Annotated in this window: 53 protein-coding genes and 1 pseudogene (2 of these 54 only partly in view); 32 read left to right on the forward strand and 22 right to left on the reverse strand. The window is 63.5% G+C overall.

From position 1 onward, the window contains the following. Positions 1 to 75, forward strand: partial view of a PA1414 family protein gene (locus CAG18_RS27320; protein ID WP_009683677.1) — the 3' portion only. It extends 54 nt beyond the left edge of the window; the window shows 75 of its 129 coding nt (coding positions 55-129); the start codon falls outside the window, past its left edge; it ends in the stop codon at positions 73 to 75. 106 nt (positions 76 to 181) lie between these two features. Here CAG18_RS27320 and CAG18_RS15940 read toward each other — a convergent pair whose 3' ends face one another. Together CAG18_RS15940 and speB are read right to left on the reverse strand one after the other, a co-directional pair. Further along, positions 182 to 1,561 carry a sodium:solute symporter gene (locus CAG18_RS15940; protein ID WP_013973694.1) on the reverse strand — a complete coding sequence of 460 codons (1,380 nt, stop codon included), beginning with the start codon at positions 1,559 to 1,561 and terminating at the stop codon, positions 182 to 184. A gap of 133 nt (positions 1,562 to 1,694) precedes the next feature. Beyond that, positions 1,695 to 2,645, reverse strand: coding sequence for an agmatinase (speB, locus tag CAG18_RS15945; RefSeq protein WP_013973693.1), 951 nt, complete (start codon positions 2,643 to 2,645; stop codon positions 1,695 to 1,697). A 225-nt stretch (positions 2,646 to 2,870) separates the two neighbouring features. Between speB and CAG18_RS15950 the strand changes: the two genes are divergently transcribed. The 4 genes and pseudogenes from CAG18_RS15950 (at position 2,871) to CAG18_RS15960 (ending at position 6,233) form a co-directional block, all read left to right on the forward strand. Next, entirely contained in the window at positions 2,871 to 3,764 is an 894-nt protein-coding gene (locus CAG18_RS15950) for a LysR family transcriptional regulator (protein ID WP_013973692.1), read from the forward strand. A gap of 145 nt (positions 3,765 to 3,909) precedes the next feature. Beyond that, a pseudogene (locus tag CAG18_RS27520) lies at positions 3,910 to 4,212 on the forward strand (PAS domain-containing protein); the annotation flags it as partial. Positions 4,213 to 4,440: 228 nt separating this feature from the next. Then, positions 4,441 to 5,469: a methyl-accepting chemotaxis protein gene (locus tag CAG18_RS15955; RefSeq protein WP_371035233.1), complete on the forward strand. Its 1,029-nt coding sequence runs from the start codon at positions 4,441 to 4,443 to the stop codon at positions 5,467 to 5,469. Positions 5,470 to 5,633: 164 nt separating this feature from the next. Then, positions 5,634 to 6,233, forward strand: coding sequence for a tRNA-uridine aminocarboxypropyltransferase (locus tag CAG18_RS15960; protein WP_085721180.1), 600 nt, complete (start codon positions 5,634 to 5,636; stop codon positions 6,231 to 6,233). 128 nt (positions 6,234 to 6,361) lie between these two features. Here the strand turns inward: CAG18_RS15960 and CAG18_RS15965 are convergent, their stop codons facing one another. The 3 genes from CAG18_RS15965 to CAG18_RS15975 all read right to left on the reverse strand — a co-directional run bounded on the left by CAG18_RS15965 (position 6,362) and on the right by CAG18_RS15975 (position 8,992). Next, complete coding sequence (locus CAG18_RS15965) at positions 6,362 to 7,720, reverse strand: TolC family outer membrane protein (protein ID WP_003259075.1); 1,359 nt, start codon at positions 7,718 to 7,720, stop codon at positions 6,362 to 6,364. Positions 7,721 to 8,031: 311 nt separating this feature from the next. Next, positions 8,032 to 8,397: a YbaN family protein gene (locus CAG18_RS15970; RefSeq protein WP_003259078.1), complete on the reverse strand. Its 366-nt coding sequence runs from the start codon at positions 8,395 to 8,397 to the stop codon at positions 8,032 to 8,034. Positions 8,398 to 8,404: 7 nt separating this feature from the next. Then, the gene (locus CAG18_RS15975; RefSeq protein WP_013973687.1) at positions 8,405 to 8,992 is read right to left on the reverse strand and encodes a YecA family protein; all 588 of its coding nucleotides are present in this window, start codon (positions 8,990 to 8,992) and stop codon (positions 8,405 to 8,407) included. 246 nt (positions 8,993 to 9,238) lie between these two features. Between CAG18_RS15975 and recQ the strand changes: the two genes are divergently transcribed. Both recQ and CAG18_RS15990 read left to right on the forward strand, forming a co-directional pair. Beyond that, positions 9,239 to 11,386, forward strand: a complete 2,148-nt coding sequence (recQ, locus tag CAG18_RS15985; RefSeq protein WP_039612594.1) for a DNA helicase RecQ — start codon at positions 9,239 to 9,241, stop codon at positions 11,384 to 11,386. A 150-nt stretch (positions 11,387 to 11,536) separates the two neighbouring features. Then, on the forward strand, positions 11,537 to 11,974 hold the full coding sequence (locus tag CAG18_RS15990; RefSeq protein ID WP_013973685.1) for a MarR family transcriptional regulator: 438 nt from the start codon (positions 11,537 to 11,539) through the stop codon (positions 11,972 to 11,974). 129 nt (positions 11,975 to 12,103) lie between these two features. Here CAG18_RS15990 and CAG18_RS15995 read toward each other — a convergent pair whose 3' ends face one another. Beyond that, positions 12,104 to 14,290 carry a patatin-like phospholipase family protein gene (locus CAG18_RS15995; RefSeq protein ID WP_013973684.1) on the reverse strand — a complete coding sequence of 729 codons (2,187 nt, stop codon included), beginning with the start codon at positions 14,288 to 14,290 and terminating at the stop codon, positions 12,104 to 12,106. Positions 14,291 to 14,357: 67 nt separating this feature from the next. Here CAG18_RS15995 and CAG18_RS16000 point away from each other — a divergent pair, with 67 nt between their 5' ends. Next, complete coding sequence (locus tag CAG18_RS16000; RefSeq protein ID WP_003259082.1) at positions 14,358 to 14,639, forward strand: SelT/SelW/SelH family protein; 282 nt, start codon at positions 14,358 to 14,360, stop codon at positions 14,637 to 14,639. A 1-nt stretch (position 14,640) separates the two neighbouring features. Here CAG18_RS16000 and CAG18_RS16005 read toward each other — a convergent pair whose 3' ends face one another. Then, positions 14,641 to 15,531: a DMT family transporter gene (locus CAG18_RS16005; RefSeq protein ID WP_085721181.1), complete on the reverse strand. Its 891-nt coding sequence runs from the start codon at positions 15,529 to 15,531 to the stop codon at positions 14,641 to 14,643. A gap of 174 nt (positions 15,532 to 15,705) precedes the next feature. Next, on the reverse strand, positions 15,706 to 16,479 hold the full coding sequence (locus CAG18_RS16010) for an AraC family transcriptional regulator (protein WP_015271288.1): 774 nt from the start codon (positions 16,477 to 16,479) through the stop codon (positions 15,706 to 15,708). A 131-nt stretch (positions 16,480 to 16,610) separates the two neighbouring features. Here CAG18_RS16010 and CAG18_RS16015 point away from each other — a divergent pair, with 131 nt between their 5' ends. Further along, the gene (locus tag CAG18_RS16015) at positions 16,611 to 17,423 is read left to right on the forward strand and encodes a UDP-2,3-diacylglucosamine diphosphatase (RefSeq protein ID WP_039612598.1); all 813 of its coding nucleotides are present in this window, start codon (positions 16,611 to 16,613) and stop codon (positions 17,421 to 17,423) included. Positions 17,424 to 17,463: 40 nt separating this feature from the next. On the opposite strand, the gene CAG18_RS16020 is transcribed toward CAG18_RS16015, so the two are convergent. Next, the gene (locus CAG18_RS16020) at positions 17,464 to 17,775 is read right to left on the reverse strand and encodes a DUF962 domain-containing protein (RefSeq protein ID WP_015271286.1); all 312 of its coding nucleotides are present in this window, start codon (positions 17,773 to 17,775) and stop codon (positions 17,464 to 17,466) included. A 153-nt stretch (positions 17,776 to 17,928) separates the two neighbouring features. Here CAG18_RS16020 and CAG18_RS16025 point away from each other — a divergent pair, with 153 nt between their 5' ends. Continuing rightward, positions 17,929 to 18,990 (forward strand): AraC family transcriptional regulator, encoded by a 1,062-nt coding sequence (locus CAG18_RS16025; protein ID WP_015271285.1) that lies wholly within the window; start codon positions 17,929 to 17,931, stop codon positions 18,988 to 18,990. On the opposite strand, the gene CAG18_RS16030 is transcribed toward CAG18_RS16025, so the two are convergent. After that, a complete protein-coding gene (locus CAG18_RS16030) occupies positions 18,947 to 20,401 on the reverse strand; it encodes a TrkH family potassium uptake protein (RefSeq protein WP_013973677.1) in 1,455 nt (484 codons plus the stop codon). The genes CAG18_RS16025 and CAG18_RS16030 overlap by 44 nt on opposite strands. A 102-nt stretch (positions 20,402 to 20,503) precedes the next feature. Here CAG18_RS16030 and CAG18_RS16035 point away from each other — a divergent pair, with 102 nt between their 5' ends. Next, a complete protein-coding gene (locus CAG18_RS16035) occupies positions 20,504 to 21,061 on the forward strand; it encodes a nitroreductase family protein (RefSeq protein WP_085721182.1) in 558 nt (185 codons plus the stop codon). Between the two features lie 148 nt (positions 21,062 to 21,209). On the opposite strand, the gene CAG18_RS16040 is transcribed toward CAG18_RS16035, so the two are convergent. From CAG18_RS16040 to CAG18_RS16060, 5 genes are all read right to left on the reverse strand, one after another. Then, positions 21,210 to 22,550 (reverse strand): HAMP domain-containing sensor histidine kinase, encoded by a 1,341-nt coding sequence (locus CAG18_RS16040; protein WP_039612601.1) that lies wholly within the window; start codon positions 22,548 to 22,550, stop codon positions 21,210 to 21,212. A 60-nt stretch (positions 22,551 to 22,610) separates the two neighbouring features. Beyond that, positions 22,611 to 23,027, reverse strand: coding sequence for a Spy/CpxP family protein refolding chaperone (locus CAG18_RS16045; RefSeq protein ID WP_013973674.1), 417 nt, complete (start codon positions 23,025 to 23,027; stop codon positions 22,611 to 22,613). Positions 23,028 to 23,128: 101 nt separating this feature from the next. Further along, positions 23,129 to 23,806 carry a response regulator transcription factor gene (locus CAG18_RS16050; RefSeq protein ID WP_039612602.1) on the reverse strand — a complete coding sequence of 226 codons (678 nt, stop codon included), beginning with the start codon at positions 23,804 to 23,806 and terminating at the stop codon, positions 23,129 to 23,131. A 204-nt stretch (positions 23,807 to 24,010) separates the two neighbouring features. Then, entirely contained in the window at positions 24,011 to 24,310 is a 300-nt protein-coding gene (locus CAG18_RS16055) for a YciI family protein (protein ID WP_015271283.1), read from the reverse strand. Position 24,311: 1 nt separating this feature from the next. Continuing rightward, positions 24,312 to 24,905, reverse strand: a complete 594-nt coding sequence (locus tag CAG18_RS16060; protein ID WP_003259096.1) for a septation protein A — start codon at positions 24,903 to 24,905, stop codon at positions 24,312 to 24,314. Positions 24,906 to 24,972: 67 nt separating this feature from the next. Between CAG18_RS16060 and CAG18_RS16065 the strand changes: the two genes are divergently transcribed. The 6 genes from CAG18_RS16065 (at position 24,973) to CAG18_RS16090 (ending at position 31,570) form a co-directional block, all read left to right on the forward strand. Beyond that, entirely contained in the window at positions 24,973 to 25,833 is an 861-nt protein-coding gene (locus CAG18_RS16065; protein WP_015271282.1) for a PHP domain-containing protein, read from the forward strand. Positions 25,834 to 25,846: 13 nt separating this feature from the next. After that, entirely contained in the window at positions 25,847 to 26,476 is a 630-nt protein-coding gene (locus CAG18_RS16070; protein WP_015271281.1) for an L-threonylcarbamoyladenylate synthase, read from the forward strand. 125 nt (positions 26,477 to 26,601) lie between these two features. Then, positions 26,602 to 27,327: a ScpA family protein gene (locus CAG18_RS16075; RefSeq protein WP_161551480.1), complete on the forward strand. Its 726-nt coding sequence runs from the start codon at positions 26,602 to 26,604 to the stop codon at positions 27,325 to 27,327. Then, positions 27,314 to 28,084: an SMC-Scp complex subunit ScpB gene (gene scpB / locus CAG18_RS16080; protein WP_085721183.1), complete on the forward strand. Its 771-nt coding sequence runs from the start codon at positions 27,314 to 27,316 to the stop codon at positions 28,082 to 28,084. The genes CAG18_RS16075 and scpB overlap by 14 nt, the downstream gene beginning before the upstream one ends. 274 nt (positions 28,085 to 28,358) lie before the next feature. Then, positions 28,359 to 29,426 (forward strand): 23S rRNA pseudouridine(2605) synthase RluB, encoded by a 1,068-nt coding sequence (gene rluB, locus CAG18_RS16085; protein WP_013973666.1) that lies wholly within the window; start codon positions 28,359 to 28,361, stop codon positions 29,424 to 29,426. A 725-nt stretch (positions 29,427 to 30,151) separates the two neighbouring features. Further along, positions 30,152 to 31,570, forward strand: a complete 1,419-nt coding sequence (locus tag CAG18_RS16090) for an amino acid permease (RefSeq protein ID WP_161551429.1) — start codon at positions 30,152 to 30,154, stop codon at positions 31,568 to 31,570. Between the two features lie 173 nt (positions 31,571 to 31,743). On the opposite strand, the gene CAG18_RS16095 is transcribed toward CAG18_RS16090, so the two are convergent. Beyond that, positions 31,744 to 32,628, reverse strand: a complete 885-nt coding sequence (locus CAG18_RS16095) for a LysR substrate-binding domain-containing protein (RefSeq protein WP_015271277.1) — start codon at positions 32,626 to 32,628, stop codon at positions 31,744 to 31,746. Between the two features lie 152 nt (positions 32,629 to 32,780). On the opposite strand from CAG18_RS16095, the gene CAG18_RS16100 reads away from it, so the two are divergent. Beyond that, positions 32,781 to 35,801: an FAD-binding and (Fe-S)-binding domain-containing protein gene (locus tag CAG18_RS16100; protein ID WP_085721184.1), complete on the forward strand. Its 3,021-nt coding sequence runs from the start codon at positions 32,781 to 32,783 to the stop codon at positions 35,799 to 35,801. Positions 35,802 to 35,939: 138 nt separating this feature from the next. Here CAG18_RS16100 and CAG18_RS16105 read toward each other — a convergent pair whose 3' ends face one another. The 4 genes from CAG18_RS16105 to phhA all read right to left on the reverse strand — a co-directional run bounded on the left by CAG18_RS16105 (position 35,940) and on the right by phhA (position 38,731). Then, positions 35,940 to 37,136, reverse strand: coding sequence for an MFS transporter (locus tag CAG18_RS16105; RefSeq protein ID WP_085721185.1), 1,197 nt, complete (start codon positions 37,134 to 37,136; stop codon positions 35,940 to 35,942). Positions 37,137 to 37,227: 91 nt separating this feature from the next. Beyond that, a complete protein-coding gene (locus CAG18_RS27325) occupies positions 37,228 to 37,356 on the reverse strand; it encodes a hypothetical protein (RefSeq protein ID WP_015271274.1) in 129 nt (42 codons plus the stop codon). A 190-nt stretch (positions 37,357 to 37,546) separates the two neighbouring features. Beyond that, positions 37,547 to 37,903 carry a 4a-hydroxytetrahydrobiopterin dehydratase gene (locus tag CAG18_RS16110; protein WP_003254532.1) on the reverse strand — a complete coding sequence of 119 codons (357 nt, stop codon included), beginning with the start codon at positions 37,901 to 37,903 and terminating at the stop codon, positions 37,547 to 37,549. Between the two features lie 39 nt (positions 37,904 to 37,942). Beyond that, positions 37,943 to 38,731 (reverse strand): phenylalanine 4-monooxygenase, encoded by a 789-nt coding sequence (phhA, locus tag CAG18_RS16115; RefSeq protein ID WP_003260109.1) that lies wholly within the window; start codon positions 38,729 to 38,731, stop codon positions 37,943 to 37,945. A 256-nt stretch (positions 38,732 to 38,987) separates the two neighbouring features. Between phhA and CAG18_RS16125 the strand changes: the two genes are divergently transcribed. Beyond that, complete coding sequence (locus CAG18_RS16125) at positions 38,988 to 40,547, forward strand: sigma-54-dependent phenylalanine hydroxylase transcriptional regulator PhhR (RefSeq protein WP_024087504.1); 1,560 nt, start codon at positions 38,988 to 38,990, stop codon at positions 40,545 to 40,547. Between the two features lie 93 nt (positions 40,548 to 40,640). On the opposite strand, the gene CAG18_RS16130 is transcribed toward CAG18_RS16125, so the two are convergent. Then, positions 40,641 to 40,895 (reverse strand): DUF2790 domain-containing protein, encoded by a 255-nt coding sequence (locus tag CAG18_RS16130; RefSeq protein ID WP_003260110.1) that lies wholly within the window; start codon positions 40,893 to 40,895, stop codon positions 40,641 to 40,643. 398 nt (positions 40,896 to 41,293) lie between these two features. On the opposite strand from CAG18_RS16130, the gene acs reads away from it, so the two are divergent. From acs to astE, 13 genes are all read left to right on the forward strand, one after another. Further along, the gene (gene acs / locus CAG18_RS16135; RefSeq protein ID WP_015271271.1) at positions 41,294 to 43,255 is read left to right on the forward strand and encodes an acetate--CoA ligase; all 1,962 of its coding nucleotides are present in this window, start codon (positions 41,294 to 41,296) and stop codon (positions 43,253 to 43,255) included. 639 nt (positions 43,256 to 43,894) lie between these two features. Next, a complete protein-coding gene (locus CAG18_RS16145) occupies positions 43,895 to 44,680 on the forward strand; it encodes an ABC transporter substrate-binding protein (protein WP_085721187.1) in 786 nt (261 codons plus the stop codon). 88 nt (positions 44,681 to 44,768) lie between these two features. Next, positions 44,769 to 45,458, forward strand: a complete 690-nt coding sequence (locus CAG18_RS16150) for an ABC transporter permease (protein WP_003260113.1) — start codon at positions 44,769 to 44,771, stop codon at positions 45,456 to 45,458. Further along, a complete protein-coding gene (locus tag CAG18_RS16155; protein ID WP_003260115.1) occupies positions 45,455 to 46,153 on the forward strand; it encodes an ABC transporter permease in 699 nt (232 codons plus the stop codon). Before CAG18_RS16150 ends, CAG18_RS16155 begins: the two co-directional genes overlap by 4 nt. A gap of 22 nt (positions 46,154 to 46,175) precedes the next feature. Continuing rightward, the gene (locus CAG18_RS16160) at positions 46,176 to 46,940 is read left to right on the forward strand and encodes an ABC transporter ATP-binding protein (RefSeq protein ID WP_025340127.1); all 765 of its coding nucleotides are present in this window, start codon (positions 46,176 to 46,178) and stop codon (positions 46,938 to 46,940) included. Between the two features lie 98 nt (positions 46,941 to 47,038). Then, on the forward strand, positions 47,039 to 48,019 hold the full coding sequence (gene argR, locus CAG18_RS16165; RefSeq protein WP_054573802.1) for a transcriptional regulator ArgR: 981 nt from the start codon (positions 47,039 to 47,041) through the stop codon (positions 48,017 to 48,019). Between the two features lie 548 nt (positions 48,020 to 48,567). Then, positions 48,568 to 49,788 (forward strand): aspartate aminotransferase family protein, encoded by a 1,221-nt coding sequence (locus tag CAG18_RS16170; protein ID WP_015271268.1) that lies wholly within the window; start codon positions 48,568 to 48,570, stop codon positions 49,786 to 49,788. 147 nt (positions 49,789 to 49,935) lie between these two features. After that, positions 49,936 to 50,955 (forward strand): arginine/ornithine succinyltransferase subunit alpha, encoded by a 1,020-nt coding sequence (gene aruF, locus CAG18_RS16175; protein WP_085721188.1) that lies wholly within the window; start codon positions 49,936 to 49,938, stop codon positions 50,953 to 50,955. 78 nt (positions 50,956 to 51,033) lie between these two features. After that, entirely contained in the window at positions 51,034 to 52,062 is a 1,029-nt protein-coding gene (gene astA, locus CAG18_RS16180) for an arginine N-succinyltransferase (protein WP_013973651.1), read from the forward strand. Next, positions 52,063 to 53,526, forward strand: coding sequence for a succinylglutamate-semialdehyde dehydrogenase (astD, locus tag CAG18_RS16185; protein WP_039612610.1), 1,464 nt, complete (start codon positions 52,063 to 52,065; stop codon positions 53,524 to 53,526). 23 nt (positions 53,527 to 53,549) lie between these two features. Next, a complete protein-coding gene (gene astB / locus CAG18_RS16190; protein ID WP_015271266.1) occupies positions 53,550 to 54,899 on the forward strand; it encodes an N-succinylarginine dihydrolase in 1,350 nt (449 codons plus the stop codon). A gap of 14 nt (positions 54,900 to 54,913) precedes the next feature. Next, positions 54,914 to 55,204, forward strand: coding sequence for a topoisomerase II (locus CAG18_RS16195; protein WP_003256592.1), 291 nt, complete (start codon positions 54,914 to 54,916; stop codon positions 55,202 to 55,204). Positions 55,205 to 55,214: 10 nt separating this feature from the next. Continuing rightward, a complete protein-coding gene (gene astE, locus CAG18_RS16200; protein WP_015271265.1) occupies positions 55,215 to 56,222 on the forward strand; it encodes a succinylglutamate desuccinylase in 1,008 nt (335 codons plus the stop codon). 21 nt (positions 56,223 to 56,243) lie between these two features. Here the strand turns inward: astE and CAG18_RS16205 are convergent, their stop codons facing one another. After that, positions 56,244 to 56,344, reverse strand: the final stretch of a protein-coding gene (locus CAG18_RS16205) for a M91 family zinc metallopeptidase (RefSeq protein ID WP_085721189.1). It continues 1,180 nt past the right edge of the window; the window shows 101 of its 1,281 coding nt (coding positions 1,181-1,281); its start codon lies off the right edge, out of view; the stop codon is at positions 56,244 to 56,246.

Raw genomic sequence — 56,344 nt, forward strand, 5'->3', positions numbered from 1 at the left:
ATTCCACCACCCTTGCAGCCGGTGCCGATCCCGACTGATGAAGAGCAGCGCAAACGCCAACCGCGTCGTCGCTGATACAGACAAAGGCCGCTGCACCTGGGTGGGTGCAGCGGCCTTTTAGTGTCTGCCAGTTGTGTGTTGCCTGTACCTGCCTCTTCGCGGGTAAAGGCAGCCGGGTCTATCAGGCCAGCTTCACCGCCGCCACCGATTTACGCGACATCAGGCTGACCACCACAAAGCTCACCAGACCAACCGCCAGGCTGTAGTAGATCGGCGTATTGGCCTCCAGCCCATCCTTGAACATGAACAGCAGCGCGGTGGCAAAGCCCAGCGACATGCTGGCGATAGCCCCGGCGGTGGTAGCGCGCTTCCAGAAGATCGCCCCGATCAGCGGGATCAGCATACCGCCGACCAGCAGGTTGTAGGCCAGGGTCAGGGCGTTGATCACATCGTTCACCACCAGGGCAATGCCCAGCACCACCAGGCCGGTGAGCAGGGTGAACAGGCGGCTGACGCCCAGGCTCGACGCCTTGCCGCCACGCAGTTTGGGCAGCAGGTCTTCGGTCAGGGTGGTGGACGCAGCCAGCAGGCCGGCGCTGGCGGTGGACATCATGGCGGCTAGCGCCGCTGCCATCAGCAGGCCACGGATGCCATCGGGCAGCGTGGTCTTGATCATCTCGGCAAAGGCATTGTTCGGGTTGGCCAGGTCGGGCATCAGCACATGCGCAGCCATGCCGATCGCGGCGCAGGCCAGGCCGTACAGTATGCAGTACACACCGGCGGTGGTGCCGGCACGCTGGCAGACCTTCTCGTCACGGGCAGTGAACACCCGCTGCCAGATGTCCTGGCCGATGAGGATGCCGAAGAAGTAGATCAGGAAGTAGGTGATGATGGTGTCCCAGCCAATGGTGGTCAGCTGGAAGCTGGCCGCCGGCAGCTTGGCCACCAGGGTGTCCCAGCCACCGGCCTTGTACAGGCACACCGGCAGCAGGATGAACATCAGGCCGACGGTCTTGATCACGAACTGGACGATGTCGGTCAGCGTCAGCGACCACATGCCGCCAATGGTCGAGTACAGCACCACCACACCACCGCCCAGCAGCAGCGAGGCCCAGAACGGCAGGTCGAGCAGCACCTGCAATACGGTGGCCATAGCCAGGGTCGAGGTAACGCCGATCATCAGTGCGTAGGCCAGCATGATCACGGCGCTGGCCTGGCGTGCGGCCGGGTTGTAGCGCTGTTCCAGCACCTGGGTCACGGTGAAGATGCGCAGGCGCAGCAAGGGTTTGGCCAGCAACAGGTTGAGGGCGATGATGCCCAGGCCCAGGGCTGCGCACAGCCAGAAGCCGGAGATGCCGTGGACGTAGCCCAGGCGTACGGTGCCGACAGTGGAAGCGCCACCGAGTACGGTGGTGGCCATGGTGCCCATGTACAGGACCGGGCCGAGGTTGCGCCCGGCCACCAGGTAGTCCTCATGGGTTTTCGCGCGCCGCATGCCGTACCAGCCAAGCCCGAGCATGCCGGCGGTATAGATCATTACAACAATGATGTCCAAGGCCATTGGGGGTCTCCCGATTATCTTTATTATGGCGAGATCGACCACGCGGGCGGGTTCACGGCGCCCGGCGGTCTTGTCGTGTTGTTGGCGGGCCTCTGTGGCCCTCCCTCATGGCTCCTGCCGGGGTATAGCGGTATTAACGACGCACTACGCCCGGTAGCACGCAGAGCATCTCGAACAGCAGGTTGGCACCGAGCAGCGAGGTGTTGCCGGTGGTGTCGTAAGGCGGGGAGACTTCGACGAGGTCACAGCCGATCAGGTCCAGGCCGTGGCAGCCGCGAATGATCTCCATCGCCTGGATGGTGGTCAAGCCGCCGATTTCCGGGGTGCCGGTACCGGGAGCCCAGGCCGGGTCGATGCCATCGATGTCGAACGACAGGTACACCGGGCCACCGCCGACCTTTTCGCGCACTTCGGCCATCAGCGGTTCCAGCGACTTGTGCCAGCACTCTTCGGCCTGGACTACACGGAAGCCCTGGCGGCGGCTCCAGTTGAAGTCATCGGCGGTGTAGCCCTGGGCGCGCAGGCCGATCTGCACCACGCGCTCGCAATCGAGCAGGCCTTCTTCCACGGCACGGCGGAAGGTGGTGCCGTGGGCGATCTTCTCGCCGAACATGTGGTCGTTGACGTCGGCGTGGGCATCGATGTGCACCAGGCCGATCTTGCCGTGCTTCTTGTGCAGCGCGCGCAGGATCGGCAGGGTGATGGTGTGGTCGCCACCCAGGGTCAGCGGGATGATGTTGTGCTCGAGGATCTCGTCATACGCTTCTTCGATGATGCGCACGGCGTCCAGCAGGTTGAAGGTGTTGATCGCCACGTCACCGATGTCGGCCACCGACAGCGAGTCGAACGGTGCAGCTCCCGTGGCCATGTTGTACGGGCGGATCATCACCGATTCGGCGCGGATCTGACGCGGGCCGAAACGGGTGCCGGAGCGCAGCGAAGTACCGATGTCCAGTGGCACGCCGATGAAGGCGGCGTCCAGGCCTTGGGCACTTTGCAGGTGGGGGAGACGGAGCATGGTGGCGATGCCGCCGAAACGCGGCATTTCGTTGCCGCCCAGTGGTTGGTGGAGGATCTTGTCCACGGTGGGCCTCATCAGTCGGTCGATTGTTCTGTTTGTTCGAACCTGTGCCGCCGCGCGCCTTCCAGGTGTGGTCTTGCCGGCGGGCAGGGACATTTCGGCCAAGTCTGCTGAAGGTAGTGCCGGGGAAAAATCGCTACCGGCAAATATTTAGTTCAGGAATTTCTGAACTAAAGGCGGCAGAGCGGTTAGACTGCGCGCTAATACCCCCTGCGGAACCGTTGCACCATGGCCTCGACCTTGCCCGACCTGAAACTGCTGCGCATCTTCGTCAGCGTGGTGCGCCACCAGGGCTTTGCCAATGCCCAGCGCGAGCTGAACCTGTCGACCTCGGCCATCAGCACCTACATGAGCCAGCTGGAAGGTGCCCTGGGGATCGTGCTGTGCCACCGTGGCCGTGGCGGCTTCAGCCTGACCAGCAAGGGCGAGCTGTTCCACCAGGAAACCCTGCGCCTGCTGGCCGAGCTGGACGGCTTCGAACAGTACGCCGCCGCCCTCAAGGGCGAGTTGCGTGGCACCCTCAACCTGGGGGTGATCGATTCCACGGTCGGTGACAGGGCCTTGCCGCTGGCCGAAGCCATTGGCGCCTACAGCCAGGAACACCCGGCGGTGCACCTGCATTTGTCGGTATCCAGCCCTTACGAGCTGCAACTGGGCGTGCAGGACAACCGTCTAGACCTGGCGATCGGGGCGTTCTCCTCGCGCATGAGCGGGCTGCTCTACCAGCCGCTGTACCGTGAGCAGCACTGGCTGTACTGCAGCAGCCGCCACCCGTTGTATGCCGAACGGCGCATCCCCGAGCAGGTGGTGACCCAGCAGCGCATGGTCGGGCGTGGCTACTGGAGCCAGGCCGAACTGGCCCGGCATGGCTTCAAGCACAGCGCGGCGACGGTGGAGAGCATGGAGGCGCAGTTGATCCTGATTCTGTCCGGGGCCTACATCGGCTACCTGCCCGAGCACTATGCCCAGGCCTGGGTCGACAAGGGCGACTTGCGCGTGCTGTCGCCGTCGACCTTCGGCTACCAGGCACCGTTCTCGCTGATCATTCGCCGCGGGCGCAGCCGTGAGCCATTGATCCAGACCTTCCGCGACCTCCTCAAAAGCCAGCTCAACGTGGGCTGAAGCCCGGCATATGCTGTATTTCGTCGGCACCCGTTAAATTGTTGGTGCTGTCGACCGACAACATAATGGCGTCCTGCTATATATCAAATTTGCGTGTGCTGCTGTCTACCTCCCTTTCATCCTGCAAGGATTGCCCGAGATGCGCATGAATTTGCCCGTCACTGAGCACGAAAGAACCTTTCCCAACGATCAACGCCTGATTTCCACCACTGACCTCAACAGCCGCATCACTTACTGCAACGACGCTTTCGTGGCGATCAGCGGGTTCACCTACGACGAGCTGGTCGGCCAACCCCACAACCTGGTGCGCCACCCGGACATGCCGCCGGCAGTGTTCGGCCACATGTGGGAAACCATCAAGCAAGGCAAACCGTGGATGGGGGTCGTCAAGAACCGGGCGAAGAACGGTGATTACTACTGGGTCAGCGCCTACGTCACGGCCATCTACGAGCAGGGCCGCATCAGTGGCTACGAGTCGGTGCGCTCGGTGCCCACTCGCGAGCAGATCCGTCGCGCCGAGGCGTTGTATGCGCGCCTGCGGGCCGGCCGCACACCGGTGCCGTGGGCGGCCCGCCTGCTGCATGGCCTGGGCCACGGTTGGCCATTGATAGGTGCGGGACTGCTGTCGGCGGCGGGCTACCTGTGGCTACCGCCCTACGCGGCGCTCGGGGTGCTGATGGCCAGCCTGCTGCTGGCCTGGTATCTGGTCGAGCACCGGCAGAACCAGGCGGTCCGGCGCACGCTGGCCGAGCATCCCAAGGCCTTCACCAGCCCACTGGTGGCACTGACCTACAGTGATAACCCAGGCCTGCAGGGCCAGCTGGATCTTGCCATCATCAGTGAAGAAGCACGCCTGCAAACGGCCTTGACCCGCCTGGTGGATGCCGGGGTCGGGGTGAAGTCGCGGGCAGCGCAGTCGTCCGATTTGTCCGATGCCCAGGCACAGATGCTCGACCGCCAGCGCAACGAGACCGACCAGTCCGCCGCCGCCATCGCGCAGATGGCGGCGACCATCCAGCAGGTTACCCACAACGTGCAGAGCACGGCGCACGCAGCGGGCGATGCCGACCAGCTGGCGCAACAGGGCAGCGAGCTGGCGATGCAGAGCCTGCAAGCCATGGGCAGCATGAGCAATGCGGTCAACGACATCGGCCAGGCGGTCAATGCCCTGGCTGAGCAGACCCAGTCGATCGGCAGCGTGGTCGATGTGATTACCTCGATCGCCGAGCAGACCAACCTGCTGGCGCTCAACGCAGCCATCGAGGCGGCGCGTGCCGGCGAACAGGGGCGCGGGTTTGCCGTGGTGGCCGACGAGGTGCGTTCGCTGGCCCAGCGCACCCGTGCCTCGACCGAGGAGATCCACCAGATCATCGCCTCGTTGCGCGCCGGGGCAGCGCGCGCGGTCAGCACCGCCAGCCGCGGCGAGCAGATCTCGCGGGACAGCGTGCACAGCGTCGAGGCGGTGCAGGCAGCGTTGAGCGGGATTGCCCAGGCGGTCAGCCGCATCACCGGCATGAGCCAGCAGATGGCGACGGCGTCGGAGCAGCAGAGCCATGTGGCCGAGGACATCAACCAGCAGATCGTGCGCATAGCCCACCTATGCGACCAGAGTGCCGGGCAGGCCAGGCAGGGCGCGGAAATCAGCCAGGACCTGGAGCGCATGGCGGAATACCTGCATAGCCTGGCAGAGCGGTTCAACCGTTGAGATCGCCGGGGCCGCTTTGCGGCCCTTTCGCCGGCAAGCCAGCTCCCACAGGTATTGCACAAGGCTCAGGCCTGTGGTGATCCTGTGGGAGCTGGCCTGCCGGCGAAAGGCCCGCAAAGCGGGCCCCGGTTCTGTGGCAAACTGTTCCCGCCAAGGAGAACCCCATGCCCAGACCCCGCTGCGAGCGCTGCCAGCGCCCGCTCGACCATTGCCTCTGCCCACTGATCCCCGCGCTCGACAGCCGTACCCGCGTCATCCTGCTGCAGCACCCCAGTGAAACCGCCCATGCCCTGAATACCGCCCGCCTGGCCGCCCTTGGCCTGAACAACGCCGAGTTGCGGGTAGGCGAGGTATTCGATGACCTGAACGAATTGCTGGCGACCCCCGGTTACCGGCCGGCCCTGCTGTTCCCGGGCGACGACGCCCAGAGGTTGGTGGCCTATGGCAAGACGGACGACAAACCCTTGCTGTTGATCGTGCCCGACGGCACCTGGCGCAAGGCACGCAAGCTGTTGTACCTGAACCCATTGCTGGAGGCGTTGCCGCGAGTCACGCTGGGGGCTGTCGCGCCTTCACGCTACCGCTTGCGCAAGGCGCCGGAGGCGGGGGCGTTGTCGACTATCGAGGCGGTGGTGGGGGCGCTGAACGCGTTGGAGCAGCCTGCCTGTTTCGATGCGCTGCTGGCACCGTTCGAGGCGTTGATCGAGGGGCAGATCAGGGCCATGGGTTTGGAGACGTTCCAGCGTAACCATGGTAGTGAGTGAGGGCAGGGGGCTGCTTTGCAGCCCATTCGCAGCACAAGGCTGCTCCTACAGGAAAGCGCGCAACATCTGTAGGAGCAGCCTTGTGCTGCGAATGGGCCGCAAAGCGGCCCCGGCTATCTCGAACCCGATCAACGCATATCAGGCAAACGTGCCTCGGTGCGTACTTCGGTGGTAGCCAGCGCTTCCGGTGGCAGCGAAATACGTTGCTTGGTCAACAGCTCGCCCATGGTCGCCAGCACGCGGTAGCGCGAGAACTCCTCGGTATAACGCACCTCGGTGTAGCGGCGGTCGGCGTTGTACAGCTCGTTTTCACTGTCGAGCACGTCGAGCAGGGTACGTTGGCCCAGGCCGAACTGGTCCTGGTAGGCGGCACGCACGCGCTTGGTGGTCTCGGCGTATTCACGCGCAGTCGGCAGCTGCTTGCTGGCGTTGTTCATGGCGTTCCACGCCAGGCTCAGGTTTTCGGTCAGCTCACGCAGGGCGTTGTTGCGGATGTCCAGGGCCTGGTTGATCTTGTGCGCGTCGGACTGCAGGCGAGCCTTGTCGCTGCCGCCGCGGAACAGGTTGTAGTTCATCTCCACGCCGGCTTGCCAGTCGTTGTTGTTGTGGCCTTTCTCGCCACCGGTGTTGTTGTTGGCACCGGTAGCCAGAATGGCGTCGAAGCGTGGGTAGAAGGTCGACTTGGCCACTTCGTATTGCTGCTCGGCAGCATTGACGTCAGCCTGGGCAGACTTGATGTACGGGTTGTTTTGACGCATGCCGTCGCGGGCTTCATCGAGGGTGCCAGGCACCTCGCCCTTGATGGACTGCGGGCTTTCCAGCTCGTCCGGCATGCGGCCGACGACGCTGAAGAAGTTGGCCTCGGCATCGGCCAGGTCGACTTCGGCGGTGTCCAGGTTGTTTTCCGCCAGGGCGCGACGTGCGCGGGACTGGTCAAGGTCGGCGGTGCTGCCGACGCCGCGCTCGTTGCGCAGGCCGATCTGGTCGTTGACGCGCAGGTGGGCTTGCAGGTTGTTCCTGGCCAGGGTCACCAGTTCACGGCGTTTGAGCACTTCCAGGTACACCTCGACTGCACGCAGGGCGACATCCTGGGCAACGGCCTGGGTGTAGTAGGCGCGGGAGGTGGAGACCGCTTCGGTGCGGCCCACTTCATTCGAGGTGTTGAAGCCGTCGAAGATCATCTGCCGCAGGCGCAGCTCGGACTGGGTGTAGTTGAGGGTTTCCTTGTTGTGGTTGCCCTCGGCACGCGTCGTGGTGTTGTCAGAACGCTGGCGGCCATAGCCTGCGACCAGATCCACGGAAGGGTAGTAGCCACCACGCGCAAACTTAACATCTTCATCGGCAGACAGCTTGCTGTTGCGGTTGGAGCTGACCTGCGGGTGGTAGTCCACGGCGCTCTGGACAGCCTCGGTGATCGACATCGCCTGTACGTTGGCACTCGCCAGGGCCAACAGTAATGCACTGGTGATGGGGTTCAAAACGCGCATGGTACATCTCCCTGATCCTGGAATTGATCCTGCTATTCGCCAAAAAAATGACGATAAAGTTATTTCATATAGTGTTGCAGGTTTTTAATAACACAGCTAAGTACATTCAACGCGATAGACAAGAAGATTTATTCATATAAAATTGCAATAACCTAATTAAATAATCTAACAGGCTCACAGGTGAACGTTGGAAATGGCGGCGTAAAACTCCATTAAGGCCAATGAATACAGGGCTTTAACCGAGTTCCAGAATCATTTCGGATAAGGGAAGCACGAATTAGGCGAAAGTGATATTTGGCGACAGAATATTGTCACTTTGGCTTGTGCAGGGTTTTCTGGCTGAGGATATACAGGCTTACCAGGACGGCACTGGACAACATGAAGATGCGTGCCCAGAACAGGGGCACCAGATAGCACGACAGGCCGATGCTGGCCCACATCAGGCCGATGGCGTAGACCTTGCCCTTGAGGGGGATACCTTCACCACTGAGGTAGTCACGGATCCATGGCCCGAGCTTGGGGTGATGAACCAGCCAGTGGTGAAAGCGCGGCGAACTGCGGGCAAAGCAGGCAGCCGCCAATAGCAGGAACGGGGTGGTGGGCAATACCGGCAGGAATATCCCCAACACCCCCAACGCGACGCTGAGCCAGCCGGTGGCCAGCAGCAGGTAGCGCACAGGCGACTTAGTGGTGACGTGGCTTGAGCAGTGCCGGCTTTTCGTCAGGGGCATGCAGCAGCAGGAACAGCGCCGTCAGTGCTTCGGGGATCTGTACGATCATGTCGTCCTGCAGGTTGGCGTTGCTGGCGATGTCGGCGAACTCCGGCTGCTCGTCGAACAGGCCCGAGCCGACCATGATCGGCAGCAGCATCTCGCTGACTTCTTCCTCGGCGTTTTCGAACCAGGCCTCTTCACGCAGGAATACGCCTTCCATGAAGCCGATGCACCAGCCGCGCAGGTCGGAATCGTCCGGCTCTTCGGTCAGGTCGAGGTCGCACGGCAGCTCGAATTCATCGTCGCTGGCCAGCTGGCGGGCGATGTGTGCCTTGAGCGCTACCAGGGTGGCCTCGATCTCGGTGCGCTGAGCGTCGCTGGCGTAGTGCGGCTCTTCGGCGAACAGGGCGTCGATCCATTCGCGCTCGGGCACTTCCTCGGCATTGATCGACAGGGCGGTGAGGTAGCCGTGGGCGGCGACATAGTCCAGCGCTTCTTCGTGCAGCTCGTCGGCGTCGAGGAAGGCTTGCAGGCGGGTCAGTTGCTCGGCGAAGGACATTACAGGGCTACCTTGGGGAATAAACGATAACGAATTCTAGCACCTTGCGACGGCAGCGGGGTAAAGGGAACGTCTATCGCCGTGGTGCCCTGCGCGGGGCGGTGCTGCGGTATACTCCGCGATTTTTCATCCAGGGGCAGGATTTGCCGGCCGCCTGGCAAAAACCGCTTACGCATTTGGCGTGTGCGGGGCGGGTTTTTCGTCCAGCCTGTATCCGGGATGGTACGGCGATTTGTGGAGTTGCACATGCTCGAACAGGCTCAGCGCGTTCTCAAGGACGTCTTTGGCTACGACAGTTTCCGCGGGCGCCAGGCAGCGATCATCGACTGCGTGGCTAATGGCGGCGATGCCCTGGTGCTGATGCCCACCGGCGGCGGCAAGTCGCTGTGTTTCCAGGTGCCGGGGCTGCTGCGTCCGGGCCTGACAGTGGTGGTCTCGCCACTGATCGCGCTGATGGACGACCAGGTCGCCACGCTCGACGAACTGGGTGTGCCGGCTGCCGCGCTGAACTCCACGCTGACCCCCGAGCAGCAGCGTGACCTGGCCGGGCGCCTGCGCCGTGGCGAAGTGAAGATGCTGTACCTGGCACCGGAACGCCTGGTGCAGCCGCGCATGCTCGACTTCCTGCGTGATCTGGATATCTCGCTGTTCGCCATCGACGAGGCCCACTGCGTGTCGCAATGGGGTCACGATTTCCGCCCCGAATACCTGCAACTGGGCCAGTTGGCCGAGCTGTTCCCGCATGTGCCGCGCATAGCGCTGACCGCCACCGCCGACATGCGCACCCGTGAAGAGATCGTCCAGCGCCTGCACCTGCAAGGCGCCGAACGCTTCCTGTCGAGTTTCGACCGGCCCAACATCTTCTACCGCATCGTGCCCAAGGAGGCGCCGCGCAAGCAGCTGATGGCCTTCCTCGGCGAACGCCGCGGCAACGCCGGTATCGTTTATTGCCTGTCACGCAAGAAGGTCGACGAAACCGCTGCCTTCCTCTGTGACCAGGGCTTCCCGGCGCTGCCGTATCATGCCGGCCTGGCAGCCGAGACGCGCGCGGCCAACCAGCACCGTTTCCTCAACGAGGAAGGGCTGATCATGGTCGCCACCATTGCCTTCGGCATGGGCATCGACAAGCCGAACGTGCGTTTTGTTGCCCACCTTGACCTGCCCAAGTCGCTCGAGGCGTACTACCAGGAGACCGGCCGTGCCGGCCGTGACGGGCTGCCGTCCGATGCCTGGATGGCCTACGGGCTGCAGGACATGGTCATGCTTAAGCAGATGCTGCAGAACTCCGAAGGGGACGAGCGCCACAAGCGCATCGAGCAGCACAAGCTCGATGCCATGCTGGCCCTGTGCGAAGAAACCCGCTGCCGCCGCCAGTCACTGCTGGCCTATTTCGACGAAACCCTCGAGCAACCGTGCGGGCACTGTGACAACTGTGTCGACCAGGTGCAGACCTGGGATGCCACCGAGCCTGCCCGTCAGGCGCTGTCGGCGGTGTTCCGCACCGGCCAGCGCTACGGCGTCGGGCACCTGGTCGACGTGCTGCTGGGCAAGGACACCGAAAAGGTGCGCAATTTCGGCCACGAAAAACTCTCGGTTTTTGGCGTCGGCAAGGGGCTGGCCGAGGTCGAGTGGCGTTCGCTGTTCCGTCAGCTGGTGGCGCGCGGCCTGGTCGATATCGACCTGGAAGGCTACGGTGGCCTGCGCCTCTCCGACAGCTGCCGGCCGCTGCTGCGGGGCGAGGTGACCTTGCAGCTGCGCCGTGACCTCAAGCCGCAGACCACCGCCAGGACGTCGTCGTCCAGTGGCGGCAGCCCGGCCAGCCAGCTGGTGCGTGCCGAAGAGCGCGAGCTGTGGGAAGCACTGCGTACCCTGCGGCGCAAGCTGGCCGAGGAGCACAGCGTGCCGCCCTATGTCATCTTCCCCGACTCGACGCTGCTGGAGATGCTGCGCAGCCAGCCGGTCAGCCTCAGCGACATGGCCCAGGTCAGCGGCGTGGGTGCGCGCAAGCTGGAGCGTTATGGCCAGGCCTTCCTCGAGGTGCTGAACAATAGCGGTGGCACCGACGAAGCACCGAAAGTGGTGCTCGACCTGCGCCACGAACTGGTCAGCCTGGCACGCGCCGGCATGACCCCGGCGCAGATCGCCGGCCAGCTCAACTGCAGCGAGAAGAACGTCTACAGCCTGCTGGCCGAGGCGCTGGGCCGCCAGGAACTGAGCCTCGAGCAGGCCCTGGACCTGCCGGAAGACCTGTTGATGGAAGTGCAGGATGCCTTCCTCGATGGCGAGGGCGAGCTGCCACCGGTGTCTGCGATCGTGCCGCTGTTCGGGGGACGGGTGCCGGAGGGCGTGCTGTACTGCGTGCGGGCTGCGCTGGCGGCCGAGTTCGAGTTGTAAGTGGTGACAGGATCGAAGGCAGAACTGCCATCTGCTGACCTTTGTCATGTTTTTTGACGATTATCGAATATTCCAGGGTGCCCGAGCCTTGCCTCGTGGGGCGGGCCATGGTTAGCTGCCTAATAATTAGATCTATTCAATGAGTTGCTTATGCCCCTGACCGACAACCAACACCGCTTCGGCATGCAGCTGGCCCAGATGTCCCGGGGTTGGCGTGCCGAGCTGGACCGCCGCCTGGCCGGGCTCAACCTTTCACAGGCGCGCTGGCTGGTGTTGCTGCACCTGGCCCGTTTCGAAGAGGCCCCGACCCAGCGTGAGCTGGCCCAGAGCGTGGGCGTCGAAGGCCCGACCCTGGCACGCCTGCTCGATAGCCTGGAAGCGCAGGGGCTGGTACGCCGGCAGGCGGTGCTGGAGGACCGGCGGGCGAAGAAGATAGTGCTGTGCCCGCCGGCCAAGCCGCTGATCGACCAGATCGAGACCATTGCCAATCAACTGCGGGTAGAGCTGTTCACCGGGGTGGATGAGGCGGAGCTGCAGGTGTGCATGCGGGTGCATGCCAAGATTCTGGCCAACCTGGAGAAATCCTGATCAACCTGCACCCGCGATCGTTGTAGGAGCAGCCTTGTGCTGCGAAGAGGTCATTCCAGGCACAGAACATCTTCTGTCAAACCTGCCTCTTCGCAGCACAAGGCTGCTCCTACAGGTTCAGTGCAGGCCCTAGAAGGTATGCCCAAGGTTCAGGTACACCGCCTGCTCATGCGCACTGTTGGCACCATAAGTGAAGTTCAAGGGCCCCAGCGGCGTCTCCAGCCCCAGGAAGATGCTCGCCGCATTGATGTACCCACTGTCGAACTCGTTGTCGTTGTTCCACGCCCGCCCTCGCTCCAGCGACCCGCCGATGTACAGCGGGAAGTCCAGCGGTACGTAGGCCCGTGGCGTCAGGCGGCGGTAGTAGACCATGCGCATCAGGCTCACGTTCTGCCCCGACACCGAGTCCTGGCGGAAGCCTGACAGCTCCCGCGCGCCACCCAGCACGAAGCTCGACGTCACCACCTCGGTATCATCCAGCGTGCGCCCGTAGCGCCCACCCAGCACGAAGGTGTTCGGCCCGCTGCTGATGGCCTTGTCCAGGTTGAACATCCACTGCCGGTAATCCTGGTCGGAATCCAGCGACTGGTCGTACTTGCGCAAGGTCAGGCCGATATCCTCGCCACTGTGCGGGAAGTACACGTTGTCCAGGGTGTCGAACGAGTACTTCAGCTCGTAGAAACCTTCGTTGAAACTGACCTTGGGCAGGTCCTGGTCGCCGATGCGCACCTCGGCCTCGCCCCAGGCCTTGCCCACGCCCAGGCGCACTTCACCGTTGGTACCGATCTGCCGCCCCACGTTAAGGCCAAAACCGTAACGCTCCAGGCGGTACTCGGCCACCGGGTCGTTGTCCAGGGTGGCTTCGATGTTCTGCGAGCTGAAGTCCAGGTACGGTGCGATGAAATAGCGCGAGCCCACGTCCAGCGGCTGGTAGAACTCGCTGTACAACTCCTGCTGGTCGCCGATCTGGCCACGGGTCAGCCATTCGGCGCCGAGGCTGTTGATGCCGTTTACCCGGTAGCTGGCGCCCAGATTGAAGGCGCTGTCGCCGCGCAGGTCGTCCGACAGGTTCAGGCCCAGGCGCAGGTAGTCGGTGCCACCGCGTCGGCCGCGGGCGTTGATCACCAGGGTGTTGTCGTCGCCCTTGTGCACCACGCGGTACTGCACCCGGTCGAAGTAGTCCAGGCCGTACAGCGTGCCCATGTCGGTCTGCAGGCGACCTAGCTCCAGCGGTGCACCGATCGGCTGGCGGATGTACGAGCGGATGACCTCGTCGCTGACCTTGGAGTCGTTTTCGATCCTGATCGCGGTGATCGTCGGCGTGCGTTGGCGTGGCGAGCGGGCCACGGCCAGGCTGCTGTCACCTTCGGGCTGGCGCAGGGCGACAAGGCGCGGGTCGAGCAGGCGGGTGGCGCGGTAGCCGGCCTCGATCATTTCCCGGGCGCGGCCAAAATCGGTGACGCCGAAGGCGGTCAGCGGTGGCTGGATGAGGATGTCGTCGCGGTGCAGGCTGGCCAGTTGTTCTTCCGAGTTGCGCCGGGTCATCAGGGTGATCGACTGGTTGAGCACGTCGACTACCGTGGCCAGCTGCTTGCGGTCACGCAGCGGCGTACCGATGTCGACCACGATGGCCAGGTCCACACCCATTTCGCGGGCGACGTCCACCGGGATGTTGTCGACCATGCCGCCGTCCACCAGCAGCCGGCCGTCCAGCTCGACCGGGGCAAACACCGCCGGGATCGACATGCTGGCGCGGATCACCTGGGGCAGGTGACCACGGCGGAACACCACCTTTTCGCCACTGGCAATGTCGGTGGCCACGGCGCGGAAGGGGATTGGCAGCTTGTCGAAGTCACGGGTGTCGGCGGTGTGCGCCAGCTTGCTTTCCAGCAGCAGCGCCAGGTTCTGGCCCTGAATCACCCCCAGCGGCAGGCCCAGGCTGCCGTCGTCGCGAAAGCTGAGCTTCTGTTTGACCAGAAAGTCGCGGTCATCCTGCTTGCGCCGGAACGGCACGTCCTTGCGCGGCGGGGCATCGGACAGCGCCTGTTGCCAGTCGAGGGTGGTGGCAAGCTTTTCCAGCTCTTCGACGCTGTAGCCAGAGGCATACAGGCCGCCTATCACCGCCCCCATGCTGGTGCCTGCGATAGCGTCGATGCGTACCCCCTGTTCCTCCAGGGCCTTGAGCACACCGATATGGGCCAGGCCGCGGGCCGCGCCCCCCGACAGCACCAGGCCAACCTTGGGCCTGGCCGGTTCGGCGGCGAATGCTGTGAAGGAGGAGAGGGTGAGCAGGAAACAGAACAGCAAACGGCGCATCGTGAGTCTCAAACCGTGGGCTAAAGACCGCTAGTATAAGCGGCCACTCATCTGGAGATGCCTCACCATGGCCGACAGCAAACCGGAAATTGTCATCACGTATTGCACCCAGTGCCAATGGCTGCTGAGGGCCGCCTGGCTGGCCCAGGAACTGCTCAGCACCTTTGCCGACGACCTCGGCCGAGTGGCCCTGGAGCCTGGCACCGGCGGTATCTTCCGCATTACCTGCAATGGCGTGCAGATCTGGGAGCGCAAAGCCGACGGTGGCTTCCCCGAAGCCAAGGTGCTGAAGCAGCGGGTGCGCGACCAGATCGACCCGCAGCGTGACCTGGGCCATAACGACCGCTGAATCAGGCGCTTTCGGCCAGAGGCCGCTGCCTGGGCGGTTGTTCGGCGGCCAGGCGGCTCGAAAGCACGATGGCGAAGATGATCAGTGCACCGCCCAGCAACATGCGCAGGGTGGGGGTTTCGGCGAACACCATCCAGGCCACGGCGATGCCGTAGACCGGTTCCATGCCGAACACCACGGCGGCGGTACGCGCCTTGATCACCGACAGGCTGGCGACGAACAGGCTGTGCGCCACGCCGGTGCAGAAGATGCCGAGCAGGGCGATCCACAGCCAGTCCATGGTGGCTACGCCGGCCAGGTCCGGTGCCGCGAACGGCAGCAGGCACAGGCCCACCACCAGGTTCTGCCACAGCGCCGCCTGCACTGCAGGCAGGCGGCCGGAGCCGGCGCGGTTGGTGAGTGACAGCAGGGAGAACAGCAGCCCCGACAGCAATGACCAGAGCAGGCCACCGGTGGCTTCACTCGCCAGGTCGAATGCCGGCGTGACCAGTACCAGGCCGATGCTGACCAGCAGTACCAGCAAAGCCTCATTGCGGCGGATGCGTTCGCGGAACAGCAGGCCCTCGAGGATCACGGTAAAGGCCGGGAAGCTGGCGAAACCGAGGGTGGCGATGGCCACGCCGGCAACCTTTACCGCGATGAAGAAGCTGACCCAGTGGCCGGCCAGCAGCACGCCACCGAGCAGCAGGCGGCGAGTGTCCTGGCCGCTCAGGCGTTGCCAGCCCGGGCCGGCCAGGCTGGCGAACAGGGCCAGGGCGAGCACGGCGAAGGCGGCGCGGCCGAAGACGATGATCGCCGGGCTGGCGCTGGTGGCCAGTTTGCCGAAGACGCCGGTGAGGCCGAAGAACAGCGCGCCGATGTGCAGGGCGCCGAGGGCGGTGCGGTGGTTCATGGGTGGTCCTTGCTCAAGATCTCTACTGGCTGTGCCGGCCTCTTCGCGGGTAAACCCGCACAGCTACTGCACCGCTTTCGAAGCCTTTGCAGTACCTGTGGGAGCGGGTTTACCCGCGAAAGGGCCGGCACAGGCCAAGTGTATAGGCTCAGGAGAATGCATTCTGTCGCAAGGCTAGTGTGGTTTGTCGCCAGACTCTCGCCGCAAAGCCAGCGGCGTACACCCGAACGCCCGCAACATCGCCGCCGAAAACGCACTTTGCGAGCTGTACCCCACCTGCGCCGCAATCTCCCCCATCGGTAGCAAGGTCTGCATCACCAGCCGTCGCGCCTTGAGCAAGCGCCGCTGGCGAATGTAGTCCATCGGCGTCATCCCGCATTCCGCAGTAAAGCGCGCATGCAGGCGGGCGCTGGACAACCCGGCGATGCGCGCCAGGTCAGCCACTTGCAGCGGGTAGGCGGCATGCCGCTCGATATGTGCGTCGAAGGCGGCATAGGGCAGACGCTGGCTGGCTGTGACGCTGGCGGCCGCCGTGGGGTTGAGGCTGGCCAGCAGCAGCGCTGCCCCTTGTCGGGCAATCAGCGGGTCGTGCATGGGGCTGGTCGCCAGCCAGTCCACCAACTGTTGCTGGCGCTCATCCAGGCCCAGGGCGGCGGGGCGGTCGAGCAGGCGGCGGCTGGCATCTGCATGTTCGCCCAGTTGCTCGCGCAACCAATGGTCCCCTGGTACATCCAGCACCAGGCAATCGCTGCCGCCATCGCTGGCGCAGGTGTGATGGGCGCCCGCCGGTACCACGATCAACCCCTGTCGATCGATCCCGGCGCCATGCCCCTGCACCTCGAAGTCCAGACGACCGCGCAGGCCGAACACCAGTTGCGGGTGTTCGTGGCTGTGGGCGATCAGGCTGTCGCGGTAATGGCGCAGCGAGAGGATCGGGCCGGCGGTCATGGGGAGAGTCGTCCTCGCAGGGCAGAACCGCATTGTGCCTCAATCCCCGCAGTCCATCACTCGTAACGGTTTTGCCACCGATCTGTCATCCGCGCCTGCCAGTCTCCAGCAAACTGCGTCGGAGCCTGCCCATGACCCATGCCGAACTGTCACGTCCCTCGCGCAAGCAACGCGTGCGTACCCTGTGGATTTCCGATGTGCACCTGGGCACCCGCGACTGCCAGGCCGAACACCTGTCGCAGTTCCTCAAGGGCTACCAGGCCGACCGTATCTACCTGGTGGGCGATATCATCGATGGCTGGAAGCTGCGCGGTGGTATCTACTGGCCTCAAGCCCACACCAACGTGATTCGCCGCCTGTTGACCATGAGCAAGCGGGGCACCGAGGTGATCTACGTCACCGGCAACCATGACGAATTCCTGCGCCGTTACTCCAGGCTGATACTCGGCAACATCCAACTGGTGGACGAGGCCGAGCACCTTACCGCCGATGGCCGCCGCCTGCTGGTGATCCATGGCGACCAGTTCGACGTGATTACCCGTTACCACCGCTGGCTGGCGTTCCTCGGTGACCGTGCCTACGAGTTCACTCTGGTGCTCAACCGCTGGCTCAACCACTGGCGTGCCCGCTATGGATACGGCTATTGGTCACTGTCGGCGTACCTGAAGCACAAGGTCAAAGGTGCGGTGAACTTCATCAGCGACTTCGAAGATGCCATTGCCCACGAGTGCACCCGCCGCGGTTTTCATGGGGTGGTGTGTGGGCATATCCACCATGCCGAGATTCGCCAGGTGGGGGAGGTGGAGTACCTCAATTGCGGGGATTGGGTGGAGTCGTGCACGGCGTTGATCGAGCATTGGGATGGCACGATCGAGCTTTATCGGCTGGCGGAAGCACAGGCGCGAGAGGTGAAGGCAGCAGCGGCGGTGCGCGAACCGGCTTAGGGCTTGATAGCCCAGGGGCTGCAAAGCAGCCCCAAAAGATCTACAGGCTGATCTTGCCCAGCAGGATATCCCTGAACATCACGAAATCCCCGATCAGGCTATACAGCGGATGGGTAAAGGTTGCAGGCCGGTTCTTTTCGAAAAAGAAATGCCCGACCCAGGCAAAGCCGTAGCCGAACACGGGCAAGGCCAGCAGCAACAACCATTTGCCACTGCCGATGGTGTAGGCCAGCAGGGCTATCACCAGGCTGGTGCCGACGAAGTGCAGGCGGCGGCAGGTGGGGTTGCTGTGCTCCCCCAGGTAGTAAGGGTAGAACTCGGCAAAACTGCGAAACTGCGCTGTGCGGTTCATGACAGTGCTCCGGGATTAACACTTCTGGACAAGATGCACGGCGTGGAGCCTGATTCGAGTCTAGAGTGACTGGCGAAGCCTATCAGTGACAATAGGCGCCAATTGAATATCCTTGGGGTTCACCGCAGGAGCGGTCAGCATAAGAAGCCTGTCATGAGCGAAAGAACCACGTCAGCCAGCTGGGCATCAGGGATCGTGAAGGCACTCGAACTGGAAGGGCTGGACTGCCGGGCCATGTTCAAGCAGCTGGGGCTGGATTTCGCTGCCCTCGACGACCCCGACGCGCGCTTCCCCCAGGACTCCATGACCCGGCTGTGGCAACTGGCGGTAGAGCTGTCGGGCAACGAGGCCATAGGCCTGAACATGGCGCGGGTGGTGCGCCCGGCATCGTTCCATGTGGTGGGTTATGCGTTGATGTCCAGCCGCACCCTGGCCGAAGGCTTCGAGCGCCTGGTGCGTTACCAGCGCATCATTGCCGAAAGCTCCGACCTCAGCTTCGTCCTCGGCCCCGAGGGCTATTCGCTGATCCTGACCGTACACGGCGACCACTTGCCACCGACCCGGCACAGCGCCGAAGCATCGCTGGCCTGCGCGCTGGCGCTGTGCAGCTGGCTGAGCGGTCGCCCGGTGCAACCGCGCCGGGTGCTGGTGCAAGGGCCGCAGCCAAAGAATATCGAACCCTACAAGGTGGCGTTCCATTCGCCGCTGGTGTTCGGTGCGCCGCACGATGCGTTGGTGTTCGAGCGCGCCGACATGGAGGCACCGCTGCCCACCGCCAATGAAGCCATGGCGATACTGCATGACCGTTTTGCCGGCGAATACCTGGCGCGTTTCTCGGAAAGCCGGGTCACCCACCGGGTGCGCCAGGTACTGTGCCGCATCCTGCCGCAGGGCGAGCCCAAGCGCGAAACCCTGGCCCAGGCCCTGCACCTGTCGCAGCGCACCTTGCAGCGGCGGCTGCAGGAGGAGGGCACCAGCTTCCAGACCCTGCTTGACGACACCCGCCGCGAACTGGCCGAACAGTACCTGGCGCAGCCGGGCATGACCCTGCTGGAAACCGCTTACCTGCTGGGTTTTGCCGACCCCAGCAATTTCTACCGTGCGTTTCGCCGCTGGTTCCATGTCACGCCCAGTGAGTACCGCGCCCGCCTGGGCGCCGAGCCGGAGGTGGTCAATGGCGCCAGAACGCCGGCATGCACAACACTAGCACGGTGATGATTTCCAATCGGCCGAGCAACATGCCGCTGGCGAGAATCCACTTGGCAGCATCCGGCAGCGTGGCGTAGTTGCCCGATGGGCCGATCACTTCACCCAGGCCCGGCCCCACACCCGAAACCGTACCCGCAGCGCCGGTCAGGGCGGTCATCCAGTCCACGCCAAGCAAAGACAGCAGCAGCGCCATGACGCAGATGGTGATGGCGAAGAAGAACGAGAAGGTCAGGATCGAACGCACGATTTCTTCGTCAAGGCGGTGGCCGTTGTACTTCTGCTTGATCACCGCACGTGGGTGGATCAGCTGATTGAGGCTGGCCTTGAGCAGGATGTAGGCGACCTGGAAGCGGAAGATCTTGATACCACCAGCCGTCGAGCCGGAGCAGCCACCGACGAAGCCCAGGTAGAAGAACAGCATCAGCGAGAAGTTGCCCCACAGGCTGTAGTCACCCAGGGCGAAGCCGGTGGTGGTGACCACCGAGGTCACGTTCAGCGCCACGTGGCGCAGGGCGTCGAGCCAGTGCAGGTTGGTGGTGGCCCAGTACCAGGTGCCGAGCACCAGCCAGGTAACCACCAGCATGCCCAGCAAACCCTGCACCTGCTGGTCGCGGATCAGTGCCTTGCGGTTGCCGCGCAGGGTCGCCACGTAAAGGGTGAAGGGCAGGCTGCCGAGGATCATTACCACCACCGCGACCCAGTGCACGGCCGGGATATCCCACTTGGCCAGCGACTGGTCGGAGGTGGAAAACCCGCCAGTGGAAATCGCCGACATGGCGTGGTTGATCGCATCGAACGGGCTCATGCCGGCCCACCAGAAGCCCAGCGCGCCCAGGATCGAGAAGCCGACGTATACCCCCACGATCGACTTGGCGACCATGTGCGAGCGCGGCATTACCTTCTCCGAGCGGTCGGATGATTCGGTCTGGAACAGGCGCATGCCACCGATGCGCAGCAGCGGCAGGATCGCTACCGCCATGCCGATGAAGCCGATGCCGCCGAGCCAGTGCAGCATCGACCGCCACATCAGGATGCCCGGTGACATGTTGTCCAGCCCGCTGAGCACCGTGGCGCCGGTGGCGGTGATGCCCGACATGCTTTCGAAGAAGGCGTCGGTGTAGCTGATGTGCTGGGTCAGCAGGAAAGGCAGGGCGGCGAACACGCACACCACCAGCCAGCTGCTGACGGTCAGCAGGTACATGTCGCGCGGGCGCAGGTGCACATGCTCGGGGCGACCCTGAAGCACCAGGGCCAGGCCGGCAATGAAGGTGATCAGGCTCGACCAGAGGAACGACGGCATGTCACGGGTGCGTTCGAAGATCACCAGGGTCGCCATGGGCACGGCCATGCTGACGGCGAGGGTAATCAGGAAGATGCCGATGATGAAACCAATGATCCTTAAGGTCGGCAACGCCATGTGATCTGCTCTGACTCTAAACGGAAGGGCGCCATTCTACCTATGGGTCTGGTGATGTAAACGCTAGAATGGCCGCACATTTACCTGCCAGGAGGGTAGCCGATGGAGGCTCTCGACGCATTGCTCAACCGTGTTTCCGTGCCACGCCTGACCGACCCGGCGCCCAATGCCGCCCAGCGCGAGGCGCTGTTCCAGGCCGCCCTGCGCGCCCCGGACCACGGCCAGCTGCGGCCGTGGCGCTTTCTCACCATCGAAGGCCAGGGCCGCGAGAAGCTGGGTGAGCTGTTCGCCGAAGCGCTGCAGCACAAGGGGGATGTCACCCAGGCAGCCCTGGACAAGGCCCGGGCCATGCCCATGCGGGCGCCGTTGCTGATCGTGGTGATTGCCAAGCTGCAGGACCACTTCAAGGTGCCCAAGTCCGAGCAGCGGCTGGCGGCGGGCTGTGCCGCGCATGGCATCCTGATTGCGGCGCATGCGCAAGGTATCGGTGCGGTATGGCGCACCGGGGACATGGCTTTCGATGCCCATGTGCACAAGGGCCTGGGGCTGGCCGCGAACGAGGAGCTGATCGGTTACCTGTATGTGGGTACGCCGCTGACCGAGCCGCGTACCGCGCCGATTCTGGAAACCGCTGATTTCGTCAGTGCCTGGGGCGAGTAACGCACCTTGGGCTGATTGCAGTATCAAGGCATCCGGCCCTTTCGCGGGTAAACCCGCTCCCACAGGGTGTGGCGCAAGTTTCAGGCCTTGCGCGGTTACCTGTGGGAGCGGGTTTACCCGCGAAGAGGCCGGATGCATTTACATCAAATCAACTGCCTGTCGCTTCAGTCACAGGCAACTCCAGCCGCGCCACGAAGCCCCCCTGTGGATGGTTCTCCAGTACCAGGCTGCCACCGTGTCGCTCCGCCGCCTTGCGTGCAATCGCCAACCCCAGCCCATGCCCCGGCGCTTCCTGCCCCGGCGCACGGAAGAACGGTTCCCCCAACTGCGCAAGGTGCTCCGCCGCCGCCCCCGGCCCATGGTCACGCACGCTGATCAGGATACGGTCCTGCTCGCGCGCGGCGCTGACTTCGATCGGCTGGCCCTGCGGGTTGAAGCGCAGGGCATTGCGCAGCAGGTTGTCCACGGCACGCTCGATCAGCGTTGGCCAACCTTGCAAGGTCAACCCCGGCTGAGCCTCCAGGCGCACATCCTGCTCCGGTGCGCTGAGCTGGGCATCCTTGCGCACGCTGCCGAGCAGGGCGTTGAGGTCCACCGGCTCGGCATGGGCCTGTTCGGCATCGACCCGTGCCAGGGCGAGAATTTCGCTTATCAGGTCTTCCAGGCGGTCGCATTCGCGGGTCAGGCGTGGCCACAGCGCCTCACGCTGCTCAGGCTCGGCGCGCTCGGCCAAGGCCAGGGCAATACGCAGCCTGGCCAGCGGTGAGCGCAGTTCATGGGACACATCGCGCAGCAACTGGCGCTGGCTGCCGATGGTGCTTTGCAGGCGCGCGCCCATCTTGTTGAAGTCCTTGGCCAGCACGCCGAATTCGTCACGCCGCGCCGCCAACTGCGCCAGGCTGTTCTGCTGGTAAGTGGTCTGGCCCAGGTCGTGCACGGCGCTGCGCAGACGGCTGAGCGGGCGGGTAATGGACAGGGTCACCAGCAGGCTGAACAGGGTCAGCACCACCAGGGCAATGCCCAGCGCACTGAGCGGCCACAGCAGGCTTTCGCGGTGCCAGGCATCCAGCGCCGGGTGGGGGATGCGGTAGATCAGCAGGTACGTCTGGCCGGTGTCGGGGCTGGTGTATTCCTCGGTCAACCGGCGCCACGGCAGGCGCCGCTGGTCATTGTGCTGGCGTGCCTCGAAGGCCGCCGCACGGCGCGGGAAGGTGCCGGGCACCACGGCTTCGCCACTGTCGTCGAGGACCTGCACGTCGATCTTGTAGCGGTCCTTGCGCCGTTCCAAAAAATGCTGTGCCGAAGCCAGGCCTTCCTGTTCGTAATGCTTGGCCCACTTGCTGGCCAGGGTATTCAGGCCCGGGTGGCGGCTGAGGATCCAGGCGTCCTGGTTGAGCATGTGGCCCAGCAGGATCGACAGGCCCGCAACCAGGGTGATGGCCAGCCAGAAGCTGGCCAGGATGCGCCAGAACAGTGAACGCAAGTGCACCTCCTGCTAACAAGAAAAGCCCGGCTCGCACTGAGGCGGGCCGGGCATCGGGCGGACAGCTTACTGGGCCTTGTTGCCTTTTTCAGCTTTCCAGGCCTGGAACTCCTGCCACTCGGCTTTCTGTGCGGCGCGTTCCTTCTGCAGTTCGTCGAACTTCTTCTGCTGCTCAGGCTTGAGCAGGGCGCGGACCGCGCTGTCGGTCTTGTCGCGGTTGGCCTGCAGTTCGTCCTTCATCGCCTTCTGGTCGGCGGCCGGCAGTTTGGACAGGTAGCGCTCGGTAATGTCGCGGCGCTGTTTCATCTGCTCGCCCATCAGCTTGCCGATCTGCTGGCGCTGGTCACGGCTCAAGTCCAGCTGGTGGAAAGGCGCATCACCGCGATGATGTGGGCCGTCGTGGCGCATGCCGCCTTCAGGCATGGCCATGGCCACGGTCGGCAGGGCGGCGGCGAACATCAGGGCGATAAGGGTCTTGCGCATGGTGTCTCTCCTTTCATGGGCCGGTGGTTACCGGATGAGCACAGTCTAGGGAGATCACCGTCAAGCGCGGTCAGCGGATGGTAAAGGCTCGGTAAAGATGTTCAGAGGCAGTAGTAATAGCCACGGCTGCGCAGGGCGACGATGCGTGGCCGGCCATCGGCGTGGGGGCCGATCTTCTTGCGCAGGTTACTGACGTGCATGTCCAGGCTGCGGTCGTACAGGGTCAGCTTGCGGCCCAGGCTGATCTGCGCCAGTTCCTGCTTGTCCAGCGGCTCGCCGGGTTGGCGCAGCAGCGCTTCCAGAATGCGGCTTTCGGACAGGGTCAGGGTCATTTCACGGCCATCGATGCTGGCCACGCCACGGGCAGGGCTGTAGACCAGGTCGCCCAGCTCCACCTGGCTGGTGGTGGCGGTGGGGTGGCTACGGCGCAGCACGGCACGCAGGCGAGCGGTGAGTTCACGCGGGTCGCAAGGTTTGGCCAGGTAGTCGTCGGCGCCCAGTTCCAGGCCAAGGATACGGTCCAGCGGCTCGCCGCGGGCCGAGAGCATCAGTACCGGCAGTTCGGCATGCTCGCTGCGTAACTGCTTGAGCAGTTCCAGGCCACTGCCGTCGGGCAGCATCACGTCCAGCACCACGGCCGCCGGGGCATGCGTGGCCAAGGCCTGGCGTGCGCTCTGGCCATCGTGACAGGCGCGCACGGTAAACCCTTCCTGGGACAGCCAGCTGCCGAGCAGCTCGCACAGCTCCTGGTCATCATCTATCAGTAACAGCTCGCTCATGACTCACTCAATTCAACCATTGACGGCGGCTATTCGGCCCGCCAGTGGCAAAGATACCGCAGACTGATGGCAACAGTATAACTGCTGGTACCGCGTGGCCTTCTTCGCGGGTAAACCCGCTCCTACAGGAGCAGTGCAAGCTTGAAGCCTGCGCCGTCTCTGTGGGAGCGGGTTTATCCGCGAAGAAGCCCACGCGGTCTCAGATCAAGGCAGCACTTGCTTGAACGGCTTGACCACCACCTTGTCGTACACGCCCGCGGCAATGTAGGGGTCGGCATCGGCCCAGGCTTGCGCCGCGGCGAGGGAGTCGAACTCGGCAACGATCAGGCTACCGCTGAAACCCGCTTCGCCAGGGTCGTTGCTGTCGATGGCCGGGTGCGGGCCGGCCAGTACCACGCGGCCCTCGGCCTTCAGCTGCTGCAGGCGTTCGATGTGCGCCGGGCGGGCAGCCAGGCGCTTTTCCAGGGAGTTTGCGACGTCGCTGGCGATGATGGCGTAGAGCATGTCAATCCTTGGGTTTGGAGGTAGAAGGGTCGTCGTGCAGGTGGCGCGACAGGTACACGCCCTGCGCTACCAGGAACATCACGGTCATGCCCAGGCTGCCGAACACCTTGAAGTCGACCCAGAAGTCCTGGAAGGTGAAGGCGACGAACAGGTTGGCCGCGCCACAGAACAGGAAGAAGCCGATCCAGGCCAGGTTCAGGCGGGTCCAGATGGCATCGGGCAGGCTCAGGGCGTGGCCCATGATGCGCTTGATCAGCACCCGGTCGCCGATGAAGTGGCTGCCGGCGAAGCCCAGGGCGAACAGCCAGTTCACCACCGGTGCCTTCCACTTGAGGAAGGTTTCGCTGTGGAAGGTCAGGGTCAGGCCGCCGAACACCAGGCAGGCCACCAGGGTGAGCCACTGGCCCTTTTCCAGCTTGCGCTGGCGCAGGAACAGCGCGCCGTAGACCACCAGCGAGCTGATGATCAGCATGGCCGTGGCGCTGTAGATGCCGCCGAATTCGAAGCTGTGGCCGGCGACTTCCATGGGGCGCGGGTCGAGCTTGTAGACGATGAAGAACAGCAGCAGCGGGATGAAATCGATGAATTGTTTCACAATGGCAGCCAGAATCGGGATGTGACGGCATAATAACAAACATCGATTCCAGCGAAAGCGCTCCTCCATGAATGTTGATCTGCACTGTCACAGCACGGCCTCCGACGGCGCCCTGTCGCCTTCGACACTGGTCGCCCGGGCCCATGAGCATGGGGTGCAAACGCTGGCACTGACCGACCATGACACCATCGAAGGCCTGCCCGAGGCGCGCCAGGCGTGCCGCGACAAGGGCATGCACTGGGTCAGCGGGGTGGAGCTGTCGTGCACCTGGGGTGGCGCGACCATCCATGTGCTGGGCTATGACTTCCCGCTCGACGCACCGCCCCTGCTGGCGGCGATCGAAGCGCTGCACCGTGGCCGCTGGCTGCGCGCCGAAGAAATCGACAAACGGCTGGCGGCCAAGGGCATGCCCGATACCCTCGACGGTGCTCGCGCCGTGCAGCACGAACTGGGCGATAGCGGCAACGCCCCGGCGCGCCCGCATTTTGCCGAGTACCTGGTGCGTGCCGGGCACGTCAAGGATCGCGGCGAGGCGTTTCGCAAATGGCTGGGCGCCGGCAAGCTGGGGGACGTCAAGCAGCACTGGCCGACCCTTGATGAAACCGTCGCGACCCTGCGCCAGTCCAACGCTTGGGTGAGCCTGGCGCATCCCATGCACTACGATCTGACCCGCAGCAAGCGCAGAAGGCTGATTGCCGACTATATTCAGGCAGGCGGGCAGGCGCTTGAAGTGGTCAACGGGATGATGCCTGCCGAGCAGGTGGGCACCATGTCCATCCTCACCCGTGAGTTCGGCCTGCTGGCAAGCGCTGGCAGTGACTTCCACGGCCCCGGCACCTGGGGCGAGATCGGTGCCTACCGGCCTTTGCCCGAGGACCTGCCACCTCTGTGGCGCCGATTCAGCCATGAACAGCCTTTGGCGGTATGAACAGGACGACTACGTGAGCCAATTTTTCCAGATTCATCCGGAGAACCCGCAGCAGCGCCTGATCAAGCAGGCCGTCGAGATTATCCGCAAGGGCGGTGTGGTGGTGTACCCGACGGATTCGGCCTATGCACTGGGTTGCCAGATGGGTGACAAGGCGGCCATCGAACGGGTGCGGCGCCTGCGCGGGCTGGACAAGACGCACAACTTCACCCTGATGTGCTGCGACATGTCGCAGTTGGGGTTGTACGCCAAGGTCGATACCGGCACCTTCCGGCTGCTCAAGGCACATGTGCCGGGGCCTTACACGTTCATCCTCAACGGCACGCGCGAAGTGCCGCGCCTGCTGTTGCACGATAAGCGGCGCACCATCGGGCTACGGGTGCCGGCCCATGCCATTACCCTGGCCCTGCTGGCCGAACTGGGCGAGCCGTTGATGAGTGTGAGCCTGATCCTGCCAGGCGACTTCGAGCCGATGACCGACCCTTACGAGATCCGCGAGCGCCTGGAGCACCATGTCGACCTTGTGATCGACGGCGGTTTCGGTGACCTCAAGGCATCGACCATCATCGACCTGTCCGGTGATGAACCGGAACTGGTCCGTGAAGGCTGCGGCGACCCCACGCCGTTCCTGGTCAACGCGTGAGCCAGGTGGAAACGCCCGAGGCACCGGCCGAACAGGCCGAAACGCCTCGGCAGCTGCAGTTGGCACTGGTCTATGGCGAAGCCCTGACCGAACTGCCACTGGACCTGTACATCCCGCCGGACGCTCTGGAAGTCATCCTCGAAGCCTTCGAAGGCCCGCTGGACCTGTTGCTGTACCTGATCCGCAAGCAGAACATCGACATCCTCGACATTCCGGTGGCGGAAATCACCCGCCAGTACATGGGCTACGTGGAGCTGATGAAGAGCGTGCGCCTGGAGCTGGCCGCCGAATACCTGGTGATGGCTGCCATGCTCGCCGAGATCAAGTCGCGCATGTTGCTGCCGCGCTCGGCCGAGGTCGAGGAGGAGGAGGGTGACCCGCGCGCCGAACTGATTCGCCGGCTGCAGGAGTACGAGCGCTTCAAGGCTGCCGCCGAAGGTATCGATGAATTGCCACGGGTCGGCCGCGAGGTGGTGGTGCCGCGCCTGGAGGCGCCACAGGCCAAGGTGCGCAAGCTGCTGCCCCAGGTCAGTCTGGAAGAGCTGCTGGTGTCGATGGCCGAGGTGATGCGCCGCAACGACCTGTTCGAAAGCCATCAGATCACCCGCGAGACCTTGTCCACCCGCGAACGCATGAGCCAGGTGCTGGAACGCCTGAAGGGTGGCGGTTTCGTGCCGTTCGTCGAGCTGTTCGCCGCCGAGGAGGGCAAGCTGGGCGTAGTGGTGACGTTCATGGCGATTCTCGAGCTGGTGAAGGAATCGCTGATCGAACTGGTGCAGAATGAACCCTTCGCCGCCATCCACGTGCGGCTTCGCCCGGCGCTTGTTGAAGACCCTGATGAACCTGAATGAACCCCGCGACCTGGCGTCGCTGATCGAGGCTTTCCTGCTGGCTTCGGGCAAGCCGCAATCCCTGGAGCGCCTGTACGAACTGTTCGAGGAAGCCGAGCGACCGGAGCCCAAGGTCTTCAGGCAGGCGCTGGAGCTGCTGGGCAAATCGTGCAACGGCCGCGCCTTTGAGCTCAAGGAGGTGGCCAGCGGTTACCGCCTGCAGATTCGCGAGGACTTTGCGCCGTGGGTCGGGCGCCTGTGGGAAGAACGCCCGCAGCGCTACTCGCGCGCGCTGCTGGAAACCCTGGCCCTGATCGCCTACCGCCAGCCCATCACCCGTGGCGAAATCGAGGATGTGCGCGGCGTGGCGGTGAACAGCAACATCATCAAGACCCTGATGGAGCGCGAGTGGATCCGCGTGGTCGGCTACCGCGAAGTGCCCGGGCGGCCGGCGATGTTCGCCACCACCAAGGCGTTTCTCGACCATTTCAACCTCAAGAGCTTGGACGAGCTGCCGGCCCTGGCCGAGCTGCGGGAGATGGAGCCCGAGCCGCTGCTCGACCCGGATGATGCGCCAGTGCCGGCGCACCTGCAGGCATTGGCGGATGCCAGCCTTGGGGAAGAGCAAGAGGTTGTCGAGCCGAAGGAGGAGACCAGCTTCCGTAGCCTGCTGGTGGAGCTGGATGCCATGGAAGAGGGGCTGAAGACCGATTTCGATGACTTGCGCGAGGAAGATACTGAAGCTGCTGTGGAAGAGGACGGCAAGTTGCAGCCCTGAGTCTTCTGTTGTCTGTGCTGGCCCTTTCGCGGTTAAACCCGCTCCCACAGGGATATCACAGGTCCTGAGAGTGATGCGGTACTTGTGGGAGCGGATTTACCCGCGAAGAGGCCGGTACTGCCAATACATAACCATTAGGCAGAAACCCCTCGCAAAGCCCACAAAACCCTCTACCCTCCAGTGCGTTCCCACGCCGAACCGCGTATGATGCGCGGCCTTTTGGCGCGTTCGTCGCCAGAACCCTTATTTCATTCCTACACCGGGAGGTGCCCAGATGAGTGAGCAAGACCTGCAAGATACCGAGATCACCCCTCCATCCGGCGAAAAGCTGCAGAAAGTGCTGGCGCGCATTGGCGTTGGCTCGCGCCGTGACGTCGAGGCCTGGATCAGCCAGGGCCGCATCAAGGTCAACGGCGTCGAGGCCACCCTCGGCCAGCGCGTCGACCTGCACGACGCCATTGCCGTGGATGGCAAGCTGATCAAGCGCGAAGAGGCCGCCGAGGCCACCCGCCGGGTGATCATGTACAACAAGCCCGATGGCGAAATCTGCACCCGTGACGACCCGGAGGGCCGCCCGACTGTGTTCGACCGCCTGCCACGTCCGAAAGAAGGCCGCTGGATCAACATCGGCCGCCTCGATATCAACACCACCGGCCTGCTGCTGTTCACCACCGACGGTGAACTGGCCAACCGCCTGATGCACCCGTCCTACGAGATGGACCGTGAGTACGCGGTACGTGTGCGTGGTGAGGTCGACGACGAGATGATCGAGCGCCTGAAGGCCGGCGTGATGCTGGAAGATGGCCCTGCCAAGTTCACCGACATCCAGAAGGCACCCGGTGGCGAAGGCTTCAACCACTGGTACCACTGCGTGGTGATGGAAGGCCGTAACCGTGAAGTGCGTCGCCTGTGGGAGTCCCAGGGCATGGTGGTCAGCCGCCTGAAGCGCGTGCGTTTCGGCCCGGTGTTCCTCAACTCCGACCTGCCGATGGGCCGCTGGCGTGAAATGACCCAGGGCGAAATCGACATCCTCGCTGCTGAAGTGGGCCTGCAGCCGGTGGCGCTGCCAGCCATGAAGCTCAAGGCCAAGGACAAGATGGAGCGCCTGCAGCGCAAATCGACCCGCCCGCTGGGCCGTGGCGAGCGCGTGCGCAGCCTGCGCCCGGCCCACGAAGGTGCTGCTGCCGGCGAACGCCCGGCGCGCCAGGCGCGTGAAGAGGCCCCGCGCAAGACCGGCCGTGGCAGCACCGTGGCCGAACGCCCGAGCGAGATGCGCAAGCGTCCGGCCAAGCCTGAAGGTGACAAGCCGGCAGGCCGTGGCCGCGGCAAACCGCGTGGCTGATTGGCCTTTGCGTTGAAACAGAACCAGCCTTCGGGCTGGTTTTTTATGGCTGTGAGAATTTGGGGCTGCTGCGCAGCCCATCGCGACACAAGGCCGCTCCCACAGAAAACGCGTCACCTGTGGGAGCGGCCTTGTGTCGCGAAAGGGCCGCAAAGCGGACCCAAGATACTGAACAAAAAGAATTTTTCGGACGACTGGCAAGTTCCCGAACCACCTTGTAAAGAAAATTGTACGAATGTGGTCGGTTTCAGCCCGGATTTCAGATTAGGTCGAATCGTGTAAACAAACCTTGCCGCCGACTCCCCGTCAAAACAGCCGACAAAGCCCCTCCCACCCTTGCCCAAAGCCCCGCCCCACGGTGTTATAGCCGCTATTGCCGTGTGCAAAAGCCTGTCCACAGAGCCAGGCTGACAAAACAACAAATGGAGGCGCCATGTACGCCGATCACTTCGCCTTTCAAGGCCCACACCACAGGATCGCTGCGTTTTTTCCCGAGGAAACGATGCAACGCGTTGACGCCTGCGCGTTTGCAGGGGTATACAGTGCGCCGCGTTTTACCTGTGACTCCTTTGCGTACCGCGCACTCTTGATCACGCCTGGTTGACCCGCCCCGGCGGCACCTGAGGTCAGGAAACCCAAGGTAACCACCTTGCCCATTCCGCTGCGCCACGAGCGCGGTGGGTCCGATTCCGTCACAGATAAAAACAATGCAGGTGACTTCGTTCATGAGTGGACAAAACATGCATTCAGGCGAGCTCAAGCGCGGCCTGAAGAACCGCCATATCCAGTTGATCGCCCTCGGCGGTGCGATTGGTACCGGCCTGTTCCTCGGCTCGGCAGGCGTGATGAAATCCGCTGGTCCGTCGATGATCCTTGGCTACGCCATCTGCGGCTTCATCGCCTTCATGATCATGCGCCAGCTCGGCGAAATGATCGTCGAAGAGCCGGTGGCCGGCTCGTTCAGCCATTTCGCCCACACCTACTGGGGTGGTTTCGCCGGCTTCCTGTCGGGCTGGAACTGCTGGGTGCTGTACATCCTGGTGGGCATGTCGGAGCTTTCGGCGGTCGGCAAGTACGTCCACTACTGGTGGCCGGAGATCCCCACCTGGGTCACGGCGGCAGCGTTCTTCGTGCTGATCAACGCCATCAACCTGATGAACGTGAAGTTCTTCGGTGAGGCCGAATTCTGGTTTGCCATCATCAAGGTGGTGGCCATCGTCAGCATGATCGGCCTGGGTGCCTACCTGCTGACCAGCGGCAGCGGCGGCCCCGAGGCAACCGTGGCCAACCTGTGGTCGCACGGCGGCTTCTTCCCGAACGGTGTCAGCGGGCTGGTGATGGCCCTGGCCTTCATCATGTTCTCCTTCGGTGGCCTGGAAATGCTCGGCTTCACCGCAGCCGAGGCCGACAAGCCGAAGACCGTGATCCCCAAGGCAATCAACCAGGTCATCTACCGTATCCTGATCTTCTATGTCGGTGCCCTGGTGGTGCTGCTGTCGCTGACCCCATGGGACAACCTGGTAGCCAGTATCGATGCCTCCGGTGGCAGCTATGGCAGCAGCCCATTCGTGCAGGTGTTCTCGCTGCTGGGCAGTGACGTGGCCGCGCACCTGCTGAACTTCGTGGTCCTGACTGCAGCGCTGTCGGTGTACAACAGCGGCACCTACTGCAACGCCCGCATGCTGCTGGGCATGGCCGAACAAGGTGACGCTCCGGCGTCGCTGGCCAAGGTCGACAGCCGCGGTGTGCCGGTGCGCTCGATCCTGGCGTCGGCAGGCGTGACGCTGATCGCGGTGCTGCTCAACTACCTGATGCCGCAAAACGCCCTGGAACTGCTGATGTCGCTGGTGGTGGCTACCCTGGTGATCAACTGGGCGATGATCAGTTACTCGCACCTGAAGTTCCGCCAGCACCTGGACCGCACTGGCCAGAAGCCGCTGTTCAAGGCGCTGTGGTACCCCTATGGCAACTACATCTGCCTGGCGTTCGTGGTGCTGATCCTGGGCATCATGGCGATGATCCCGGGTATCCAGGTTTCCGTGTATGCGATCCCGGTGTGGCTGTTTGCCATGTTCGTGGTCTACATGGTCAAGCCGCGTCGCAAGGCGCAGGCGCTTGGGGCTGCTGGTAGCGTTGCCAAGTAAGGCGCTGCGGCGATAGAAAAACCCGAAGCCGGGTGACTGGCTTCGGGTTTTTTGTTGCCTGTGCCGGCCCCTTCGCGGGTAAACCCGCTCCCACAGGGACATCACCTGACCTGAAAGCAGCGCTATACCTGTGGGAGCGGGTTTACCCGCGAAGAGGCCGGCACAGGCAAAAATCAGATCTGCTCCAGCAACCAGCTGCGAAACGCCCGCAGCGACGGCAACGCCTCATTGCGCGGCGGGTAGATCAGGTAATAACTGCGCTGGCTGGCAAATGCCACCCCTGGGCTGTAGAGCTCACCCTTGGCCAGTTCTTCCTCCACCAGTATGCGCGGCACCAGGCCGATGCCGATCCCGGCCCGTACCGCCTGGATCAGGTGCGAGGTCAGCTCGAAGCTCGGCCCCAGGCGCATCGCCCGGTGCGCCAGGCCATGGTGCGAGAACCACTCGCCCCAGGCATGCGGGTTGTTGGCCACATTCAGCAGCACCTCTTCAGTGATGCGTGCAGGGCTCCAGCCTTGGCTGTCCGCACCAGCCTCAGGCGGCAATATCACCACCAGTTCCTCGGCATGCAGGCGATGGCAGATCAACCCCGGCAGGTCGTGGCTGGCCACGCCGATGGCGGCATCGATCTCGCTGGTGTCGAAGTTGATGGCTTCGATGCGTGAATGTATGTGCACCAGCATGCCCGGGTGTGCGCTGTAGAAGGCATGCAACCGCGGCAGCAGCCATTTCGAACCGAAGGTGGGCAGGGTGGCCAGGCGCAAGGTGCCTACCCCCGACTGGTAGGCCAACGCCTGCAAGGTGGCGCTGCGGATGCGCCCCAGTGCTTCGCTGAGCTCGCGCTGGTACAGGCGGCCGACATCGGTCAGCTGCACCTGGCGCCCCTCGCGGCGGAACAGGGTCAGGCCCAGTTGCTGCTCCAGCGCCTGCACCTGGCGGCTGACCGCGCTCTGGGTGAGCGACAGCTCGGCGGCGGCTCGGGTGTAGCTTTCATGCCGGGCGGCAGCCTCAAAAGCCAGTAGCAGCGACATGGACGGGGTGAGATGGCGGTAATTCATTCATGAAAGTCATTAATAGCGGCAGGATTATCCGTTTGCCCCTGAAGCGAAACTACAGGAACATTGGCCTGCACGTCACCTCCGCATGTCATCACCCATGCCGGAACGACAGGAATCCCGTGAATTAGCCAATATCAAGAGGCCATCCTTCGATGATCGCCCAGCTGCCGACCGTTGCCCCGAGCGCCAACTACCCCGAATTCCTCGAAGCCCTGCGCAACAGCGGCTTCCGTGGCCAGATCAGTGCCGACTACGGCACCCGCACGGTGCTGGCCACCGACAACTCGATCTACCAGCGCTTGCCACAGGCGGCGGTGTTCCCGCTGGACGCCGACGATGTGGCGCGGGTCGCCACGCTGATGGCCGAGGGGCGCTTCCAGCAGGTCAAGCTGACCCCACGCGGTGGTGGTACCGGCACCAACGGGCAGTCGCTGACCGACGGTATCGTCGTCGACCTGTCGCGGCACATGAACAAGATCCTCGAAATCAACGTCGAGGAACGCTGGGTGCGGGTGCAGGCCGGTACTGTCAAGGACCAGCTCAACGCTGCGCTCAAGCCGCACGGGCTGTTCTTCGCCCCCGAGCTGTCCACCTCCAACCGTGCCACTGTCGGCGGCATGATCAACACCGATGCCAGTGGCCAGGGCAGTTGCACCTATGGCAAGACCCGCGACCACGTACTGGAGCTGCACAGCGTGCTGCTCGGTGGCGAGCGCCTGCACAGCCTGCCGATCGACGATGCTGCGCTGGAACAGGCCTGTGCCGCGCCCGGCCGGGTCGGCGAGGTGTACCGCATGGCGCGGGAGATCCAGGAAACCCAGGCCGATCTCATCGAAGCCACTTTCCCCAAGCTCAACCGTTGCCTGACCGGTTATGACCTGGCCCACCTGCGCGACGAGCAGGGCCGCTTCAACCTCAACAGCGTGCTGTGCGGTGCCGAGGGCTCGCTGGGCTATGTGGTCGAAGCCAAGCTCAATGTGCTGCCGATCCCCAAGTACGCCGTGCTGGTCAACGTGCGCTACACCAGCTTCATGGATGCACTGCGTGATGCCAACGCGCTGATGGCGCACAAGCCGCTGTCGATCGAGACCGTCGACTCCAAGGTGCTGATGCTGGCGATGAAGGATATCGTCTGGCACAGCGTCGCCGAATACTTCCCGGCCGACCCCGAGCGCCCGACCCTGGGCATCAACCTGGTGGAGTTCTGCGGCGACGAGCCGGCCGAGGTCAATGCCAAGGTGCAAGCGTTCATCCAGCACCTGCAGAGCGACACCAGCGTCGAGCGCCTGGGCCATACCCTGGCCGAGGGTGCCGAGGCGGTGACCCGCGTCTACACCATGCGTAAACGTTCGGTGGGCCTGCTGGGCAACGTCGAGGGCGAAGTACGCCCGCAACCGTTCGTGGAAGACACCGCGGTACCGCCGGAGCAACTGGCCGACTATATCGCCGACTTCCGTGCACTGCTCGATGGCTACGGCCTGGCCTATGGCATGTTCGGCCACGTCGATGCCGGCGTGCTGCACGTGCGCCCGGCGCTGGACATGAAGGACCCGGCCCAGGCCGCACTGGTCAAGCCGATTTCCGACGCCGTGGCGGCGCTGACCAAAAGCTATGGCGGCTTGCTGTGGGGCGAGCACGGCAAGGGCCTGCGTTCTGAATACGTGCCGGAGTACTTCGGCGAGCTGTACCCGGCGCTGCAGCGCCTTAAAGGCGCCTTCGACCCACACAACCAGCTCAACCCGGGCAAGATCTGCACCCCGTTGGGCAGTGCCGAGGGCCTGACCCCGGTCGATGGCGTAACCCTGCGCGGCGATCTCGACCGCACCATCGACGAACGCGTGTGGCAGGACTTCCCTAGCGCCGTGCACTGCAACGGCAACGGCGCCTGCTACAACTACGACCCCAACGACGCCATGTGCCCGTCGTGGAAGGCCACCCGCGAGCGCCAGCACTCACCCAAGGGCCGTGCCTCGCTGATGCGCGAATGGCTGCGCCTGCAGGGCGAGGCCAACATCGACGTGCTGGCGGCGGCACGCAACAAGGTGTCGTGGCTCAAGGGCCTGCCGGCACGCCTGCGCAACAACCGCGCGCGCAGCCAGGGCCAGGAAGACTTCTCTCATGAGGTGTACGACGCCATGGCCGGCTGCCTGGCGTGCAAGTCGTGCGCCGGTCAGTGCCCGATCAAGGTCAACGTGCCGGACTTTCGCTCGCGCTTCCTCGAGCTGTACCACGGCCGCTACCAGCGCCCGCTGCGTGACTACCTGATCGGTTCGCTGGAGTTCACCATCCCGTACCTGGCCCACGCGCCAGGGCTGTACAACGCGGTGATGGGCTCGAAGTGGGTGAGCAAGCTGCTGGCCGACAAGGTCGGCATGGTCGACAGCCCGCTGATCAGTCGCTTCAACTTCCAGGCTACCCTGACCCGCTGCCGCGTCGGCGTGGCCAGCGTGCCGGCCCTGCGTGAACTGACCCCGGCCCAGCGCGAGCGCAGCATCGTGCTGGTGCAGGATGCCTTTACCCGTTACTTCGAGACACCGCTGCTGTCGGCCTTCATCGACCTGGCGCACCGCCTGGGCCACCGGGTGTTCCTGGCGCCGTATAGTGCCAACGGCAAGCCACTGCACGTTCAGGGCTTCCTCGGTGCGTTCGCCAAGGCGGCGATCCGCAATGCCACCCAGCTCAAGGCCCTGGCCGAGTGCGGCGTGCCGCTGGTGGGCCTGGACCCGGCGATGACCCTGGTGTATCGCCAGGAGTACCAGAAAGTGCCGGGCCTGGATGGCTGCCCGCAGGTGCTGTTGCCGCAGGAGTGGTTGATGGACGTGCTGCCGGAGCAGGCACCGACTGCGCCGGGCACTTTCCGCCTGATGGCGCACTGCACCGAGAAGACCAACGTGCCGGCCAGCACCAAGCAGTGGGAGCAAGTGTTTGCCCGCCTTGGCCTGAAGCTGGTGACCGAGGCGACTGGCTGCTGCGGTATGTCCGGTACCTATGGGCACGAGGCGCGCAACCAGGACACCTCGCGGACCATCTTCGAGCAGTCGTGGGCTACCAAGCTGGACAAGGAAGGCGAGCCGCTGGCGACCGGTTACTCGTGCCGCAGCCAGGTCAAGCGCATGACCGAGCGGCAGATGCGCCACCCGCTGGAAGTGGTGCTGCAGTACGCCAAGCGCTGACCATCAGGGCCTCGGGGCTGCCTTGCAGCCCCCTGGTTTACGCCGTCCCTGTAGGAGCAGCCTTGCGCTGCGAAGAGGCTGGTAGAGCCAATAGGTTTTCTTCGGCAGTAATGGCCTCTTCGCAGCACAAGGCTGCTCCTACAAGTCCCGTGCATGCCTTGAAGATGATGCCTGCCGATACAGATACAGGCTCAATACCAGCCCGCAAGCCGCCGCTGCTGCCGCAAACAGGAACATCGAAGCAAACCCGAACCCCGCCGCCACCGCGCCCACCAGCGGCCCGGTCACCCCCAGCGACAAATCGATGAACAGCGAATAAGCCCCCACCGCCGCCCCGCGGTTGGCCGCCGACACCTGGTTCACCGCCTCCACCCCCAGTGCCGGGAACACCAGCGAGAAGCCGAACCCGCTCAGTGCGGCCCCCGCCAACGCCAGTTCGGCGCTGGGCGCCAGCCACAGCATCAGCAGCCCGAGTGTTTCCACCGACAGGCAGGCGATCGCCACCCGGAACCCGCCAAGCCGGTTGATCAGGTTGCCGAACAGTAGTCGCGCACTGATGAAGCTGGCGCCGAACAGGCTCAGCGTCAGTGCCGCATTGGCCCAGCCACGGCTGGCGTAATACAAGGTGATGAAGGTGGCGATGGTGCCAAAGCCGATCGAGCCCAGGGCAAGTCCCGAGCCGTGCGGGAACACCTTGCCCAGCACCCGCAGGAACGGCAGGCGCACGCCACTGACGATCGGTGCGGCCTGTTTGGGCCAGGCCAGCAGCAACCCGAGCGCACACAGCAGGATGATGCTCACGCCCATGCTCCACAGGCCCAGGCTCTTGACCATCAGCACGCCCAACGGAGCGCCGATGGCCAGCGCGCCATAGCTGGCGATGCCGTTCCAGGAAATGACCTTGGCCGTGTTTTCGGCACCTACGCGGCCAATGCCCCAGCCAATGGAACCGGAGCCCACCAGGCTTTCCGCACTGCCGAGTACCAGGCGGCCGACCAGCAGGCAGGCCAGGCTCAGCCAGGGCAGGTGGGTGAGGAAGGCGCAGGCCAGCATGAAAACCCCGCTGAGGCCGCAGCCGGCCAGGCCATACATGACCGCCTTCTTGCTGCCGTGGTTGTCGATGATGCGGCTGGCGGTGGGGCGGCTGAGCAGGGTGGCCAGGTACTGCACGCTGATCACCAGGCCCGCGACCACGGCACTGAAGCCCAGGTCGTTGTGCACATAGCCGGGCAATACGGCCAGCGGGATGCCGATGTTCAGGTAGCCGATGAAGGTGAAGAGGACGATGGAGACGACTTGCAGGGTGACCGCAAGGGGGCGCGGTGAGTGGGGCATGAGGGCCTACGTGGGTTCTGGACGGTGTGAAAACGTGATGACGGGGGTAGCCCGCAGGTCAGCCGTTTTCACACAGTCGGGGGATGCGCGGTTATTCCTGGTCAGCGCTGGATTGATCGTCACCATCCTGCTCGACGGCAGCTGCCGGTTCGGCGTGAACGGTCACGGTTGGCTCTTCTGGGTTCAGGCTTGGGAAGGGAAGATTCGGGATTTCATGCATCTCGTCGTTCCTCGCAAGTGTGAGTGAAAAGTCTGCGCCAGGCGCGTTTGAAGCTTCGCAAAGCTGGGGCAGGATACACAAGTCTGGATGACAGTTTGGATTTTTTGGCGGTCGCTTGTCGGTTTTGCGGGCGAACAGCGGACATGTTTCCCATAAAAAATGGGGCCATCGGGCCCCATTCTTTCAGTGCTTACTTGCGGCCTTCAGCCGTCTCCGCCACCTTGTCGGTGCGTGCGCACATGATGAAGTCATTGCGGTGCAGGCCTTTGATCGAGTGGCTCCACCAGGTCACGGTGACCTTGCCCCACTCGGTCAGCAGGCCCGGGTGGTGGCCTTCGGCCTCGGCGATCTCGCCCACGGCATTGGTGAACGCCAGGGCGTGCTTGAAGTTCTTGAACAGGAACACGCGTTCCAGCTCCATATGGCCGTCACGTACTTCGATGTTCCAGTCCGGGATTTCGCGAATCAGCTCGGCCAGCTCTTCGTCGGTGACCTTTGGTGCGTCGGCGCGGCAGGCTTCGCAATGGGCTTGGTTCAAGGCATTCATGTGGTGTTTTCCGGTTCGAGTTGTTATCGGCAAGGTCGCTCAGGCAGCGACCTTGGGTGGAAACTTCGGTGCGTGCAGGCCCAGCTGCATGGCTTTGTGAACCATGCCCATGATGTCTTCGTGGGCCAGGTCGAACAGACGCTTCATGTTCGGTAGCACGAAATACAACGGCTGCAGGATGTCGATGCGGTACGGTGTGCGCATGGCCTCGATCGGGTCGAAGGCCTGGTGCTCGGGCTCGCCAGACAGACTGTAGACGGTCTCCTTTGGCGACGAGAGGATGCCGCCGCCATAGATCTTGCGGCCCTGCGCGGTTTCCATCAGGCCGAACTCGATAGTCATCCAGTACAGGCGCGCCAGGTACACACGTTGTTCCTTGGTCGCGGCCAGGCCGAGCTTGCCGTAGGTATGGGTGAATTCGGCGAACCAGGGGTTGGTCAGCAGCGGGCAGTGGCCGAAGATCTCGTGGAAGATATCGGGCTCTTGCAGGTAGTCCAGCTCTTCCGGGGTACGGATGAAGGTGGCTACCGGGAAGCGCTTGCTGGCCAGCAGTTCGAAGAAGGTCTGGAAGGGGATCAGCGCCGGGACCCGAGCAACCTGCCAACCGGTGGTGGCGCCCAGCACCTTGTTGATCTCGCCCAGTTGCGGAATACGGTCATGGGGCAGCTTGAGCTGGTCGATGCCGTCCAGGTATTCCTGGCACGCGCGGCCTTCGATCACTTTCAGCTGACGGGTGATCAGGGTGTTCCATACCGCATGCTCTTGCTGCGGGTAATCGATAAAACCATGCGCATCGGGCTCGCGTGCCACGTATTGCGTCTGTTTCATGTGGCTCTCCTGGTGAGGGCTTTTCTTGTTATGTGCAGGACATGCCTAATGAATATCCCTTCGCTGGCCACTTTGCACGGGGTGGGCCAGTGGGAGGGACCGGCATTCGGCGATGTTTTCGTAACGATAATTTTACAAAAAGGCGTAGGTGTCGGAAAATCCGAGGCATCTGGCTGAAGCTTCGGCTGTTTTTGTCAGCTTATCTTTACGACTTTTCCGCGCGGTGTTGAAAAACATTGGCGCTTCGAGAGCCCTCATGCGTATCAAAGTGCATTGCCAGAACCGTATTGGCATCCTGCGCGACATCCTCAACCTGCTGGTGGAGTACGGCATCAACGTGCTGCGCGGCGAGGTGGGCGGTGACCATGGCAACGCCATCTACCTGCATTGCCCGAACCTGATCAATCTGCAGTTCCAGGCGTTGCGGCCGAAGTTCGAGGCGATTGCCGGGGTATTCGGTGTCAAGCGCGTGGGGCTGATGCCCAGCGAGCGCCGACACATGGAGCTGAATGCGTTGCTGGGTGCGCTGGACTTTCCGGTACTGTCGATCGACATGGGCGGCAGCATCGTCGCCGCCAACCGTGCCGCTGCGCAGCTGCTGGGGGTGCGGGTGGACGAGGTGCCGGGCATGCCGCTGGCGCGCTATGTGGAGGACTTCGACCTGCCAGAGCTGGTGCGCGCCAATAAGTCGCGCATCAACGGCCTGCGCATCAAGGTCAAGGGCGATGTGTTCCTGGCCGATATCGCGCCGCTGCAGTCCGAGCACGACGACAGCGAGGCGCTGGCCGGCGCGGTGCTGACCCTGCACCGCGCCGACCGTATCGGTGAGCGCATCTATAACGTGCGCAAGCAGGAGCTGCGCGGTTTCGACAGTATCTTCCAGAGCTCGCGGGTAATGGCTGCGGTGGTGCGCGAGGCGCGGCGCATGGCGCCGCTGGACGCGCCTTTGCTGATCGAGGGCGAGACCGGCACCGGCAAGGAGTTGCTGGCGCGTGCCTGCCACCTGGCAAGCCCGCGCGGCCAGTCGCCGTTGATGGCGCTCAACTGCGCCGGGTTGCCCGAGTCGATGGCCGAGACCGAGCTGTTCGGCTACGGCCCTGGGGCATTCGAAGGGGCGCGGGCCGAGGGCAAGCTGGGGCTGCTGGAGCTGACCGCCGGTGGCACGCTGTTTCTCGACGGGGTAGGGGAGATGAGCCCACGCTTGCAGGTGAAGCTGCTGCGTTTTCTGCAAGATGGCTGCTTCCGCCGCGTAGGCAGCGATGAAGAGGTGTACCTGGATGTGCGAGTGATCTGCGCGACCCAGGTGGATTTGTCCGAATTGTGTGCCCGGGGCGAGTTTCGTCAGGACCTGTATCACCGGCTCAATGTGTTGTCGCTGCACATTCCACCATTGCGCGAATGCATGGATGGCCTGGAAGGGCTGGTGCAGCACTTTCTCGACCAGGCCAGCCGGCAGATCGGCTGCGCCATGCCGCGCCTGGCGCCAGCGGCGATGGACAAACTCGGCCAGTATCATTGGCCGGGTAATGTAAGGCAGTTGGAAAACGTGTTGTTCCAGGCGGTTTCGTTATGCGAAGGCGGCGTGGTCAAAAGTGAACATATACGTTTGCCGGATTACGGCGTGCGCCAACCGCTGGGTGAATTTTCGCTGGATGGGGATCTTTCGCAGATTGTCGGGCGTTTTGAAAAAGCGGTACTGGAAAGTTTGATGGGGGAATTCCCGAGTAGTCGGGCTTTAGGTAAAAGACTGGGTGTTTCGCATACTACTATTGCCAACAAGTTGAGGGATTATTCGTTGGGCAAGTCGGTAGATTAATAAGCGGTTGGTCAATAACCTGTTAATCAGGTGCAATATTCTTCGCGGGCAAGCCCGCGAAAGGGGCCCGCAGGGCCCCCAGTTCACAAGGTGTCAGCCGTTCGAGCAGCCGTTCCCCATCACGCGGTATTCGAGAATGTGCTTCTGGCCCTTGGAGTCCTCGTAGGTCATGCGGGCTGGCACGACTTCGCACACATTGGGCACTTCGCTCATGGAAATGACGCGGGCAATGTCCAGGTGCTGCGAGTAACTGTACTGTTCAACCGGAATCTGCTCGGCATCTTTGGCTTCGCCGGCCATCGCCGCGCCGCAAAGACTGCCAAGTACCAATACCAGTAAAGCTTTCATTTTCAATTTACCTGTCTAAGGTCGTGAGGGGGCACGCGGCGCTTATGGCGCCGCGAGTATTGCTAGTTTTAACTATCAGGTTTGGAGGGGGATTAACGCTTGCCTTCGTGGGGGCTGTTACCAGTTGTTAATCGCCTTGCCGTTGCTGGCGAGGTGAATTTTATGGCTGGGGCCAAGGCCGAAACAGTGGGTCTTTTGATAAAGTGTTTTGACAGAATCTGTAACAATCCTCTGGTAAACCGCGCCCGTAATTTCTCGCCTGGGCTGTAAGGTGCGTGCCAGAGCGCTTTGTCGGGACGAGCGTACCAAATTACTACCAACGTCGAATGGCTTTTGTCGCTCTGGTACAGTTACAAACGGTTCCATACAAAAACAACTATTACACCGAGGTAACACAGATGAGTGCGGCTCCACTGTATCCCGTTCGTCCCGAGGTTGCGGCCACCACCCTGACCGACGAGGCCACCTACAAGGCCATGTACCAGCAATCGGTGATCAACCCGGACGGCTTCTGGCGCGAGCAGGCCCAGCGCATCGACTGGATCAAGCCATTCACCAAGGTCAAGCAGACCTCCTTCGACGACCATCACGTCGATATCAAATGGTTCGCCGACGGCACTCTGAACGTTTCCTCCAACTGCCTGGACCGCCACCTCGAAGAGCGCGGTGACCAGTTGGCCATCATCTGGGAAGGCGACGACCCTTCCGAACACCGCAACATCACCTATCGTGAACTGCACGAGCAGGTCTGCAAGTTCGCCAACGCCCTGCGTGGCCAGGATGTGCACCGGGGTGACGTGGTCACCATCTACATGCCGATGATCCCCGAAGCCGTGGTCGCCATGCTGGCCTGTGCCCGTATCGGTGCGATTCACTCGGTGGTGTTCGGCGGCTTCTCGCCCGAAGCGCTGGCTGGCCGTATCATCGACTGCAAGTCCAAGGTCGTGATCACCGCAGACGAAGGCGTGCGCGGTGGCCGCCGTACCCCGCTCAAGGCCAACGTCGACTTGGCGCTGACCAACCCTGAAACCAACAGCGTGCAGAAGATCATCGTGTGCAAGCGCACCGGGGGCGACATTGCCTGGCACCAGCACCGCGACATCTGGTACGAAGACCTGATGAAAGTCGCCTCCAGCCATTGCGCGCCGAAAGAGATGGGTGCCGAGGAAGCGCTGTTCATCCTTTATACCTCCGGCTCCACCGGCAAGCCGAAGGGCGTGCTGCACACCACCGGCGGCTACCTGGTATACGCCGCGCTGACCCATGAGCGCGTGTTCGACTATCGCCCGGGCGAGGTGTACTGGTGCACCGCCGACGTGGGTTGGGTCACCGGCCACAGCTACATCGTCTACGGCCCGCTGGCCAACGGCGCCACTACCTTGCTGTTCGAAGGCGTGCCGAACTACCCCGACATCACCCGCGTGTCGAAGATCGTCGACAAGCACAAGGTCAACATCCTGTACACCGCACCAACCGCCATCCGCGCGATGATGGCCGAAGGGCAGGCTGCAGTCGAAGGTGCCGATGGCTCCAGCCTGCGCCTGCTGGGCTCGGTGGGTGAGCCGATCAACCCCGAAGCCTGGAACTGGTACTACAAGACCGTGGGCAAGGAGCGTTGCCCGATCGTCGACACCTGGTGGCAGACCGAGACCGGCGGCATCCTGATCAGCCCGCTGCCTGGCGCCACCGGCCTCAAGCCGGGCTCGGCAACGCGTCCGTTCTTCGGCGTGGTGCCGGCGCTGGTGGATAACCTGGGCAACCTGATCGAGGGCGCTGCCGAGGGCAACCTGGTGATCCTCGATTCCTGGCCGGGCCAGTCGCGTTCGCTGTACGGCGACCACGACCGTTTCGTCGATACCTACTTCAAGACCTTCCGTGGCATGTACTTCACCGGCGACGGTGCGCGCCGCGACGAGGATGGCTACTACTGGATCACCGGTCGCGTGGATGACGTGCTGAACGTGTCCGGTCACCGCATGGGTACTGCCGAAATCGAAAGCGCCATGGTGGCGCATGCGAAAGTGGCCGAGGCCGCGGTGGTGGGTGTGCCGCACGACATCAAGGGGCAGGGCATCTATGTGTATGTCACCCTCAATGCCGGTATCGAGGCCAGCGAGCAGCTGCGCCTGGAGCTGAAGAACTGGGTGCGCAAGGAAATCGGCCCGATCGCCTCGCCGGATGTGATCCAGTGGGCGCCGGGGCTGCCGAAGACCCGGTCGGGCAAGATCATGCGCCGCATCCTGCGCAAGATTGCCACCGGTGAGTACGATGCCCTGGGTGATATCTCGACCCTGGCCGACCCGGGTGTGGTGCAGCACCTGATCGATACCCACAAGGCCATGAGCCTGGCTTCGGCCTGATAGCGAAGCTCGCAAACGCTGGAGGCGTTGCGTTATCTCTGTGGGAGCGGCTTTAGCCGCGAAGAACCCAGCGCGGTGGATGGCACCGGCGTTGCCGGTGTTCGCGGCTGAAGCCGCTCCCATAGGGTGAGGTATATGCCTGAGGGCTGTGTTGTATCAGTGAGGCCAGCCAACAAGAACCCCGCCCGGGCAACCGGCGGGGTTTTTGCTTTACTGTTACCCGACATTCATCGGTAACTGTTCTGTCACCGGCGTCGCACAATATCGGGGCGCCAGGAAACAAATCCGGCCTGTTTCGGTGCGTTTTCGCAGCCTTTTTTGCGACACGGCACGCTGCACTTGCCGTAATACAAGGCTTTGCCAATAATAGGCCCGGGAATTGCTAGTACTATAGGTTCTATTTCTTGCGCTCTTGCATATTTTGCAATGGCTGTCAACATCGCCCGTTGCCGTTTCAAGCGCTTCTGTAAGTAGTTGTCGCTTTGAAGAAATATCGACTACCGGGCTGTCGTTAAAATGCCACTCACTCGCTCGTGGTCTGCGGCCTTGGTCGAACCCTGCGCGGCTCGCGTTGTACCCATTCGCATATCGGGCAGCCGTTACCTGCCTTGTATTGCCCTGTACCGATGGAGTTACCTGATGAAGAAGCTCGCACTGCTTGGCGCCCTGGCGCTGTCCGTGTTTTCCCTGGTGTCGCAGGCCGATGAAAAACCGCTGAAAATCGGCATCGAAGCCGCCTACCCACCCTTCGCCTTCAAGCAGCCAGACGGCAGCATTGCCGGTTTTGACTACGACATCGGCAACGCCCTGTGCGAAGAGATGAAGACCAAGTGCACCTGGGTCGAGCAGGAGTTCGACGGCCTGATCCCGGCGCTGAAAGTGCGCAAGATCGACGCCATCCTGTCGTCCATGTCAATTACCGAAGACCGCAAGAAATCGGTCGACTTCACCAAGCGCTACTACCTGACCCCTGCGCGCCTGGTGATGAAGGAAGGTACCGCCGTCAGCGACAGCCTGGATGAGCTCAAGGGCAAGAAGATTGGTGTGCAGCGCGGCTCGATCCACGACCGCTTCGCCAAGGAAGTACTGGGCGCCCAAGGTGCCACCGTGGTTCCTTACGGCACCCAGAACGAAATCTACCTGGACGTGGCAGCTGGCCGCCTCGATGGCACCGTGGCCGACGCCACCCTGCTGGAAGACGGCTTCCTCAAGACCGACGCCGGCAAGGGCTTCGCCTTCGTAGGCCCGGCCTTCACCGACGCCAAGTACTTCGGTGACGGCATCGGCATTGCCGTGCGCAAGGGTGACAAGGCCAACGTCGACCGCATCAACGCTGCCATCGACGCCATTCGTGCCAACGGCAAGTACAAAGAAATCGAGAAGAAGTACTTCAACTTCGATATCTACGGTCCAGACTCGAACTAAGACGTCGGGTTTCACCTGTGCAATGGTGCAAACAGCAGAGGCTCTGAGGTTTGCACCATTTTTCATTCTCTAGGTCGAGGACCTCATCATGTTGAAAGGCTACGGGGCAGTCATCCTCGACGGGGCGTGGCTGACGCTTCAGCTCGCCCTGTCGTCGATGGCCCTGGCCATCGTGCTCGGCCTGATCGGTGTGGCGCTGCGCTTGTCGCCGGTGCGCTGGCTGGCCTGGCTGGGCGATCTGTATTCCACGGTGATTCGTGGTATTCCGGACCTGGTACTGATCCTGCTGATCTTCTACGGCGGGCAGGACATCATCAACCGGGTTGCGCCGCTGCTCGGTTATGAAGACTACATCGACCTGAATCCGCTGATCGCGGGTATCGGTACCCTGGGCTTCATCTTTGGTGCCTACCTGTCGGAAACCTTCCGCGGTGCGTTCCTCGGTATTCCCAAAGGCCAGGCCGAAGCCGGCGTGGCGTATGGCATGAGCAACCGCCAGGTGTTCTTCCGCATCCAGGTGCCGCAAATGATTCGCCTGGCGATCCCGGGCTTCACCAACAACTGGCTGGTGCTGACCAAGGCCACCGCGCTGATTTCGGTAGTGGGCCTGCAGGACATGATGTTCAAGGCCAAGCAGGCGGCCGACGCCACCCGCGAGCCTTTCACCTTCTTCCTGGCGGTGGCGGCCCTGTACCTGGTGCTGACCAGCATCTCGCTGCTGGCCCTGAAGTATCTCGAGCGCCGCTACTCGGTGGGCGTCAAGGTGGCTGAACTATGATCTTCGACTACAACGTCGTCTGGGAGGCACTGCCGATGTACTTCGGCGGCCTGCTGACCACCCTCAAGCTGCTGGCGATTTCGCTGTTCTTCGGGCTGCTGGCGGCCATTCCGCTGGGCCTGATGCGGGTGTCCAAGCAGCCAGCGGTCAATCTCGTGGCGTGGCTCTACACCTACGTGATCCGCGGCACGCCGATGCTGGTGCAGCTGTTCCTGATCTACTACGGCCTGGCGCAGTTCGAGGCGGTGCGCGAAAGCTTCCTGTGGCCGCTGCTGTCCAGCGCTACCTTCTGCGCCTGCCTGGCGTTCGGCATCAACACCAGTGCCTACACCGCCGAAATCATCGCCGGCAGCCTCAAGGCCACGCCGCATGGCGAAATCGAGGCGGCCAAGGCCATGGGCATGTCGCGCATGAAGATGTACCGGCGCATCCTGCTGCCGTCGGCCCTGCGCCGGGCGCTGCCGCAGTACAGCAATGAAGTGATCATGATGCTGCAGACCACCAGCCTGGCGTCGATCGTCACCCTGATCGACATCACTGGCGCTGCGCGCACGGTCAATGCCCAGTACTACCTGCCTTTCGAGGCCTATATCACGGCGGGCGTGTTCTACCTGTGCCTGACCTTCATCCTGGTGCGCCTGTTCAAGATGGCCGAACGCCGCTGGCTCGGCTACCTGGCGCCGCGCAAGCACTGACCGCTTTGTGAGAATCGACAGCATGTACAAACTCGAAGTCCAAGACCTGCACAAGCGCTACGGCAGCCATGAAGTGCTCAAGGGCGTGTCCCTGTCGGCCAAGGCAGGCGATGTCATCAGCATCATCGGCTCCAGCGGTTCGGGCAAGTCGACCTTCCTGCGCTGCATCAACCTGCTGGAGCAGCCGCACGCCGGCAAGATCCTGCTCAACAACGAAGAGTTGAAGCTGGTACCGGGCAAGGACGGCGCGCTCAAGGCCGCCGACCCGCGTCAGCTGCAGCGCATGCGCTCGCGCCTGTCGATGGTTTTCCAGCACTTCAACCTGTGGTCGCACATGACCGCGCTGGAAAACATCATTGAGGCGCCGGTGCACGTGCTGGGCGTGAACCGCAAGGAAGCCCTGGAAAAGGCCGAGCACTACCTGGCCAAGGTGGGTGTCGCTCATCGCAAGGACGCCTTCCCGGGGCACATGTCCGGCGGCGAGCAGCAGCGTGTGGCAATTGCCCGGGCGCTGGCCATGGAGCCGGAGGTCATGCTGTTCGACGAGCCGACCTCGGCGCTGGACCCGGAGCTGGTGGGCGATGTGCTCAAGGTGATGCAGGCGCTGGCCCAGGAAGGCCGCACCATGGTGGTGGTGACCCACGAAATGGGCTTTGCCCGTGAGGTTTCCAACCAGCTGGTGTTCCTGCACAAGGGCCTGGTGGAAGAAACCGGCTGCCCGCGCGAAGTGCTGGCCAACCCGCAGTCGGAGCGCCTGAAGCAGTTCCTCTCCGGCAGCCTGAAGTAAAAGCTGCATTTTTGCACCAGAATAGGGCATGCTGCGCGGCGAGCGCAGCCTGACCCGGCGCACAGACTCGAACGACCTCAGGTTTCGGACCGCACCCTATGACCACCCAGCGAATCGGTTTTCTCATTTGGCCCAGCACCCGGCCCTTGACCCTGGCGCTGGCCGAGGAAGTGTTGCAGGTGGCGCAGCGGGTGCACCCGGAGGTGGTCTACGATCTGGTCTTTCTGCAGGCGGAGCCGGCGCAAGAGGGTAGCTGGCGTTTGCCGGGCGAGCCGTGGAACGGTCGCCTGGAGGGGTGTCACAAGCTGTTCCTGTTGGCTGACGAGCAGCCGCCGGCGGTGGGGGCTGCGTTGTCGACGGCGCTCAAGCAGTTGGCGCGCAGTGGCTGCATGATTGGCGGCCTGTCGGCCGGGGTCTACCCTCTGGCGATGCTGGGCCTGCTCGACGGTTACCGGGCTGCGGTGCACTGGCGTTGGCAGGATGATTTTGCCGAGCGCTTCCCCAAGGTTATCGCCACCAGTCACCTGTTCGACTGGGACCGCGATCGCCTGACCGCTTGTGGCGGCATGGCCGTGACCGACCTGCTGCTGGCAGTGTTGGCCCGTGATCACGGGGCGGAGTTGGCCGGGGCGGTGTCGGAGGAACTGGTGGTCGAGCGCATTCGCGAGGGTGGCGAGCGCCAGCGTATTCCGCTGCAGAACCGCCTGGGCTCCAGCCACCCCAAGCTGACCCAGGCGGTGCTGCTGATGGAAGCCAACATCGAAGAGCCGCTGACCACCGACGAAATTGCCCAGCACGTGTGCGTGTCGCGCCGGCAGCTGGAGCGCATCTTCAAGCAGTACCTGAACCGTGTGCCGAGCCAGTATTACCTGGAGCTGCGGCTGAACAAGGCGCGGCAGATGCTGATGCAAACCAGCAAGTCGATCATCCAGATCGGGCTGTCCTGCGGCTTCTCCTCGGGGCCGCATTTTTCCAGTGCCTACCGCAACTTCTTTGGCGCAACGCCGCGGGAGGACCGCAACCAGCGGCGTAGCAGCAGCCCGTTCGAGCTGAGCTCGGCGCCTGCCGAAAAAGGCTGATATTTCGAGGGGGTTCGGGGCGTATGCCTTGGGTTTGATGGTGCGGCGGAAATCGAGCGCCGCCCACGCGGCGCTTCGCAGCACAAGGCTGCTCCTACATCTGTTTCCGGCCAGTCACGCCTGCACCATCGCACGCGACCGCCTGGGTTGCCCGACGCGATATCTAGGTGGACACCAAGGGGGCGCGCGCCCTCGCCTCAGGAATAACTGGCCCGAAACAGATGTAGGAGCAGCCTTGTGCTGCGAAGCGCCGCGCGGGCGGCGCTCGATCTCACAGGCGCCACACGAACCTCGCCGGACATCCTGCACGATTCACCAGGCAACCAGCCCCTCACAAACCTTCGTGTACACCCGTTCACCCAGCCCCCCTCTCTCCCGTACACTGCGCGATTGCGACAGTGTTTGTCGCATTGCCGAAAGCCTTGTCAAAACTGGGTTTTGCGCTGTAACAAGTTGTCGCTTGGCCGCAAGGACAGGCGCGGATCAGTCCTTACAATCCCCCCATCGCTCGCCACTTCCAGGCCAGCGTTCCTCTTCAGGAGACTCAGATGTCCGTTGAGCAAGCCCCGGTGCAACGTGCCGATTTCGACCAGGTCATGGTCCCCAACTATTCTCCGGCGGCCTTCATTCCTGTGCGAGGCGAGGGCTCCCGTGTCTGGGACCAGTCGGGTCGCGAATTGATCGATTTTGCCGGTGGCATCGCGGTCAACGCCCTGGGCCACTGCCACCCGGCACTGGTCAAGGCCCTGACCGAGCAGGCCAATACCCTCTGGCACGTATCCAACGTGTTCACCAACGAGCCGGCCCTGCGCCTGGCCCACAAGCTGGTGGACGCCACCTTTGCCGACCGTGCGTTCTTCTGCAATTCCGGCGCTGAGTCCAACGAGGCCGCCTTCAAGCTGGCCCGTCGTGTTGCCCATGACCGCTTCGGCCCGGAAAAGCACGAAATCATCGCCACCGTGAACAGCTTCCACGGCCGTACCCTGTTCACCGTAAGCGTCGGTGGCCAGCCGAAGTACTCCGATGGTTTCGGCCCGAAGATCACCGGCATCAGCCATGTGCCGTACAACGACCTGGAAGCGCTGAAGGCACAGATTTCCGACAAGACCTGCGCCGTGGTGATCGAGCCGATCCAGGGCGAGAGCGGCGTGGTGCCGGCCGACAAGGCCTACCTGGAAGGCGCGCGCAAACTGTGTGACGAGCACAACGCCCTGTTGATCTTCGACGAAGTGCAGACCGGCGTTGGCCGTACCGGTTCGCTGTATGCCTACCAGCACTACGGCGTTACCCCGGACATCCTGACCAGCGCCAAGAGCCTGGGCGGCGGTTTCCCGATCGGTGCCATGCTGACCACCACCGAGCTGGCCAAGCACTTGGCTGTCGGCACCCACGGCACCACCTACGGCGGCAACCCGCTGGGCTGCGCCGTCGCCTGCGCGGTACTGGACGTGGTCAACACCCCGGAAACCCTGGCCGGTATCAAGGCCAAGCATGAGCGCTTCAAGGGCCGCCTGGAGCAGATCGGCCAGAAGTACAACCTGTTCAGCCAGGTGCGTGGCGTTGGCCTGCTGCTGGGCTGCGTGCTGACCGAGGCCTGGAAAGGCAAGGCCAAGGACGTGCTCAACGCCGCCGAGAAAGAAGGCGTGATGGTGCTGCAGGCCGGCCCGGATGTGGTCCGCTTCGCGCCAAGCCTGGTAGTTGAAGACGCCGACATCGACGAAGGCCTGGACCGCTTCGAGCGCGCCGTGGCCACCCTGACCAAGGGCTGATCCGCCCGCGGTCCCTTTGCCGGCCACGGTGCAGGCTCAGCCCGAGTCTGTACCGGGCCGGTGATACCCGATCCCAGTGCAGGTGCCAGTGCATCTGCCGTTTTTCCGTGCCGCCGTGAGCGGCCCGTATTCCAAAGGAGTGACACCATGCTGGTGATGCGCCCCGCGCAAATGGCTGATCTGAACGAAGTGCAGCGCATGGCTGCAGACAGCCCCATTGGTGTCACCTCGCTGCCGGACGACACCGCTCGCCTGGGCGACAAGATCGCCGCATCCGAGACTTCCTTCGCCGCCGAGGTCAGCTTCAACGGTGAAGAAAGCTACTTCTTCGTGCTCGAGGACAGTGAAACCGGCAAGCTGGCCGGTTGCTCGGCCATCGTCGCTTCAGCGGGCTACTCCGAGCCGTTCTACAGCTTTCGTAACGAGACCTTCGTGCACGCCTCGCGCGAGCTGAAGATCCACAACAAGATCCATGTGCTGTCGCTGTGCCATGACCTGACCGGCAACAGCCTGCTGACCAGCTTCTATGTGCTGCCGGAACTGGTGAACAGTGGCTGGGCCGAGCTCAATTCGCGTGGCCGCCTGCTGTTCATGGCCGCTCACCCGGAGCGTTTCGCCGACTCGGTGGTGACCGAGATCGTCGGCTACAGCGACGAGCAGGGCGAATCGCCGTTCTGGGATGCCATCGGTCGCAACTTCTTCGACCTCAACTACGCCGACGCCGAGCGCCTGTGCGGCCTGAAGAGCCGCACCTTCCTCGCCGAACTGATGCCGCACTACCCGATCTACGTGCCGCTGCTGCCTGACCTGGCTCAGGAAGCCATGGGCCAGGTGCACCCGCGGGCGCAGATTACCTTCGACATCCTCATGCGCGAAGGCTTCGAGACCGAGCACTACATCGACATCTTCGACGGTGGCCCGACCCTGCATGCGCGTACCTCGGGTATCCGCTCGATCGCCCAGAGCCGGGTTGTGCCGGTGAGGCTCGAGGAAGCCCCGGTCAAGGGCGGGCGCCCGTACCTGGTGTGCAACGGCCAGTTGCAGGACTACCGCGCGGTGCTGCTGGACCTGGACTGGGTGCCCGGCAAGCCGGTCAGCCTGAGCCCGGCAGTCGCCGAGGCGCTGGGGGTGGGCGAGGGTGCCAGCGTGCGCCTGGTTGCGGTCTGAGGTCTGGCAACAGACGTTTCGGGATTGATGCGTTAGAAGAGTTTCGCGCCGGCCGCCGCCGCCGCAAAAGGAGATAGCATGATCGTTCGTCCTGTACGCAGCAGCGATTTGCCTGCGTTGATCGAATTGGCACGCAGCACCGGTACCACCGGGCTGACCACGCTGCCGGCCAACGAAGAGCGCCTGGGGCATCGCGTTGGCTGGGCGGAGAAGAGCTTCCGCGGCGAAGCCGAGCGTGGCGACACCGACTACCTGTTCGTGCTGGAAAACGACGAAGGCATGGTGGTGGGCATCAGTGCCATTGCCGGTGCCGTTGGCCTGCGCGAGCCCTGGTACAACTATCGGGTCGGCCTGACCGTCAGCGCCTCGCAGGAGCTGAAGATCTACCGCGAAATCCCCACCCTGTTCCTGGCCAACGACCTGACCGGCAACTCCGAGCTGTGCTCGCTGTTCCTGCGCAGCGACTACCGCTCCGGCCTCAACGGCCGCCTGCTGTCGCGGGCGCGCATGCTGTTCATCGCCGAGTTCCCCGAGCTGTTCGGCAAGAAGATCATCGCCGAAATGCGCGGCATGTCCGACGAGCAGGGCCGCTCGCCGTTCTGGGAAAGTCTGGGCCGGCACTTCTTCAAGATGGAGTTCAGCCAGGCCGACTACCTCACCGGCGTGGGCAACAAGTCGTTCATTGCCGAACTCATGCCGAAGTTCCCGCTGTACACCTGCTTCCTGTCCGAGGCGGCGCGCAACGTGATCGGCCGCGTGCACAAGGACACCGAGCCGGCGCTGGCCATGCTCAAGCAGGAAGGCTTCAACTACCAGGGCTACGTCGACATCTTCGACGCCGGCCCCGCCATCGAGTGCGACACCTCCAGGATCCGCGCCGTGCGCGAGAGCCAGACCCTGGTGCTGGCGGTGGGCACGCCGGGCGATGACGCGACGCCTTACATCATCCACAACCGCAAGCGCGACGACTGCCGCATCACGGCCGCACCTGCGCGGCTGGCTGCCGGTACCCTGGTGGTCGACCCCTTGACCGCCAAGCGCCTGCGCATGGGCGCCGGCGACAACGTGCGCGCCGTGCCGCTGTCGGCAAGCCGGGAGGCCCAGTAAATGACCACGCATTACATCGCAGGCAATTGGCAGGTTGGCCAGGGCGAAACCCTGCAGTCGCTCAACCCGGTGACGCAAGCCGTCGTCTGGCAGGGGCAGGGCGCTGACGCCAGCCAGGTGGGTGCCGCCGTGCAGGCTGCGCGTCAGGCCTTCCCGGCCTGGGCGCAATTGAGCCTGGAGGCGCGTATCGATGTGCTGGAGAAGTTCGCCGCGCAACTGAAAGCGCATGCCGAAGCCATGGCCCAGTGCATCGGCGAGGAAACCGGCAAGCCCCTGTGGGAGTCGGCGACCGAAGTCACCAGCATGATCAACAAGGTCGCGATCTCGGTGCAGAGCTACCGCGAGCGCACCGGCGAGAAGAGCGGCCCGCTGGCCGATGCCACGGCCGTGCTGCGGCACAAGCCCCATGGCGTGGTGGCGGTGTTCGGCCCGTACAACTTCCCTGGTCACCTGCCCAACGGCCATATCGTGCCAGCGCTGCTGGCTGGCAACTGCGTGGTGTTCAAGCCCAGTGAGCTGACGCCCAAGGTGGCCGAACTGACCGTCAATTGCTGGATTGCCGCCGGGCTGCCGGCGGGTGTGCTCAACCTGGTGCAGGGTGCGCGCGAAACGGGTGTGGCGCTGGCCGCCAACCCAGGTATCGATGGCTTGTTCTTCACTGGCTCCAGCCGCACCGGGAACCTGCTGCACCAGCAGTTCGCCGGCCGCCCGGACAAGATCCTGGCCCTGGAAATGGGCGGTAACAACCCGCTGGTGGTGGACGAGGTCAAGGACCTCGATGCGGCGGTGTACACCATTATCCAGTCGGCGTTCATTTCCGCCGGCCAGCGCTGCACCTGCGCCCGTCGTCTGCTGGTGCCGCAAGGCGCTTGGGGTGATGCGCTGATCGCGCGCCTGGTCGAGGTGAGCAGATCCATCACGGTCGGGGCGTTCGACCAGCAGCCGGCGCCGTTCATGGGTTCGGTGATCTCGCTGCAGGCGGCGCGGGCGCTAATTGCGGCCCAGGCCGAACTGGTCGCCAAGGGCGCCGTGAAGCTGCTGGAAATGACCCAGCCACAGGCCGATGCCGCACTGCTGACCCCGGGCATTGTCGATGTCACCGCTGTGGCCGAGCGCCCGGACGAAGAGTTCTTCGGCCCGCTGCTACAGGTGATCCGCTATGCCGACTTCGATGCCGCCATCGATGAGGCCAACAACACCCAGTACGGCCTGGCCGCCGGCTTGCTGTCCGACTCCCACGCCCGTTACCAGTACTTCTGGCTGCGCAGCCGCGCCGGCATCGTCAACTGGAACAAGCAACTGACCGGTGCCGCCAGCAGTGCGCCGTTCGGCGGCGTGGGTGCCAGTGGCAACCACCGCGCCAGCGCCTATTACGCAGCGGACTACTGCGCTTACCCCGTGGCTTCGCTGGAGACCGCCAGCCTTGCCTTGCCGGCAACCTTGACGCCGGGCGTCACCCTATAACAACAGGTCACGGAGCCTAGCCGATGAAATCCTACGAAGTGAATTTTGATGGCCTGGTGGGGCCTACCCACAACTATGGCGGCCTGTCCTACGGCAACGTGGCTTCGCAGAGCAACAGCCAGCAGGGTTCCAACCCGCGCGAAGCCGCGCGCCAGGGCCTGGCGAAGATGAAAGCGCTGGCCGACATGGGCTTCAAGCAGGGCGTGCTGGCGCCGCAGGAGCGCCCGGACGTGGCTGCACTGCGCCGCCTGGGCTTCAGCGGCAGCGATGCCGAAGTGATCCAGCGTGCCGCCAAGGAGGCCATGCCATTGCTGGTGGCCAGTTGCTCGGCTTCGAGCATGTGGGTGGCCAACGCCGCCACGGTCAGCCCCAGTGCCGACACTGCCGATGGCCGCGTGCATTTCACTGCTGCCAACCTCAACTGCAAGTACCACCGCAGCATCGAGCACCCGACCACCAGCCGCGTACTGGGGGCCATGTTCAGCAACGACAAGCACTTTGCCCACCACGCGGCACTGCCTGCCGTGGCACAGTTCGGTGACGAGGGGGCGGCCAACCACACGCGCTTCTGCCGTACCTATGGCGAGGCCGGCGTGGAGTTCTTCGTCTACGGCCGCAGCGCCTTCGACAGCCGCTACCCGGCGCCGCAGAAGTACCCGGCCCGGCAGACCCTGGAAGCCTCCCAGGCCGTGGCCCGGCTGCATGGTCTGGGCGATGACGGCGTGGTCTACGCTCAACAGAACCCGGCGGTGATCGACCAGGGCGTGTTCCACAACGATGTGATTGCGGTGGGCAACGGCGAGGTGCTGTTCTACCACGAGGACGCTTTCCTCGAGACGGACGCGGTACTTGGCCAGCTGCGAGCTAAACTGGCCAGCAAGGGTGGCAACTTCCAGGCCATCTGCGTGCCGCGGGCGGCGGTGACGGTAGAGGACGCAGTGCGTTCATACCTGTTCAACAGCCAGTTGCTCAGCCGCGACGACGGCTCCATGCTGCTGGTGGTGCCGGAAGAGTGCCGCAACAACGAGCGGGTCTGGGCCTATCTGGGCCAGTTGACCAGCCAGGGCGGCCCGGTGCGGGAGGTGAAAGTGTTCGACCTCAAGCAGAGCATGCAGAACGGCGGTGGGCCGGCTTGCCTGCGTTTGCGCGTGGCGTTGAAGGAAACGGAACTGGCAGCGGTCAACCAAGGCGTTATCATGACCGCCTCGCTGTACGACACCCTGTTGCAGTGGGTCGACAAGCATTACCGCGATCGCCTTGGCGAGGCGGACCTGGCCGACCCGCAATTGCTGGTGGAATGCCGTACGGCACTGGACGAATTGACCCAGATCCTGAAGTTGGGCTCGGTGTATCCGTTCCAACGCCAACCTTGAAGAGAGACTTTGCAATGACCGACGCCCTGCGCCTTATCCTGGAAGATGAAGACGGCACCCAGCTGGAAACTTCCTGCACCCGCTTTGCCGTCGTCTGGCAAGGCAAGGAAGTGTGGATTCAGCAGGATGGTCGTGGCCAGCTGCTGATCGGCGTGGATGTCGAGGAAGACGACACCGAGTACGCCAACCTGCTGCTGCGCCCGATGGCCACCAACCTGGTCAGCCTGCAGCTGGAAATGGAACCGGCGGAGGTCGGCGAAGACGACGATCACGTCCATGGCCCCGATTGCGGCCACCACCACTAAGGAAGTACCTATGCTCGCCCTTGGCAAATTGCTTGAGCTGACCCTCACCGATCACGAACCGGCCGAGAAGACCCAAGTGACACCCAAGGGCGCGCGTTTGCGCTGGCTGGGGGAGGGCGCGCTCGAAGTGCGCCCGGCCGAAAACGAGGATTGCGGGCTGGACCTGCTGCTGTCCGCCGGCATCCACGGCAACGAAACGGCGCCGATCGAGTTGCTCGAGCGGCTGCTGCATGGCGTGGCCAACGGCAAGATCAAACCCAAGGCCCGGGTGCTTTTCCTGTTTGGCAACCCCGCAGCGATCCGCAAGGGCGAGCGCTTCATCGAGCAGGACATCAACCGCCTGTTCAACGGCCGCCACGAGCTGTCCAGTGGCTTCGAGGCATTGCGTGCCGCCGAGCTGGAACAGTTCGCCCGGGTGTTCTTCAGCAAGGCGGGGCGCAGCCGCCTGCACTACGACTTGCATACCGCCATCCGCGGCTCGAAGATCGAGCAGTTCGCCTTGTACCCTTATAAAGAGGGGCGCAAGCATTCCCGTCGCGAGCTGGCACGCCTGGCGGCGGCGGGCATGGAGGCGGTGTTGCTGCAGAGCAAGTCTTCCATCACTTTCAGCGCCTTCACCTACGAGCAGTTGGAGGCCGAAGCCTTCACCCTGGAGTTGGGCAAGGCCCGCCCGTTCGGCCAGAACGAGGAGGTCAACCTCGACAAGCTGGAGGAGCGGCTGATCAGCATCATCGAAAACACCGAGCCCGAAGGCGAAGGCTCGCTGGATGGCCTGCAGCTGTTCAGCGTTTCCCGCGAGATCATCAAGCACAGCGACAGCTTCCACCTGCACCTGCCTGCAGACATCGAGAACTTCTCCGAGCTGAGCAAGGGCTACTTGCTGGCCGAGGACCTGGCCGAGACGCGTTGGGTGGTCGAGGAGGAGGGCGCGCGCATCATCTTCCCCAACCCCAAGGTCAAGAATGGCCTCAGGGCGGGGATTCTGATCGTTCCCGACTCCGGCCAGCGATTAGGCTGAGCTGGCCCCGATAGCCTGGGTTCACGGCTGTGTGCGCAGCTCCAGTTGCAACGCCTGACGCAGCCCGTTTTCAGTGAAGGCGGGTGGGTTGGTGTTCAGGGCGGTGCTGCCGCCGAATGTGA

It is taken from the genome of Pseudomonas sp. B22(2017), assembly GCF_002113105.1.
Taxonomy (GTDB): Bacteria; Pseudomonadota; Gammaproteobacteria; order Pseudomonadales; family Pseudomonadaceae; genus Aquipseudomonas; species Aquipseudomonas asiatica.

Bases quoted from the DNA above. Each gene is read 5' to 3' on its own strand.
- CAG18_RS16170 (WP_015271268.1), top strand. From the start codon at position 48,568: ATGTCCGTTGAGCAAGCCCCGGTGCAACGTGCCGATTTCGACCAGGTC.
- CAG18_RS16160 (WP_025340127.1), top strand. From the start codon at position 46,176: ATGTACAAACTCGAAGTCCAAGACCTGCACAAGCGCTACGGCAGCCAT.
- CAG18_RS15990 (WP_013973685.1), top strand. From the start codon at position 11,537: ATGCCCCTGACCGACAACCAACACCGCTTCGGCATGCAGCTGGCCCAG.
- astD (WP_039612610.1), top strand. From the start codon at position 52,063: ATGACCACGCATTACATCGCAGGCAATTGGCAGGTTGGCCAGGGCGAA.
- CAG18_RS16010 (WP_015271288.1), bottom strand. From the start codon at position 16,479: ATGACCGCCGGCCCGATCCTCTCGCTGCGCCATTACCGCGACAGCCTG.
- CAG18_RS16050 (WP_039612602.1), bottom strand. From the start codon at position 23,806: ATGAGCGAGCTGTTACTGATAGATGATGACCAGGAGCTGTGCGAGCTG.
- CAG18_RS16015 (WP_039612598.1), top strand. From the start codon at position 16,611: ATGACCCATGCCGAACTGTCACGTCCCTCGCGCAAGCAACGCGTGCGT.
- CAG18_RS16005 (WP_085721181.1), bottom strand. From the start codon at position 15,531: ATGAACCACCGCACCGCCCTCGGCGCCCTGCACATCGGCGCGCTGTTC.
- CAG18_RS15960 (WP_085721180.1), top strand. From the start codon at position 5,634: ATGCCCAGACCCCGCTGCGAGCGCTGCCAGCGCCCGCTCGACCATTGC.
- recQ (WP_039612594.1), top strand. From the start codon at position 9,239: ATGCTCGAACAGGCTCAGCGCGTTCTCAAGGACGTCTTTGGCTACGAC.
- CAG18_RS16065 (WP_015271282.1), top strand. From the start codon at position 24,973: ATGAATGTTGATCTGCACTGTCACAGCACGGCCTCCGACGGCGCCCTG.
- CAG18_RS16155 (WP_003260115.1), top strand. From the start codon at position 45,455: ATGATCTTCGACTACAACGTCGTCTGGGAGGCACTGCCGATGTACTTC.
- CAG18_RS15940 (WP_013973694.1), bottom strand. From the start codon at position 1,561: ATGGCCTTGGACATCATTGTTGTAATGATCTATACCGCCGGCATGCTC.
- CAG18_RS16100 (WP_085721184.1), top strand. From the start codon at position 32,781: ATGATCGCCCAGCTGCCGACCGTTGCCCCGAGCGCCAACTACCCCGAA.
- CAG18_RS16195 (WP_003256592.1), top strand. From the start codon at position 54,914: ATGACCGACGCCCTGCGCCTTATCCTGGAAGATGAAGACGGCACCCAG.
- CAG18_RS16035 (WP_085721182.1), top strand. From the start codon at position 20,504: ATGGAGGCTCTCGACGCATTGCTCAACCGTGTTTCCGTGCCACGCCTG.
- phhA (WP_003260109.1), bottom strand. From the start codon at position 38,731: ATGAAACAGACGCAATACGTGGCACGCGAGCCCGATGCGCATGGTTTT.
- CAG18_RS16045 (WP_013973674.1), bottom strand. From the start codon at position 23,027: ATGCGCAAGACCCTTATCGCCCTGATGTTCGCCGCCGCCCTGCCGACC.
- CAG18_RS15965 (WP_003259075.1), bottom strand. From the start codon at position 7,720: ATGCGCGTTTTGAACCCCATCACCAGTGCATTACTGTTGGCCCTGGCG.
- astA (WP_013973651.1), top strand. From the start codon at position 51,034: ATGATCGTTCGTCCTGTACGCAGCAGCGATTTGCCTGCGTTGATCGAA.
- CAG18_RS16025 (WP_015271285.1), top strand. From the start codon at position 17,929: ATGAGCGAAAGAACCACGTCAGCCAGCTGGGCATCAGGGATCGTGAAG.
- CAG18_RS16110 (WP_003254532.1), bottom strand. From the start codon at position 37,903: ATGAATGCCTTGAACCAAGCCCATTGCGAAGCCTGCCGCGCCGACGCA.
- CAG18_RS16145 (WP_085721187.1), top strand. From the start codon at position 43,895: ATGAAGAAGCTCGCACTGCTTGGCGCCCTGGCGCTGTCCGTGTTTTCC.
- CAG18_RS16000 (WP_003259082.1), top strand. From the start codon at position 14,358: ATGGCCGACAGCAAACCGGAAATTGTCATCACGTATTGCACCCAGTGC.
- astE (WP_015271265.1), top strand. From the start codon at position 55,215: ATGCTCGCCCTTGGCAAATTGCTTGAGCTGACCCTCACCGATCACGAA.
- CAG18_RS16020 (WP_015271286.1), bottom strand. From the start codon at position 17,775: ATGAACCGCACAGCGCAGTTTCGCAGTTTTGCCGAGTTCTACCCTTAC.
- CAG18_RS16030 (WP_013973677.1), bottom strand. From the start codon at position 20,401: ATGGCGTTGCCGACCTTAAGGATCATTGGTTTCATCATCGGCATCTTC.
- CAG18_RS15995 (WP_013973684.1), bottom strand. From the start codon at position 14,290: ATGCGCCGTTTGCTGTTCTGTTTCCTGCTCACCCTCTCCTCCTTCACA.
- aruF (WP_085721188.1), top strand. From the start codon at position 49,936: ATGCTGGTGATGCGCCCCGCGCAAATGGCTGATCTGAACGAAGTGCAG.
- scpB (WP_085721183.1), top strand. From the start codon at position 27,314: ATGAACCTGAATGAACCCCGCGACCTGGCGTCGCTGATCGAGGCTTTC.
- CAG18_RS16130 (WP_003260110.1), bottom strand. From the start codon at position 40,895: ATGAAAGCTTTACTGGTATTGGTACTTGGCAGTCTTTGCGGCGCGGCG.
- astB (WP_015271266.1), top strand. From the start codon at position 53,550: ATGAAATCCTACGAAGTGAATTTTGATGGCCTGGTGGGGCCTACCCAC.
- acs (WP_015271271.1), top strand. From the start codon at position 41,294: ATGAGTGCGGCTCCACTGTATCCCGTTCGTCCCGAGGTTGCGGCCACC.
- CAG18_RS15975 (WP_013973687.1), bottom strand. From the start codon at position 8,992: ATGTCCTTCGCCGAGCAACTGACCCGCCTGCAAGCCTTCCTCGACGCC.
- CAG18_RS16095 (WP_015271277.1), bottom strand. From the start codon at position 32,628: ATGAATTACCGCCATCTCACCCCGTCCATGTCGCTGCTACTGGCTTTT.
- CAG18_RS15955 (WP_371035233.1), top strand. From the start codon at position 4,441: ATGGCCAGCCTGCTGCTGGCCTGGTATCTGGTCGAGCACCGGCAGAAC.
- CAG18_RS16125 (WP_024087504.1), top strand. From the start codon at position 38,988: ATGCGTATCAAAGTGCATTGCCAGAACCGTATTGGCATCCTGCGCGAC.
- CAG18_RS16055 (WP_015271283.1), bottom strand. From the start codon at position 24,310: ATGCTCTACGCCATCATCGCCAGCGACGTCGCAAACTCCCTGGAAAAG.
- argR (WP_054573802.1), top strand. From the start codon at position 47,039: ATGACCACCCAGCGAATCGGTTTTCTCATTTGGCCCAGCACCCGGCCC.
- rluB (WP_013973666.1), top strand. From the start codon at position 28,359: ATGAGTGAGCAAGACCTGCAAGATACCGAGATCACCCCTCCATCCGGC.
- CAG18_RS27325 (WP_015271274.1), bottom strand. From the start codon at position 37,356: ATGCATGAAATCCCGAATCTTCCCTTCCCAAGCCTGAACCCAGAAGAG.
- CAG18_RS16105 (WP_085721185.1), bottom strand. From the start codon at position 37,136: ATGCCCCACTCACCGCGCCCCCTTGCGGTCACCCTGCAAGTCGTCTCC.
- CAG18_RS15950 (WP_013973692.1), top strand. From the start codon at position 2,871: ATGGCCTCGACCTTGCCCGACCTGAAACTGCTGCGCATCTTCGTCAGC.
- CAG18_RS16150 (WP_003260113.1), top strand. From the start codon at position 44,769: ATGTTGAAAGGCTACGGGGCAGTCATCCTCGACGGGGCGTGGCTGACG.
- CAG18_RS16090 (WP_161551429.1), top strand. From the start codon at position 30,152: ATGAGTGGACAAAACATGCATTCAGGCGAGCTCAAGCGCGGCCTGAAG.